General features: G+C 43.7%; 44 protein-coding genes. 26 read left to right on the top strand and 18 right to left on the bottom strand.

Annotated features, from left to right (window positions below; translation table 11 throughout):
* The first annotated feature begins 223 nt into the window (after positions 1-223).
* From DWZ47_RS21060 to DWZ47_RS21030, 7 genes are all read left to right on the top strand, one after another.
* Positions 224-1,222: a GNAT family N-acetyltransferase gene (locus DWZ47_RS21060; RefSeq protein WP_117514560.1), complete on the top strand. Its 999-nt coding sequence runs from the start codon at positions 224-226 to the stop codon at positions 1,220-1,222.
* Positions 1,223-1,397: 175 nt separating this feature from the next.
* Entirely contained in the window at positions 1,398-1,802 is a 405-nt protein-coding gene (mce, locus tag DWZ47_RS21055) for a methylmalonyl-CoA epimerase (RefSeq protein ID WP_004311398.1), read from the top strand.
* A 28-nt stretch (positions 1,803-1,830) separates the two neighbouring features.
* Positions 1,831-3,384 (top strand): acyl-CoA carboxylase subunit beta, encoded by a 1,554-nt coding sequence (locus DWZ47_RS21050; RefSeq protein ID WP_004327014.1) that lies wholly within the window; start codon positions 1,831-1,833, stop codon positions 3,382-3,384.
* 31 nt (positions 3,385-3,415) lie between these two features.
* Positions 3,416-4,336 (top strand): OadG family transporter subunit, encoded by a 921-nt coding sequence (locus DWZ47_RS21045; RefSeq protein ID WP_004304405.1) that lies wholly within the window; start codon positions 3,416-3,418, stop codon positions 4,334-4,336.
* 24 nt (positions 4,337-4,360) lie between these two features.
* Entirely contained in the window at positions 4,361-4,792 is a 432-nt protein-coding gene (locus tag DWZ47_RS21040; RefSeq protein ID WP_004304406.1) for an acetyl-CoA carboxylase biotin carboxyl carrier protein, read from the top strand.
* Position 4,793: 1 nt separating this feature from the next.
* The gene (locus DWZ47_RS21035; protein WP_074556850.1) at positions 4,794-5,954 is read left to right on the top strand and encodes a sodium ion-translocating decarboxylase subunit beta; all 1,161 of its coding nucleotides are present in this window, start codon (positions 4,794-4,796) and stop codon (positions 5,952-5,954) included.
* Positions 5,955-6,248: 294 nt separating this feature from the next.
* Positions 6,249-7,589: a tetratricopeptide repeat protein gene (locus tag DWZ47_RS21030; protein WP_117514558.1), complete on the top strand. Its 1,341-nt coding sequence runs from the start codon at positions 6,249-6,251 to the stop codon at positions 7,587-7,589.
* A gap of 84 nt (positions 7,590-7,673) precedes the next feature.
* Here the strand turns inward: DWZ47_RS21030 and DWZ47_RS21025 are convergent, their stop codons facing one another.
* Positions 7,674-8,678 (bottom strand): class II fructose-bisphosphate aldolase, encoded by a 1,005-nt coding sequence (locus DWZ47_RS21025; protein ID WP_004304409.1) that lies wholly within the window; start codon positions 8,676-8,678, stop codon positions 7,674-7,676.
* A gap of 433 nt (positions 8,679-9,111) precedes the next feature.
* Between DWZ47_RS21025 and DWZ47_RS21020 the strand changes: the two genes are divergently transcribed.
* Entirely contained in the window at positions 9,112-9,366 is a 255-nt protein-coding gene (locus tag DWZ47_RS21020) for a type B 50S ribosomal protein L31 (protein ID WP_004300906.1), read from the top strand.
* Positions 9,367-9,446: 80 nt separating this feature from the next.
* On the opposite strand, the gene DWZ47_RS21015 is transcribed toward DWZ47_RS21020, so the two are convergent.
* Positions 9,447-10,661: an ATP-binding protein gene (locus tag DWZ47_RS21015; RefSeq protein ID WP_004300908.1), complete on the bottom strand. Its 1,215-nt coding sequence runs from the start codon at positions 10,659-10,661 to the stop codon at positions 9,447-9,449.
* 193 nt (positions 10,662-10,854) lie between these two features.
* Here DWZ47_RS21015 and DWZ47_RS21010 point away from each other — a divergent pair, with 193 nt between their 5' ends.
* From DWZ47_RS21010 to DWZ47_RS20985, 5 genes are all read left to right on the top strand, one after another.
* Complete coding sequence (locus tag DWZ47_RS21010) at positions 10,855-11,262, top strand: hypothetical protein (protein ID WP_004304410.1); 408 nt, start codon at positions 10,855-10,857, stop codon at positions 11,260-11,262.
* A 733-nt stretch (positions 11,263-11,995) separates the two neighbouring features.
* Positions 11,996-12,427 carry a hypothetical protein gene (locus tag DWZ47_RS21000; protein ID WP_004311393.1) on the top strand — a complete coding sequence of 144 codons (432 nt, stop codon included), beginning with the start codon at positions 11,996-11,998 and terminating at the stop codon, positions 12,425-12,427.
* Positions 12,428-12,671: 244 nt separating this feature from the next.
* Positions 12,672-13,037, top strand: coding sequence for an SH3 beta-barrel fold-containing protein (locus DWZ47_RS20995; protein ID WP_004311392.1), 366 nt, complete (start codon positions 12,672-12,674; stop codon positions 13,035-13,037).
* Between the two features lie 338 nt (positions 13,038-13,375).
* Entirely contained in the window at positions 13,376-14,680 is a 1,305-nt protein-coding gene (locus DWZ47_RS20990; RefSeq protein ID WP_117514556.1) for a Lin1244/Lin1753 domain-containing protein, read from the top strand.
* 28 nt (positions 14,681-14,708) lie between these two features.
* Positions 14,709-16,508, top strand: coding sequence for a toprim domain-containing protein (locus tag DWZ47_RS20985; RefSeq protein WP_117514554.1), 1,800 nt, complete (start codon positions 14,709-14,711; stop codon positions 16,506-16,508).
* 3 nt (positions 16,509-16,511) lie between these two features.
* Here DWZ47_RS20985 and DWZ47_RS20980 read toward each other — a convergent pair whose 3' ends face one another.
* Positions 16,512-16,706: a DUF4248 domain-containing protein gene (locus tag DWZ47_RS20980; protein ID WP_004304415.1), complete on the bottom strand. Its 195-nt coding sequence runs from the start codon at positions 16,704-16,706 to the stop codon at positions 16,512-16,514.
* A gap of 233 nt (positions 16,707-16,939) precedes the next feature.
* Here DWZ47_RS20980 and DWZ47_RS20975 point away from each other — a divergent pair, with 233 nt between their 5' ends.
* From DWZ47_RS20975 to DWZ47_RS20960, 5 genes are all read left to right on the top strand, one after another.
* Positions 16,940-17,449: an HU family DNA-binding protein gene (locus DWZ47_RS20975; RefSeq protein WP_004311390.1), complete on the top strand. Its 510-nt coding sequence runs from the start codon at positions 16,940-16,942 to the stop codon at positions 17,447-17,449.
* Between the two features lie 49 nt (positions 17,450-17,498).
* Positions 17,499-17,594, top strand: coding sequence for a smalltalk protein (locus DWZ47_RS30445; RefSeq protein WP_149939068.1), 96 nt, complete (start codon positions 17,499-17,501; stop codon positions 17,592-17,594).
* Between the two features lie 190 nt (positions 17,595-17,784).
* The gene (locus DWZ47_RS20970) at positions 17,785-18,840 is read left to right on the top strand and encodes an efflux RND transporter periplasmic adaptor subunit (protein ID WP_004300926.1); all 1,056 of its coding nucleotides are present in this window, start codon (positions 17,785-17,787) and stop codon (positions 18,838-18,840) included.
* Between the two features lie 65 nt (positions 18,841-18,905).
* Complete coding sequence (locus DWZ47_RS20965) at positions 18,906-21,938, top strand: efflux RND transporter permease subunit (protein ID WP_004314201.1); 3,033 nt, start codon at positions 18,906-18,908, stop codon at positions 21,936-21,938.
* A 48-nt stretch (positions 21,939-21,986) separates the two neighbouring features.
* A complete protein-coding gene (locus DWZ47_RS20960) occupies positions 21,987-23,258 on the top strand; it encodes a TolC family protein (RefSeq protein WP_182281603.1) in 1,272 nt (423 codons plus the stop codon).
* A 169-nt stretch (positions 23,259-23,427) separates the two neighbouring features.
* Here DWZ47_RS20960 and DWZ47_RS20950 read toward each other — a convergent pair whose 3' ends face one another.
* The 10 genes from DWZ47_RS20950 to DWZ47_RS20905 all read right to left on the bottom strand — a co-directional run bounded on the left by DWZ47_RS20950 (position 23,428) and on the right by DWZ47_RS20905 (position 33,385).
* Entirely contained in the window at positions 23,428-23,691 is a 264-nt protein-coding gene (locus DWZ47_RS20950) for a hypothetical protein (RefSeq protein WP_004304421.1), read from the bottom strand.
* A 103-nt stretch (positions 23,692-23,794) separates the two neighbouring features.
* Positions 23,795-25,030 (bottom strand): sodium ion-translocating decarboxylase subunit beta, encoded by a 1,236-nt coding sequence (locus DWZ47_RS20945; RefSeq protein WP_004300937.1) that lies wholly within the window; start codon positions 25,028-25,030, stop codon positions 23,795-23,797.
* Complete coding sequence (locus DWZ47_RS20940) at positions 25,030-26,865, bottom strand: biotin/lipoyl-containing protein (RefSeq protein ID WP_004314195.1); 1,836 nt, start codon at positions 26,863-26,865, stop codon at positions 25,030-25,032. Before DWZ47_RS20940 ends, DWZ47_RS20945 begins: the two co-directional genes overlap by 1 nt.
* A 26-nt stretch (positions 26,866-26,891) precedes the next feature.
* Entirely contained in the window at positions 26,892-27,152 is a 261-nt protein-coding gene (locus DWZ47_RS20935; RefSeq protein WP_004300941.1) for an OadG family protein, read from the bottom strand.
* 981 nt (positions 27,153-28,133) lie between these two features.
* Positions 28,134-28,973, bottom strand: a complete 840-nt coding sequence (locus tag DWZ47_RS20930; protein WP_117514552.1) for a FecR family protein — start codon at positions 28,971-28,973, stop codon at positions 28,134-28,136.
* Between the two features lie 8 nt (positions 28,974-28,981).
* Positions 28,982-29,572 carry an RNA polymerase sigma factor gene (locus DWZ47_RS20925; RefSeq protein ID WP_004300948.1) on the bottom strand — a complete coding sequence of 197 codons (591 nt, stop codon included), beginning with the start codon at positions 29,570-29,572 and terminating at the stop codon, positions 28,982-28,984.
* A 77-nt stretch (positions 29,573-29,649) separates the two neighbouring features.
* The gene (locus tag DWZ47_RS20920; RefSeq protein ID WP_117514550.1) at positions 29,650-31,224 is read right to left on the bottom strand and encodes a peptide chain release factor 3; all 1,575 of its coding nucleotides are present in this window, start codon (positions 31,222-31,224) and stop codon (positions 29,650-29,652) included.
* Positions 31,225-31,307: 83 nt separating this feature from the next.
* Complete coding sequence (gene rfbD / locus DWZ47_RS20915) at positions 31,308-32,174, bottom strand: dTDP-4-dehydrorhamnose reductase (RefSeq protein WP_117514548.1); 867 nt, start codon at positions 32,172-32,174, stop codon at positions 31,308-31,310.
* Entirely contained in the window at positions 32,175-32,720 is a 546-nt protein-coding gene (locus tag DWZ47_RS20910; protein WP_117514546.1) for a DUF4924 family protein, read from the bottom strand. It abuts the gene before it with no gap.
* A gap of 11 nt (positions 32,721-32,731) precedes the next feature.
* Positions 32,732-33,385 (bottom strand): LysE family translocator, encoded by a 654-nt coding sequence (locus DWZ47_RS20905; RefSeq protein WP_004314184.1) that lies wholly within the window; start codon positions 33,383-33,385, stop codon positions 32,732-32,734.
* Between the two features lie 265 nt (positions 33,386-33,650).
* Between DWZ47_RS20905 and purL the strand changes: the two genes are divergently transcribed.
* The 4 genes from purL (at position 33,651) to DWZ47_RS20885 (ending at position 42,847) form a co-directional block, all read left to right on the top strand.
* On the top strand, positions 33,651-37,355 hold the full coding sequence (purL, locus tag DWZ47_RS20900; protein ID WP_117514544.1) for a phosphoribosylformylglycinamidine synthase: 3,705 nt from the start codon (positions 33,651-33,653) through the stop codon (positions 37,353-37,355).
* A gap of 268 nt (positions 37,356-37,623) precedes the next feature.
* Positions 37,624-41,634 (top strand): response regulator, encoded by a 4,011-nt coding sequence (locus DWZ47_RS20895; RefSeq protein ID WP_117514542.1) that lies wholly within the window; start codon positions 37,624-37,626, stop codon positions 41,632-41,634.
* Positions 41,631-42,173, top strand: coding sequence for a chromate transporter (locus DWZ47_RS20890; protein WP_004300957.1), 543 nt, complete (start codon positions 41,631-41,633; stop codon positions 42,171-42,173). The genes DWZ47_RS20895 and DWZ47_RS20890 overlap by 4 nt, the downstream gene beginning before the upstream one ends.
* A gap of 125 nt (positions 42,174-42,298) precedes the next feature.
* Positions 42,299-42,847 carry a chromate transporter gene (locus DWZ47_RS20885; protein ID WP_004300958.1) on the top strand — a complete coding sequence of 183 codons (549 nt, stop codon included), beginning with the start codon at positions 42,299-42,301 and terminating at the stop codon, positions 42,845-42,847.
* A gap of 110 nt (positions 42,848-42,957) precedes the next feature.
* On the opposite strand, the gene DWZ47_RS20880 is transcribed toward DWZ47_RS20885, so the two are convergent.
* A complete protein-coding gene (locus DWZ47_RS20880; protein ID WP_004314180.1) occupies positions 42,958-44,544 on the bottom strand; it encodes a glycoside hydrolase family 10 protein in 1,587 nt (528 codons plus the stop codon).
* Positions 44,545-44,560: 16 nt separating this feature from the next.
* Between DWZ47_RS20880 and uvrA the strand changes: the two genes are divergently transcribed.
* Positions 44,561-47,332 carry an excinuclease ABC subunit UvrA gene (uvrA, locus tag DWZ47_RS20875; protein ID WP_117514540.1) on the top strand — a complete coding sequence of 924 codons (2,772 nt, stop codon included), beginning with the start codon at positions 44,561-44,563 and terminating at the stop codon, positions 47,330-47,332.
* Between the two features lie 187 nt (positions 47,333-47,519).
* Here uvrA and DWZ47_RS20870 read toward each other — a convergent pair whose 3' ends face one another.
* The 3 genes from DWZ47_RS20870 to DWZ47_RS20860 are packed head-to-tail and all read right to left on the bottom strand — an operon-like array spanning position 47,520 to position 49,667.
* Positions 47,520-48,005 (bottom strand): outer membrane beta-barrel protein, encoded by a 486-nt coding sequence (locus tag DWZ47_RS20870; RefSeq protein WP_004327036.1) that lies wholly within the window; start codon positions 48,003-48,005, stop codon positions 47,520-47,522.
* 4 nt (positions 48,006-48,009) lie between these two features.
* The gene (locus tag DWZ47_RS20865) at positions 48,010-48,240 is read right to left on the bottom strand and encodes a hypothetical protein (RefSeq protein ID WP_004327038.1); all 231 of its coding nucleotides are present in this window, start codon (positions 48,238-48,240) and stop codon (positions 48,010-48,012) included.
* Positions 48,237-49,667 carry a carbon starvation protein A gene (locus tag DWZ47_RS20860; protein ID WP_008774802.1) on the bottom strand — a complete coding sequence of 477 codons (1,431 nt, stop codon included), beginning with the start codon at positions 49,665-49,667 and terminating at the stop codon, positions 48,237-48,239. The genes DWZ47_RS20865 and DWZ47_RS20860 overlap by 4 nt, the downstream gene beginning before the upstream one ends.
* Before the next feature lie 108 nt (positions 49,668-49,775).
* Between DWZ47_RS20860 and DWZ47_RS20855 the strand changes: the two genes are divergently transcribed.
* Positions 49,776-51,227 carry a glycoside hydrolase family 10 protein gene (locus DWZ47_RS20855; protein ID WP_117514538.1) on the top strand — a complete coding sequence of 484 codons (1,452 nt, stop codon included), beginning with the start codon at positions 49,776-49,778 and terminating at the stop codon, positions 51,225-51,227.
* A gap of 247 nt (positions 51,228-51,474) precedes the next feature.
* Here DWZ47_RS20855 and DWZ47_RS20850 read toward each other — a convergent pair whose 3' ends face one another.
* A complete protein-coding gene (locus DWZ47_RS20850) occupies positions 51,475-52,674 on the bottom strand; it encodes a hypothetical protein (protein WP_117514536.1) in 1,200 nt (399 codons plus the stop codon).
* 162 nt (positions 52,675-52,836) lie between these two features.
* Between DWZ47_RS20850 and DWZ47_RS20845 the strand changes: the two genes are divergently transcribed.
* Positions 52,837-54,015, top strand: coding sequence for an ATP-binding protein (locus DWZ47_RS20845; protein ID WP_004307073.1), 1,179 nt, complete (start codon positions 52,837-52,839; stop codon positions 54,013-54,015).
* Between the two features lie 32 nt (positions 54,016-54,047).
* Entirely contained in the window at positions 54,048-57,599 is a 3,552-nt protein-coding gene (gene nifJ / locus DWZ47_RS20840) for a pyruvate:ferredoxin (flavodoxin) oxidoreductase (protein WP_004327044.1), read from the top strand.
* Positions 57,600-57,671 lie beyond the last annotated feature (72 nt).

Here is a 57,671-nt window from a genome sequence, read left to right as displayed (position 1 = left end):
TTAATATTAATTCTCGTTGTTTTGCAAAAACTATTCGATTATAATCTTAATTAAAGACGAAGCTAATTTTAATACGTACTCACTTTTCATACCATATTTCTCCTATAAAATACATTTTCTCCATTAAATACGCAACTATATATTATACTTTACTTCAAGCAGCTCCAACAAATTCTTTATTTTGTTGTTGAATAAAGAATAAAAAGTGTAAATTTGTACCTAGATGCCACTGAAACTAACAACATATTATCATGGGAAGGATATTCCTGAATTGCCGGGAAAAAACACCTTCCATTCCAAAGAGTTATTTCTGATTTATGAAGCAACTCCTGGGTATACTCCTTTATTAATAGTGGCAACAGAAGACGGCAGACCGGTGGCACGCCTGCTTGCTGCCATCCGCAAAGCAAAGAAGTGGCTCCCTTCTTCTTTAGTGAAACATTGTGTAGTATATAGTGAAGGCGAATTTCTGGACGAGTCTCTTTCGACCAACAAAGAAAAGGCAGAAGAAGTCTTCGGCGATATGCTCGAACATCTCACACAAGAAGCATCGCGCAGCTGTGTCCTGATCGAATTCCGGAACCTGAACAATTCGATGTTCGGTTATCGGGTTTTCCGTGCCAACGATTATTTCCCAGTCAACTGGTTGCGGGTACGCAATTCGCTGCACAGTATGGAAAAGACAGAAGACCGGTTCAGTCCGTCGCGTATGCGTCAGATAAAAAAAGGACTCAAGAATGGCGCCAGAGTAGAGGAAGCACATACCGTGGAAGAGATACACGATTTCTCACGGATGCTGCACAAGATTTATTCCTCCCGCATACGCAGATATTTCCCGGCCAACGATTTTTTCCGCCACATGAACAATATGTTAATCAAAGGACAACAGGCAAAAATATTCGTTGTGAAATACAAAGAGAAAATCATTGGCGGTTCTGTCTGTATCTATTCGGGAGACGACGCATACCTTTGGTTTTCGGGAGGAATGAGAAAGACATACGCACTTCAATATCCGGGTGTGCTAGCCGTTTGGAAAGCATTGGAAGACGCACACCAACGGGGATTCCGCCACATGGAATTTATGGATGTAGGACTTCCGTTCCGTAAACACGGTTATCGTGATTTCGTTCTTCGCTTCGGAGGAAAACAAAGCAGTACCCGCCGTTGGTTCCGCGTCAATTGGAGTTGGCTGAATAAACTCTTAGTCAAGTTTTATGTCTAAATGTAATCTCAAGATTACAAAACAATGTTTTATGCTCCTTTCCCACCATTTTTTCTGTTTAATAATCCAATAATTAAATGCAGAAATATTTCTTTATTAGATAAGAAATGTCTTTCTTTGTGCTGTTTTATGCCTTATAAGCACAGATTTAAAACCAAATAAAAAAAGTATAGTTATGAAGATTTCACACATTGAACATCTGGGCATTGCTGTAAAAAGCATCGAAGAAGCCCTTCCTTACTACGAAAATGTATTAGGTCTGAAGTGTTACAACATTGAAACAGTGGAAGATCAGAAAGTAAGAACTGCTTTTTTAAAAGTGGGCGAAACAAAAATTGAACTGTTGGAGCCTACTTGCCCGGAGAGTACTATTGCCAAATTCATTGAAAACAAAGGTGCAGGCGTTCACCACGTCGCATTTGCTGTAGAAGATGGCGTAGCCAATGCGCTGGCAGAGGCAGAAGGCAAAGAAATCCGCCTTATCGACAAAGCTCCCCGCAAAGGTGCTGAAGGTTTGAATATCGCTTTCCTTCACCCGAAATCAACTTTGGGTGTGTTAACAGAACTCTGCGAACATTAATCATAAACTCTAAAACCAACAAGAACTCATGAGTAATCAACTTGAAAAAATTAAAGAGCTTATTGAACGCCGTGCCGTAGCACGTATCGGAGGCGGTGAAAAAGCAATTGCGAAGCAACACGAAAAAGGGAAATACACAGCACGCGAGCGTCTGGCTATGCTGCTTGACGAGGGTAGCTTCGAAGAAATGGACATGTTCGTTGAGCACAGATGCACGAACTTCGGCATGGAGAAAAAACATTACCCGGGAGACGGTGTAGTAACCGGCTGCGGTACGATCGAAGGACGTCTGGTATATGTGTTCGCACAGGACTTCACTGTTTCTGCCGGTTCACTGTCAGAAACGATGTCATTGAAAATTTGTAAAATCATGGATCAAGCCATGAAGATGGGCGCTCCCTGTATCGGTATCAACGACTCGGGTGGTGCACGTATTCAGGAAGGTATCAACGCTTTGGCCGGTTATGCAGAAATCTTCCAACGCAATATCCTTGCTTCGGGTGTTATCCCACAGATTTCCGGAATCTTCGGTCCTTGTGCTGGCGGTGCTGTTTATTCTCCGGCTTTGACCGACTTCACGCTAATGATGGAAGGTACTTCTTATATGTTCCTTACCGGACCAAAAGTTGTGAAGACCGTAACAGGTGAAGACGTTAGCCAGGAAAACCTCGGTGGCGCAAGCGTTCACTCCACTAAATCAGGTGTGACTCATTTCACCGCTAAAACAGAAGAAGAAGGTTTCGAACTGATTCGTAAACTGTTGAGTTATATTCCTCAAAACAACCTTGAAGAAGCTCCTTATGTAGATTGTACAGACCCAATCGACCGTTTGGAAGATTCTTTGAATGATATTATCCCCGACAGCCCTACTAAACCGTATGATATGTACGAAGTTATCGGCGCTATTGTGGACAACGGTGAGTTCCTTGAAATCCAGAAAGATTATGCAAAGAATATCATCATTGGTTTCGCCCGTTTCAACGGACAATCGGTAGGTATTGTTGCCAATCAGCCTAAGTATCTGGCTGGTGTGCTCGACAGCAACGCATCTCGCAAGGGTGCACGTTTCGTTCGTTTTTGCGATGCATTCAACATTCCTATCGTATCGTTAGTAGACGTACCGGGATTCCTTCCGGGAACAGGTCAGGAATACAACGGCGTTATCCTTCATGGTGCTAAGCTATTGTATGCTTACGGTGAAGCTACTGTACCTAAGGTTACGATTACATTGCGTAAATCCTACGGTGGTTCTCACATCGTAATGAGCTGTAAGCAACTTCGCGGTGACATGAACTACGCATGGCCGACTGCTGAAATCGCAGTAATGGGTGGAGCAGGAGCAGTAGAAGTATTGTACGCACGCGAAGCCAAAGATCAGGAAAATCCCGCTCAATTCCTTGCTGAAAAAGAAGCAGAATACACGAAACTGTTTGCCAATCCTTACAATGCAGCCAAATACGGCTACATCGACGATGTGATTGAACCACGCAACACACGTTTCCGCGTAATCCGTGCTTTGCAGCAGTTGCAGACTAAGAAATTGAGTAATCCGGCTAAGAAGCATGGTAATATTCCGTTGTAATCCTACTTTTCACATTAAAACAAGAACGATTATGAACAAAACCAAAATCGGAATATTCCTTTCTTTGCTGTTGCTGATTGGGCTGACTTCTTGTGGAGAGCAAAAGTCGAACAACAAGCTGGTACTGAACGAAATCCTGATAGACAATCAGAATAATTTTCAAGATGACTACGGATTGCACAGCGCATGGATTGAAATATTCAATAAATCATTCGGTAGCGCCGACCTGGCAGCTTGCTTGTTGAAAGTAAGCAGCCAACCGGGCGATACAGTTACTTACTTTATCCCGAAAGGTGATATACTTACATTAGTGAAGCCACGTCAACATGCACTATTCTGGGCAGATGGCGAACCTAACCGCGGTACTTTCCACACCAGCTTCAAGCTGAATCCGGAAACGGCCAACTGGATCGGTCTGTTTGACTCCGGTAGAAAGCTGCTCGACCAGATTGTAGTGCCCGCAGGTGTTCTTGGTCCCAACCAGTCATACGCTCGTGTCAGCGACGGAGCAGCGGAGTGGGAGGTAAAAGGTGGAAGTGGTGACAAATACGTGACCCCGAGTACGAACAACAAAACTCTTGACAGCAATGCCAAGATGGAAAAATTCGAAGAGCATGATGCTGACGGTGTCGGCATGTCTATCTCTGCCATGAGTGTAGTATTCTGCGGATTGATTCTTCTCTTTATTGCCTTCAAGATTGTAGGAAAAGTAGCTGTAAATTTGAGCAAGCGCAATGCTATGAAATCTAAAGGCATTGACAAGCATGAAGCTAAGGAACTGTCACAGGCTCCGGGCGAAGTTTACGCTGCGATTTCTATGGCATTGCACGAAATGCAGGATGAAGTGCACGACGTAGAAGAAACGGTACTGACCATCACTCGCGTAAAACGCAGTTACTCACCATGGAGTTCGAAGATTTACACTTTGCGTGAAACTCCTCCCAGAAAGTAAGTCACCTTTTAAAAAGTTAAAACGATGAAAGAATATAAATATAAAATCAACGGTAACTCATATAAAGTAACCATCGGAGATATTGAAGATAATATCGCTCATGTAGAAGTGAACGGTACACACTATAAAGTGGAAATGGAGAAACAGCCGAAGCCTGCTGCCAAACCTGTAACAGTACGTCCTATGCCTAATGCTCCTACTGCTCCTACTCAGGTAGTGAAACCGACTGCTCCGTCTACCGGAAAATCAGGAGTGAAATCTCCGCTGCCGGGTGTGATCCTCGACATCAAAGTGAATGTAGGCGATACTGTAAAGAAAGGACAGACCATTATCATATTGGAAGCCATGAAGATGGAAAACAATATCAATGCGGATAAGGACGGTAAGATTACTGCCATCAACGTCAACAAGGGAGACTCTGTTCTTGAAGGTAATGACCTCGTAATTATTGAATAATATGGGAGATTTTATAAACTTTTTAGGAAATAACCTCGCCGACTTCTGGACATACACGGGCTTTGCAAATGCTACTGTAGGGCATGTCGTTATGATTCTTGTGGGTTTGGGGTTCATCTATTTGGCGGTAGCCAAAGAGTTCGAACCGATGCTGCTGATTCCTATCGGCTTCGGTATGCTGATCGGTAATATACCTTTTAATATGGATGCCGGACTGAAAGTCGGTATTTATGAAGAAGGTTCCGTATTGAATATATTGTATCAGGGAGTAACTTCCGGCTGGTATCCGCCGCTCATCTTTTTGGGCATCGGCGCCATGACGGACTTCTCGGCACTTATCTCTAATCCGAAATTGATGTTGATCGGTGCTGCTGCACAATTCGGTATCTTCGGTGCTTACATGATCGCATTGGAAATGGGCTTCGACCCGATGCAAGCCGGCGCTATCGGTATCATTGGTGGAGCAGACGGCCCGACGGCCATCTTCCTTTCCTCCAAGCTAGCACCTAACCTGATGGGAGCCATTGCGGTGTCCGCCTACTCCTATATGGCGTTGGTTCCGGTGATACAGCCGCCTATCATGCGTCTGCTCACCACCAAGCACGAACGTGTCATCCGCATGAAACCGCCGCGTGCCGTTTCTCACACGGAGAAGGTTATTTTCCCGATTATCGGCTTGTTGCTGACCTGCTTCCTGGTTCCTTCCGGTCTACCTTTGTTGGGTATGCTGTTCTTCGGTAACCTGTTGAAAGAAAGTGGTGTAACCCGTCGTCTTGCCAATACAGCTAGCGGTCCGTTGATTGATACTATCACTATCCTGTTGGGTCTGACAGTAGGTGCTTCTACGCAAGCTTCCGAATTCCTGACGCTCGATTCTATCAAGATTTTCGCCCTCGGTGCATTGTCATTCATCATTGCAACTGCATCCGGTGTAATCTTCGTTAAGATATTCAATATCTTCTTGAAGAAGGGCAACAAGATCAATCCATTGATCGGTAATGCAGGGGTTTCTGCTGTCCCCGACTCTGCACGTATCTCACAAGTGATTGGTTTGGAATACGATTCGACCAACTATTTGTTGATGCACGCTATGGGTCCGAACGTTGCCGGAGTGATCGGTTCAGCTGTTGCTGCCGGTATCCTGCTCGGATTCTTGATGTAAGATATAAGGAGGCTGTTTGAACAGTTCTTAAAATAAAAAATAAGACTATCCTAAAAGCCTTGAATTTATAAAAATCACCTTTGCTACATTATAGTAGTAAAGGTGATTTTTCATTATAAGGACTTGCTGTAAAAAAGACTGTAGCTACCATGCCCCATGTATTGTATTGCGCACTGTTGTGTTACCTTCTCTTATCATTCCGTTAATCTATCCAAAATAATCTACGAATAATTCGTAAATATAATATTTTTAGTAACTTGCAGCAGATAAGTCAAACAACTAAAATAAAATATTATGAAACGGATTATCATTCTGTTCTTTCTTTGTTGTACCATTCCTCTAATAGCGCAACACACAGACCCTATTCAAGAAGCTATGGCAAACTACGATTATGAGACGGCCCTTTCTCTTATAGCTCAAAAAAAGACTACCCCTCCCCTGCTATTACAGAAAGGCAAAGCGTTGCGTGGACTAGGACTCACTACAGAGGCACTTGCTACCTATCAAGAAATTATCTGTAATGATACTACAAATACTCGTGCTTTCATTGAAGCGGCCGAATGTTGCCGAGCACTAGCTAAATACAATCAAGCACTAAAATATTATGAACATGCACTCGATCTGAATCCGGAAAACAAATATGTACGTATTCAATATATCAGTTTGCTTCTCTCCCAACAGAAGTTTAGCGAGGCGCTTGGTGAAAGTAGTCTGATGACAGAAAAAGACAGTTCTGCCATTGTCCTGCATCTACAAGCTCAAAGCTTTGAAGGAATGGGCGAACTTCTTCCCGCTGCAGGTTGCTATTACAATATCCAGGCTAAATATCCCGACGATTATCTGGCTGCCAGCAAACTAGGCGCTCTAAATATATCCGGTTCCTATTTCGACGAAGCCATCGAAGCTACAGAAAAATACCGGCAAATTGACAGTACCAACATTTCCGTCAACCGGCAGAACGCTTTAGCGTACTGCTTGAAACAAGACTACCCCACTGCCATCCGGCGTTATGAATATCTTGTCAGTCAAGGGGACAGTTCTTTTCATACTTGTTATTATTTAGGCATTAGTTACTATGCAGCAGAGAAGTATTATGAGGCTCATGATTTTTTGGAAGTCGCCCGGAAATATGATCCCAACAATATCAATCTCCTTTATTACCTTGGCCGTGCCTGTTCCAAAACTTCCTGGAAAAAAGAGGGCGTAGACTATTTGGAAAAAGCCATTGATCTATCCATTCCCAAAGACAGCAGTATGACCCGGCTCTATATCGGGATGACCGACTGTTACAAGATGGCACAAATGTACAAAGAACAGATTGCATCCATCAAAAAACGCTATCAACAGTATGACAAACAAAACCACAAACTATTGTATGACATGGCCTATATATACTTCTATGACTTGAAAGATAAGAAAAATGCGGAACGCTATTTGGAAGCATTCCTAAAAACACGTCCTAAAGACACTAAAGAAGAAGCGGAAATGAACGAGAGAAGCGAACTTGTTTTAGGAAAATCCAATTATTATAATGCCGCCGCCAACTGGCTGAAAGATATTCAAAGTAAACAAAAAATAGAAGACTTCTTTCAAAATTCCTCTCCACAACTTCCTCTCCCAAAGAAAGATAAATAGATAAGAACTATAAAGCAACTAAAAGGCTGCTACCGGTTTATCGGTAGCAGCCTTTCTTTTATTTATGGAATAATCCGGAGATTATTACTGTGCCAATTTGTTGTCAGAACCGAGCACATTCAGAATTTTGTGCTTGTACAGTTTTTCCATATTGTCACGAGCCGGACCAAGATACTTACGTGGGTCGAATTCAGCCGGTTTTTCAGCGAATACCTTACGTACAGCAGCAGTCATAGCCAGACGAGAGTCAGAGTCGATGTTGATTTTGCAAACAGCAGACTTAGCAGCTTTACGCAATTCTTCTTCCGGAATGCCGATAGCAGCTTTCAGTGCACCACCATATTTGTTGATAGTTTCCACTTCTTCTTCCGGAACTGAAGATGATCCGTGAAGAACGATAGGGAATCCCGGAAGTTTTTCCATTACAGCGTCCAATACTTCGAAAGCCAATGGAGGAGGAACCATACGGCCAGTCTTCGGGTCGATGTGGCATTGTTCCGGAGTAAACTTGTAAGCACCGTGAGAAGTACCGATTGAGATAGCCAAAGAGTCGCAACCAGTGCGAGTAGCGAAGTCGATTACTTCTTCAGGGTCAGTATATGTGTGATGGTCGGAAGAAACTTCATCTTCTACACCAGCCAATACGCCAAGTTCACCTTCTACAGTTACGTCGAACTGGTGAGCGTATTCAACAACTTTCTTAGTCAATGCTACGTTTTCTTCGTAAGGAAGGTGAGAACCATCGATCATCACTGAAGAGAAACCAGAATCGATACAAGATTTGCAAGTTTCGAATGTATCTCCGTGGTCAAGGTGAAGAACGATTTCCGGATGTGCGCAGCCTAATTCTTTAGCATATTCTACAGCACCCTGTGCCATGTAACGCAACAAAGTAGCGTTAGCATACTGACGAGCACCTTTAGAAACCTGAAGAATCACAGGAGATTTAGTTTCAACAGCAGCCTTGATGATAGCCTGCATTTGTTCCATATTGTTGAAGTTGAATGCTGGGATAGCATATCCACCTTTGATAGCCTTAGCAAACATTTCTCTTGTGTTTACCAATCCTAAATCTTTGTAATTTACCATTTTGTTTAAAGTTTATTGTTAGTGAATAAAAATTCTACGCAAAAGTAAGCATTATCCATCGAATAACGAACATCGGAAAGAAAAATATAGTAGAAAAAGGTTTAAATCAGACAGCAAAATTTAGCAGGAATACGAGTGTGACATTAGATTGTAATGTCCACCTTGCAAACTTTGGGATTTATGATTTCTGAATTCTGATTGATGCCTTCGGATTTATATCTCCTTATTTATACCTTATTTATACCTCATTTTTCATTCATTTAATCATCAAAATCTGCATAGCAAATCAGAAATCATAAATTAGAAATCAGAAATTTTAGAAAACCTTTTTCTATTTCACAGAAAAGCATTATCTTTGCGCTCTGAAAATGACCATTACACTATTTCTTACCAAAATAGTAACAGAATATAAATTAAAAAAACAGATACTGAAATGAAAAAAGGCCTTCATCCAGAATCATACCGTCCGGTAGTATTTAAAGATATGTCAAATGGTGACATGTTTTTGTCTAGATCAACTGTAGCAACTAAAGAAACCATCGAATTCGAAGGTGAAACTTATCCGTTGCTGAAGATTGAAATCTCAAACACTTCTCACCCGTTCTATACAGGTAAATCTACATTGGTAGATACTGCAGGTCGTGTTGACAAGTTCATGAGCCGTTACGGTGACCGTAAGAAGAAATAATTCGATCTTTCGTGAAAGATGAAAAAAGAGGAGATTCTCGCAGAGAATTTCCTCTTTTTCGTTTTCTATATTCCTTAACGTCAAGCATCATCCAACAAGAAATCGGCTATATGACGATGCCTGACACCCTCCACATTATCCTGCCACAAGCTGTCCATGCTAACTACATATTTAGGATAATGGTCGTTAATGGCGAGCAAAGGAGCAAACTCCCTCTCAACAGTGGCCTGTGAAGCTAACTGATACGTTACTTGCACATAAATCTTTTCTTCCCGACGGATGGCTACAAAATCCACTTCTTTATCATCCTGTTTGCCTACATACACTTCATAACCCCTTCTTTTCAACTCCAAACAGACCAGATTCTCCAACATACCTGCAATCAATCGGTCACGATAGCCCATCACGGAATAAATCAAAGAAAGGTCACTTACAAAATACTTCTCATTCGTCTGCAGAATTTCCTTTCCTTTAATATCATATCGGGGAATACGTTGAATGATAAAAGCACTTTCCAATGCATTCAGATAATTATAGATGGTATTCATATCCACCTTCCGTTGCTGACTTTTGAAGTAATCAGCTATATTTTTAGCGTTCAGCTTATTGCCTATATTATCAAAAACAAACTTCACTACCCGTTCGAGCAATTCCACATTCCGGATATTGTGACGCTGCACCGTGTCACGAAGAATGACAGAAGAATAGATGTCGTAGACAATTTTATAGATAGCCTCATATCCATAATCGGCAGTATGTATGGCCGGGAATCCTCCCATACGGAGATATTTCTGAAATTCCTCCTTCCGGTTGAGTGTCGGATCATTGGCCTGCAAGTCATGGAAAGTCAGATATTCTCTAAAAGACAAGGTCATGACATGGAAAGCGACATACCGTCCCGTTAAATAAGTTGCCAGTTCGGACGATAACATACGTGAGTTGGAGCCGGTCACATAAATATCCGTATCCAAATCTACCAGAAGTGAGTTGACCACTTTTTCCCAACCGTCCACTTCCTGAATTTCATCCAAGAGAATATAATATTTACCCGCATCTCCCGCCTGTCCCCGAATATAAGCATACAAAGCCTTCGCCTCTTTCAGATCTATCCACTGAAAACTTTCAAAATTCAGATAGATGATACGTTCTTCACGAACTCCTCTCCTCAACAGTTCGTCACGAATCAGACGCAGCACTACCGACTTTCCACTGCGACGAATACCCGTTATCACTTTTACAAACGGCTTGTCTATAAAAGGAACAATTTGTTCCATATACTGTTCACGATTAATCATATTCAAAAGTTTTTAGGGTTATAAGCACAAAGATATACTATTTTCGGAAAGTTTTTAGGGTTATAACCCTAAATAATTCCATAAATTCAGATTCTTTTAGGGTTATAAGCCGAAAAATAAATAAAAGAAATATGACTAAATCCGATTTATTACCAAATAAAGAAAGTACCTTTACCCGACTAATTAATAAAAAATGGAAATAACCGATTTAAAACAAATGACGAAGGAAGAAGTTTTTAATTTCATCAGACAACGCCTTTCTTTCAGTAAAGAACTGCAAGAACAATTCAGGCATGTGAATAAAGACGATCTCGCAAAAGAACATCGCAGATTCGAAATGTCCGGAAATGAATCAAAGACAGGCCAATGCACGATTTTCAACACAGCGATTCTGAACGAGTTTGCCGATCTTGGCATCTATGATTATACTTCTTACCTTTTTCTCGACTTCCACAATGGCACTCCAACCGTTTATCTCAAATACTTCTCCGAAAATGAAAATTTGGAATATACATTTACCGGATATACCACAACGGAAATCATCTTTGCAATTCTTGAACTGACTATCTTCTCCGGAAAGCCCAAAAGAAATCGCAGCTAAAAAAAGAATTGCACGGAAAGACAATACGAGGTCAAAAGACTTTTATGGCTTTCATTTAGGCACGGATTACACGGGTTTCACGGTTCCATTAGACTAAAACCGCGAAATCCGTGTAATCCGTACCTAAATAATATCAATCTAATAGATGGTTTTACTTTTGGCTCCCTCCTTTTTATCATCACATTATATTTGCCACCCGTATAGCATATTTACCATCTTTATACCATACTCTCTATTCTCATACCATATTTCCTGCATTTATTTCCTCTTTTCCATCCTATTCCGAAAAAAACATATATCTTTGTCACACGCTTTCTGCCCATCAGCGTGATGAAACAGGCAAAAGCGTTTTTTTATTCCTTAATGGAGTAAATAACGTATTGTCTCTCAAACTTAAAAATTAGCAGTTTTTTCACACCGAGAGATGATACAACAGATACTCCACGTAGATAGTCGTATATCAACATATCGATTAGAGATTTGTTATATATAAACGTTTGGCGTGGGTGTCTGTTGTTTATCATTATCTGGTGAAGGGTGTTGCTAAGCCTTAAGTTTAGATAATGGTACAACAGCACTCACGCTTTTATTGTATCCGGTCGGTTTCAACAATCCTTATACCCCAACCAATTCCCCAGCCGACCGAAATCATAAAAATCGTGGGTGTTCGTTGCACCTCTCCGGACAATACGTTATTTACTCCTTTTTTATAACACATTAAAACAAAAGCGATATGCCAAAATGGATTAGTGTAGAAAAAGCAGTGATTAAGTATCACATCGAAAAAGAAGCGATCCTGCTTTGGGTGGAAATGGGACAATTCCCTATGTTATACATAGACAATGTTCCGAATGTTGACGAAGAATGTATTCTGGAACTCTTTCGCCGAAGTAAAGCCGGCATTACAGCAGAATATATTGATACGCTGGAACAACTGTGCATAGACAAAACAATGGTCTGCGAGAAATACGCCCACATTATTCAATTGAAAGAAAAGGAAATTCAGCTGCAGAAGGAAATAAAGACGTTGATAAACGAAATACAGGCAGCAATGAAGAGACAAAATGAACGGATCCGGGATTTGAAAAAAGCGATTGGAGAGAATAACAACGTTATACGTAGTGACAGTTGGATAAAAAGGCTGCGCAAAAGGTTTCAATGGTGAAAGAGGGCCGTCCTTTGCCCTTTGCAGCCTATTCCCATTCCCTCCACAGCTTTCTTTAAACTCCTCCATAAGCTCTTTAAAGCCTATATTCAAACAATGAAAAATACAAAATATTTTATTCCATTTATTTAACTAATCATCCATTATATAAGTAATTTTATCCTTTGTAAAGTCAAGTAAATTCACTACATTTATACCACTAACAAGAACTGAAATGTGAGCATTTCAGCACAAAGAAATCTGTATGAAAAAAACGATGAAGAATGACAGTTGCCTGACGGTTTCCCGTCGGGCAGCTATTATCCGCCAAGATGCGGAAGAGAATTACGGCACACTGTTGACACTGGGAGAATCTATGCGCCGTGCATACCAAGTAGAAGAACTGATAGACCGGATGAGATGGGACAACGCCGATTTCTGCCTGCAACGAACAGACGGAACCTGCCTTTCCATTACAGGGACACTGACAGAATATGAACACTATTTCGGCCGCCCCTACTACGAAAACCCCTCCAACAGGTTTCTCCCATACTATGACGTGCATTGTAGAAAATGGCTTACGTGTCGAGTGGCAGGGATTGTATTCGGCTCTTCTGTGAAAAAAAATTAATTTCACAGATTAAATAAGGAAAGTTGTAGGACATATACGAAATAAAGTAGTTACTTTGCAACCGCAAGTAAGAGAAAAAATCATGTCAATGCTGCTTCCTTGTTTTTTGACAGAAGCAGTTATCTGTTTTTCCAGCATTGCTTTTTCAGAACTTCGGAATTAAATCTCCCCTGCTCCGAAAATTCCCTATATTACAAATTACATACACGAAGAGAATACTCCGATTCCATCATGAAGAATGAGTACGATATTTGCTGCTTTCCAAAGAAGTGGCCGGATTCTTCGTATCTGCATTTTCAGAAAAATAGAATTTAAAACAGAAACTAATATATTTTATTATGACAACATCTAATTCAGCAAATACCAAACAATCGAACAACGCATCACAAAAGAGAAAACCGATTCATAACGGTTACTTCAATCATCCCACTTCTTCTTCCAGCAATATACCCATGAGTATTTTGATACGGGAACAAGGACTGGAAATATACGGACTATACTGGGTGATGCTCGAAGAAGCTCATGCACAGCTTAAATGCTGCGTCAATATCCAGACAATGGGAATCATCGCCAATATATTCCATGCCCAACCCGAACATCTTGAGCTCCTCTACCACCATTATTTCCGGCGTCCCGGCAAAGGATACAACTCGCATATACTCTATGCCGACTTTTGCGAAGAATCTGCTATCAGAAGTTATTTTCCGCACCCCCTACTGGCATACACCGACAACGAACTGCTGCGGATGATTATGCAAGACGGACTGAAAGCCTACGGACTATATTGGCTTGTGATGGAAAAGCTCTATCAACAGCCACAACATTTTCTGGCACCGCAAACTGCTTCCTTCATCCAGAACCTTTATGATGTGAGCGACGAACTGATGGAAAGCGTATTATACAATTACGGACTCTTTTATCTGGATGAGAAAATGAACCTCCATTCTAAAGCAATAGACGACTATAGGGAAGCACTTGACAACATGGAAGATGAAAAAAAGCGCAACACGAAACCGCACGTCAATAACTCTCTGAAAGCCAACGGAAATGAAGAGGATTTTAACACTCGGGAAATGAAAAAAACGTCAAATATACAGAAAAATCCATCCCCCATTATAAATAAAGAAATAAACAAAAAAAATTCTTCTTCTGAAGAAAGCGGAAAAGAGAAAGAAGAAGAAAATGGTTTGAAGGTGACGGACTTGAACGCTGTAACACCCGATATGCGCCCCAACGCATGGGAAGAAAATCTACAGGAGGCAATGAACGACACGTCCTGGTATGAAGTCGTAGCCATTCAGTCGGGCATCCCCCGGCTGATGATGGAAGAAAAAGAATGGTTCTTCAACTATTTACGGGAGCAAATCATCTTACGGGGGAATGAAAGCTCGATGAACAGCCTGCACGAAATAAAAAACTATTTCGCCAATCTCACCCGGCAGGGAAGCCATGTGTCATCCACAACGCAGGTGGCACTGAAGAAGTTTCTCAAAAACCGGCAAGAGCAACAGCAATGTTCGCCCTACGAAACCATCACCAACGGAATACGTACCTACGACGGGCATCCCATCCCCGCTTATGCCAAGCCGCGACCTTCGGCGGCACATATCTGGAATCCGGTGACGAACGAATGGACACGATAGCATATTATCTCTCAATCATTTACTAAATATGGATAGATTCAAAGAACTGGGTATTGATACCCACGGTCGCACAAGCGGCAAAATGAAAACAAAATGTCCCTGGTGTCATGCCCAACGGACGGATAAGCGTGATAAATCACTAAGTGTCAACCTCGATACCAAACTGTATTTGTGCCACTACTGCGGCGCACACGGTTCGGCAGCCATATATGCTGGAAAAGGCAGAAAGCTGGGTGATCCGTTGGTCAAATTTCCAACGGCAACAGGTAGCAACTCCAGTTGTCCGCCCACTGAAAAGCCGCACGGCGACCCAGAGCAAGGGGCACTCACACAGAAGCAAATTGAATGGTGTCGTGACGTCCGCCACATTCCGCCGGAAGTATTGGTGGAAGCTGGCGTGGCTTTCGCCTCCATCTCGATGCCTATATCCGGAAAGGAGAAAGGTTGGGAAAAGAGGGACTGTCTCTGCTTCAACTTTTTCGAAAACGGGGAATTGGTGAACACAAAGTTCCGCGACTCACAAAAGCACTTCAAATTGCTGCAAGGAGCGCGCACCATCCCTTACAACATCGACGCCATCCGCGACACGCCGGAGTGCATCCTCGTGGAAGGGGAATTTGATGCCCTCTCCTACATGGCTGTCGGCCGGACGGATGTCATTTCCGTACCGAACGGTGCCAACAGTCAACTGGACTGGCTGGACGAATTGTCGGAATCTCATTTCGAGCAGAAACAAGTGATTTATCTGTCGGTGGACACCGACCGCAAGGGACGGGAACTGTGCCGGGAACTCTCCCGACGGCTGGGGGTAGACCGCTGCCGTATCGTCACCTACGGCGAAGCATACAAGGACGCCAACGAACTGCTCGTGGCGGAAGGCCCGGACGCACTACTGAAGGCACTGGAGGACGCTCCCATCCCCCGCCTGGAAGGTACGTTTACGGCAGAAGACTTACGGGAGGGATTGCACCAACTGTTTGAAGAGGGGTATACCTCGGGCGTGGAATTGGGAATACCGAATCTGGACGAAATCATGAGGCTGGAAACGGGGCGGGTGCTCACCGTCACCGGTATTCCCGGACATGGAAAATCGGACTTTGTGGATGAGATAGTGCTCCGGCTCTGCACCCGCCAAGATTGGCGAGCGGGATATTTCAGTCCGGAGAACACGCCAATCGAGTATCATCATGCCAAACTGGCGGAAAAACTGCTGGGACACCGTTTCCGCAAAGATTTCTCCACGGAGGAGGAATTCGCCCGCGTAGTGGATTATCTTTCGCAACGCGTCTGGCACATTCTTCCGGACGGGGATTTCACACTGGGCAACGTCTTGTCGAAGGCACGCGAACTGGTACACCGTCACGGCATCCGTGTGTTTGTTATCGACCCGTACAATTACATCAACCATCAGATCCCGGCAGGCATGACGGAGACGGGGTATATCGGTTCATTCATGAATAGTCTGGCACGTTTTGCCCGGCTCAACTCCTGCCTCGTCATTCTGGTGGCGCATCCGAGAAAGATGAACAAGCAATACGGCACGCAGAAAACGGAAGTTCCCACCATGTATGACATCAACGGCTCGGCCAACTTTTTCAACATGACGGACTACGGAATAGTGGTAGACCGTCAGGATGAAATGGGGATCGTGTATATACATGTCGAGAAAACCCGTTTCCGTAATTTCGGAACAAAGGGAAACGCAGCGTTCTGCTACGATGTGACCAACGGAAGATATTCCCCTTGTACGCCGCCACCCGAACCGGGTATGCAGATGCAACCGTGGAAGGGAGCCAAAGACTTATTCTCGTCAGAGGGATGGATTTAGGGATTAAGGCTCTCCCAAATACTTCTCAATCAGCTCCACCTGCAACGGTGTGAGCCAATGTATCCAAAACGCCCAGCCGGTAGCTTCGAGAGCCTCCAGCAACTCCCGGTTTCGGCGGATGCATTTATTTAAATGTCTTCTTGCCACATCGGCACTTGCATACGGCATATAGAGTAATGCCAATTCCGTTTTCTTCATAGATTTTCTTCTTTTAATTTATTATTTACGTCATGTAAAGATACTGTTTTTTGCGTAGAAATGCAAGCAAACACACAGATATTCAAGCGTTTGCCTTCACTTACCGGCAGATACCGTTTCATGTTTCCTCCCCTGCCGGTTGGGGTATCTTTGCTACTGTAAAAGAGACAGAAAACGTTCGTTTACTGACTCAATAAAATCTTATTTATTCACTTAAAAAGGAGGAAATCAGTATGTTGATTTACAAAGCGGTTCAGTCCAATATCGCATCGAAGGACAAAAAGAAGAAATGGCATCCCTGCCTGATTAAAATGGGAAACGTAGTGGATACGCAAATGATTGGCGAAACGATTGCCGAACGGTCATCACTGACGGCCGGTGACGTGCACAACGTGATCCGAAACCTGATGGCAGTGATGCGCGAGCAGTTGCTCAACAGCCGGACAGTGAAGCTCGAAGGATTGGGCACATTTACCCTGGTGTGCCAGTCACGCTGCAAGGGGGTGGATGAGGAAGCCGATGTTAGTCCGGCACAAATCACGGGATTGCGTTGCCAGTTTACCCCGGAATATACGCGGGATGCCGGTGGAAATATCACCCGTGCGCTGATTCAGGGAGCGACATATATCCACGTCAACCAGTTGACGAAAGCACTGGGAGCGGGAGGCGGTGGAAACGCCGGAGGTTCGGGTGATGACAAACCAAGCGGCGGTGGTCAGGAAGCGCCCGATCCGGCAGCGTGATAGAATAGGTAATAGAGGATAATGTGGTATGGAAAGGAGGTGTTGAATTATGAAGAAATCCATTTGGAATACGATTTTAAAAGTCGTCATTGCGGTTGCTACTGCTATTGCAGGCGTCATTGGAGGTCAGAACCTGATGATGTAAAATGAAACAAAAGAGTTGGACGGGAATTTTACCTTAGAAACGGTAAAGTTCCCGTTTTTTTTGTGTTCCATATAAAGGTTAAGAGGCAGGATATGAAAAGACAGGAATATTGAACATAAATAAACAGGAGTTGTTTTAGTATATTATTCGCTATTTATCAACGCAAAACCTCTAAACATCAACGTGGTATATGAAAAAGGAATTTGGATTCGTCCTAGCGGCTGCAATCTTGCTGGCTGGCTGCGGACAGAAAAAAGAAACGACAACGACAACTGCACGTCCTGTAAAGACTACGATTGTCGAGTCAAGATCGATTATCAGAAAAGATTTCTCGGGAATCGTGGAAGCGGTGGAATATGTGAAGCTGGCTTTCCGGGTCAACGGACAAATCATCCAGCTTCCTGTCATCGAAGGACAGAAAGTGAAAAAAGGACAGCTCATCGCGGCTATCGACCCCAGAGACATCGCGTTGCAATATGCCGCCACGAAATCGGCATACGAAACGGCTTCGGCACAAGTGGAACGTAACAAACGGCTCCTCTCCCGGCAAGCGATCTCCGTACAGGAATATGAAATCAGCCTCGCCAACTTCCAGAAGGCGAAGTCTGAATACGAACTGTCTGCCAACAATATGCGCGACACCAAGCTGACAGCTCCTTTCGACGGTTCTATCGAAAAACGACTGGTGGAAAACTATCAGCGTGTCAACTCCGGTGAGGGTATCGTGCAGCTTGTCAATACACACAATCTGCGTATCAAATTCACCATTCCGGATGCGTATCTTTATTTGTTGCGCGCCAAAGACCCGCGTTTCCTTGTAGAGTTCGACACATTTAAAGGACACGTGTTTCAAGCGAAACTGGAAGAATATCTTGATATTTCTACGGATGGCACAGGAATTCCGGTCAGCATCACAATTGACGATCCGTCATTCGACCGCGATCTGTATGCTGTGAAACCCGGTTTCACGTGCAGCATCCGTTTCACGGCAGATGTAGGCCCGTTGGTGCAGGATAGCTGGACGATTGTACCGCTTAGTGCCGTATTCGGCGAAAGCGAAGGGAATAAAATGTATGTCTGGGTGGTAGAAGACAACAAAGTCCACAAACGGGAAGTAACCGTCAACGCCCCGACCGGAGAAGCACAGGCGCTCATCTCGGAAGGTTTGAAACCCGGTGAAAAAATCGTCATAGCAGGCGTATACCAACTAGTAGAAGGAGAATCTATCACAACTGTTGACAGGTGATAGTTGATAAATGATTATGTATCATTTATCCGCTGTCATTCATCAATTATCAACGATCATTTATTATGAGTTTAGCCAAATATTCATTAGATAATACGAAAATCATCTATTTCTTTCTTGCTGTATTGCTGATTGGGGGAATCACTTCCTTCGGCAAGCTAGGTAAGAAAGAGGATGCTCCTTTCGTCATAAAGTCGGCGGTTATTATGACCCGCTATCCGGGTGCCGAACCGGCAGAAGTGGAGCGGTTGATTACCGAGCCTATCTCTCGTGAGATTCAAAGTATGAGCGGTGTGTACAAGATAAAATCGGAATCGATGTACGGGCTCTCAAAAATCACATTCGAGTTGCAACCTTCCTTGTCGGCAAGCTCCATTCCGCAGAAGTGGGATGAGTTGCGACGGAAGGTGCTAAATATACAGCCACAGTTGCCGAGCGGTGCTTCCGCACCGACGGTTTCCGATGATTTCGGTGACGTGTTCGGTATCTATTACGGTCTGACGGCGGACGACGGTTACACATACGAAGAGATGCGCAACTGGGCGGAACGGATCAAGACGCAGGTAGTGACGGCGGACGGGGTGATGAAAGTCGCCCTGTTCGGGACGCAGACGGAGGTGGTCAATATTTTTATTTCCACCAATAAGCTCGTAGGTATGGGCATCGACCCGAAACAGCTTGCCAGTCTGTTGCAATCGCAGAACCAGATTATCAATACCGGAGAAATCCGTGCCGGCGAGCAACAGCTACGGGTGACTGCCAACGGTATGTATACCACCGTAGACGATATCCGCAACCAGGTGATTACCACCAAAGCCGGACAGGTGAAACTGGGCGATATCGCCGTCATCGAAAAAGGGTATATGGACCCTCCATCCAACATCATGCACGTGAACGGCAAACGTGCCATCGGCATCGGCGTCTCCACCGACCCGCAACGGGACGTGGTGCAGACGGGCAAGAACGTGAAAGCCAAACTGGACGAATTGTTGCCACTGATGCCTGTGGGACTGGAACTGCAAAGCCTGTATCTGGAGAACGAAATTGCCAACGAAGCCAACAACGGATTTATCATCAACCTGATCGAATCGATTCTGATTGTTATTGTGATTATCATGTTGGTGATGGGTTTGCGCGCAGGTGTGCTGATCGGCTCGTCACTGATTTTCTCTATTGGCGGCACATTGCTTATCATGTCTTTCTTCGGTGTCGGGCTGAACCGTACTTCATTGGCGGGATTTATCATCGCCATGGGGATGCTGGTGGATAACGCCATCGTGGTAACGGACAACGCACAGATTGCCATCGCCCGCGGAGTAGACCGGAGGAAAGCGCTGATAGACGGCGCAACCGGTCCGCAATGGGGATTGCTTGGGGCTACGTTCATCGCTATCTGTTCGTTCCTCCCGCTCTACCTTGCTCCTTCTGCCGTGGCGGAAATCGTGAAACCGCTTTTTGTGGTGCTTGCCATCTCACTGGGATTGAGCTGGGTGCTTGCGCTGACGCAGACCACTGTTTTCGGTAATTTCATCCTGAAAGCAAAAGCAAAGGACGGCACGAAAGACCCGTATGACAAACCGTTCTATCACAAATTCGCCTCCATCCTCCGCACGCTGATTCGTAGGAAAACATTGACACTGGGTTCGATGGTAGTACTCTTTGTTGCTTCGCTGGTTATCATGGGAATGATGCCGCAAAACTTCTTCCCTTCTCTCGATAAGCCTTATTTCCGGGCGGACGTGTTTTATCCCGACGGGTATAGCATCAATGACGTAGTGAAAGAGATGAAATCCGTGGAAGAGCATCTGGCAAAGCAGCCGGAAGTGAAGAAAGTATCGATCACCTTCGGCAGCACGCCGTTAAGGTATTACCTGGCTTCTACTTCGGTGGGTCCGAAACCGAATTTTGCCAATGTATTGGTTGAATTGACGGACAGTAAATATACGAAAGAGTATGAAGAAGATTTCGATGCGTACATGAAGGCGAATTATCCGAATGCGATTACCCGCACCAGTCTGTTCAAATTGTCGCCTGCGGTGGATGCCGCTATCGAAATCGGATTTATCGGTCCGAATGTGGACACGCTTGTGGCGCTCACCAACCAGGCTTTGGAGATTATGCACCGGAATCCGGATTTAATCAATGTGCGCAATTCGTGGGGAAATAAAGTTCCTGTATGGAAGCCTGTATATAGTCCCGAACGGGCGCAACCGTTAGGGGTATCACGTCAGGGAATGGCACAAAGTATCCAGATCGGAACCACAGGTATGACGCTTGGAGAGTACCGGCAGGGCGATCAGGTGCTTCCTATCTTATTGAAGGATAACACGGTGGATTCGTTCCGCATCAATGACCTGCGCACGTTGCCCGTGTTCGGCACGGGGAATGAAACGACCAGTCTGGAACAGGTGGTATCGGAATTTGATTTCCAATATCGTTTCTCGAATGTGAAGGATTACAACCGGCAAATGGTGATGATGGCGCAATGCGATCCGCGTCGCGGAGTGAATGCGATTGCTGCTTTCAATGAGGTTTGGCCGCTGGTGCAGAAAGAGATTAAAGTGCCGGAGGGGTATACGATGAAGTATTTCGGGGAACAGGAAAGTCAGGTGGAGTCTAACGAGGCGTTGGCCAAGAATTTACCGTTGACGTTCTTCCTGATGTTCGTCACGCTGTTGTTCTTGTTCAGGACGTATCGTAAGCCGACAGTGATCTTGTTGATGTTACCGCTTATTTTTATCGGTATCGTTTTGGGATTGGTGTTGCTAGGCAAGTCGTTCGACTTCTTCTCCATCCTTGGTTTGCTCGGACTGATTGGGATGAATATCAAAAATGCGATTGTACTGGTGGAACAGATTGATCTGGAGGCAAAGACGGGCAAAAAACCGTTGGATGCTGTTGTCAGTGCTACAACGAGTCGTATTGTCCCCGTAGCAATGGCGTCCGGCACTACCATTCTGGGTATGTTGCCATTGTTGTTCGACGCGATGTTCGGCGGTATGGCGGCTACGATTATGGGAGGTTTGTTGGTGGCTTCGGCACTGACATTGTTTGTTCTTCCGGTAGCTTATTGTGCCATTCAGAGAATCAAAGGCTAATTGCCTTCTCTTATATGAAACTTGAATTTATTGTATAGATTGAATAAAATGAAAACTCAACTTATAACTCTGTCTCTGCTGTTCCTCGGTCTCACTGCCGGGGCACAGCAGCCCTATCTTAGCCGGGAAGCTTACCGGGATAAAGTGGAAGCTTACAGTCAAATTCTGAAGCAACAGAAACTAAAGACGATGGCAAGTACGGAAGCACGGAAGATTGCTCACACGGGATTCTTGCCAAAAATTGATGTCAATGCGGACGGGACACTCAACATGAGCGACCTTAATGCCTGGAACGAACCGGTAGGCGAATACCGCAACCACACCTATCAAGGTGTATTTATCGTCTCGCAACCGTTGTACACGGGCGGGGCACTCAACGCCCAGCACAAGATTGCCAAAGCGGATGAAAAGCTGAATCAACTAAATGAGGAGCTTACCATCGACCAGATTCATTATCAGAGCGATGCGGTTTACTGGAATGCTTCCGCTTCACAGGCTATGTTGCAGGCGGCGGATAAGTATCAAAGTATTGTGAAGCAACAGTATGACATCATTCAGGATCGTTTCAACGACGGGATGATTAGTCGCACGGACTTATTAATGATTTCCACCCGGTTGAAAGAAGCGGAATTGCAATATATCAAGGCGCGTCAGAATTATACCCTGGCGCTGCAAAAGCTGAATATCCTGATGGGAGAAGAGCCGAACAATCCCGTAGACAGTCTGTACACGATTGACACGGCTTCCGCTCCGGTGCAGATCCTTTCTCTGGAGAATGTACTGCAACGTCGCGCGGATTACGAAAGTACGGAAGTAAACATCATGAAAAGTCAAGCGCAACGCAAAGCGGCTCTTAGCCAGTTCAATCCACAATTGAATATGTATTTCAGCGGTGGATGGGCTACAGCTACACCTAACCTCGGTTATGACGTTTCTTTCAATCCCATCGTCGGCATTAACCTGAATATACCGATCTTCCGTTGGGGAGCCCGGTTTAAAACAAACCGTCAGCAGAAAGCGTATATCGGCATACAGAAACTGCAACAAAGTTATGTGACGGATAATATCAACGAGGAACTTTCTGCCGCCCTAACCAAACTGACGGAAACGGAATATCAAGTGAAAACCGCCAAAGAGACTATGAGTCTGGCTAATGAAAATCTTGATTTGGTTTCTTTCTCGTATAATGAGGGAAAGGCAAACATGGTGGATGTACTCTCCGCACAATTGTCATGGACGCAGGCGCACACCAATCTGATTAATGCGTATCTGTCGGAAAAGATGGCGGTAGCGGAATACAGAAAGGTAATCAGTGAATAAATTTAGAAACAAAAGAAACTTGTTCACAAAGTCTTAGTCTTATAAAAGAAATCGTCCTGTTATCACGTAACCGTGAAACAGGACGATTTCTTTTTATATCATAAGGATTACAAAATACCGTTTTGACAAATGCTTCATTTCCCTTAAAAATTCGAGGGTAACGCTTATTCTATATTTCATTAAGGGCATCATCTAATGACTTAAACTCCAACTTACCCTCCAGATTCAGTTTCAGTTCCTTACACGCCTGATCTAAGCTTGCCAGAATCTCCGCCTTTGTCTGGTAGGGAGCTGCTTCCTCTGCGACAACATTCGTTTGCTCTTCTTCACAACTCAACATCGATTTCACTCTCCGCAGAATAGCGACATCATCCACATCCAGAATCCGCCGAATCAGTTCGTTCTTTTCGGCTTCCAATGACATTGCACTCATACGCTTGCTATTTTTACTGTTATACATTCACACAAAGATAACGCTATCAAACGAATCTTCCAAGTGTGAATGTATAAAAAGTCTTTTTCAGGCAGGAATTACCTTACGCAAGGAAAGAGATCAACACACCCGCAGCTACGGCAGAACCGATTACTCCGGAGATGTTGCTTGCCATGCAATACTGCAATACGTGATTCTTCGGATCGTATTTCAAAGCAATCTCATTGGCTACACGGCTCGCCATCGGAACGGCACTCAAACCAGTGGCGCCGATAAGCGGATTGATTTTCTTCTTTGAGAAGAGATTTACCAGTTTCACAAAGAAAATACCACCGGTTATAGAAAGTGCAAATGCAAGGAATCCACCGATCACAATACCGATTGTTGTCCAGTTGAGGAATGCTTCGGCTGTCATCGTTGCTCCTACGGACAGTCCGAGGAAGATGGTGGCAGCATTCATGATACTATTGGAAGCGGCATCGAACAAGCGGAATGTGTTGGTTCCGATTTCTTTCACCAGGTTACCAAACATCAACATACCCACCAAAGGCACTGCACTTGGCACGAAGAGGGCAACAATAGTAGTTACCACGATCGGAAAGATAATCTTCAATACACGCAGGTTCTTGATTTCAGTCTTCGAAGGGTACTTCTTTTCCTGTTCTTTCATGTTGATGCTCAACTCTTTCTTCGTACAGAACAGTTTCACTACCAGCGGAATAATCACCGGAACGAGCGCCATATACGAATAAGCGGCAATGGCAATCGGGCCCAGCAAATGCGGCGCCAGTTTGATGGTGGTAAAGATGGCTGTCGGACCATCCGCACCACCGATAATGCCCAGAGAAGCGGCTTCCTGTGGAGTGAATCCCATCAGGATGGCTACCAGCAACACGGTAAAGATACCCAACTGTGCAGCTGCACCGAATATAGAAAGATGCAGGTTACGCAACATCGGCCCGAAGTCCGTCAGCGCACCGACACCCATAAAGATGATCGGAGGCAGAAAACCTGTTTTAATCAACATATAGTAGATGAAGTTCATGATTCCCAGTTCGTGGGCAATGTCATGCAAAGGCATTTCCCAGATGTTCTTCAACACTCCGTTTACCATCACCATACCATTTTCGTCGGCCTGAATCACGCCCATATCTCCTCCGGGGAAGTTGGCTAGCAACACACCGAAAGCTATGGGGACAAGCAGCAACGGCTCGTACTGTTTCTTAATGCCCAAATAGAGCAGAACGAACGCGATGGCATACATTATCAGGAACTGCGGTTCGGCAATGATATTGCTGAACGCAGTCATGTCATATAAGTTCTCAAATATTTCGTTCATTATCCTATCTTCATTAATACGTCATCTTCTGAAACAGCATCTCCCGGGTTGACACAGATAGCAGTCACTGTACCGCCAAACTCTGCACGGATGGCATTGTAGGTCTTCATCGCTTCTACATAGCAGATTACATCACCTTCTTTCACAGTGTCACCTACTTGCAAAGGAGTTTCCTGCGCACCTTTCACTAAGAAGAACTTGCCTTCCAACGGAGAAAGTACTTCTTTACCCTCTCCTGCCGGAGCAGCGGCAGCACCCGCAGGAGCAGCAGGTAGTTCGGTATCACCGTATGCTACCGTCACACGATAGGCCTGTCCGTCCACTTGTACGGTCAGTGTCTTCGGTTTGGCATCTTCTTCCGGAGATTTATCTTTTTCGGCACGACGTTTGGCCACGTCTTCCAGGAAGTCTTCTTTTGCTTTGCCACTCTTGTAAGCCTCATATTGAGCCGGGTGCATAGCATATTCGAAGAGTTCTTCGTCGTCCTGTCCTACTTCCCATTTGTTCTCTTTCATCAGTTTGCGATATTTGTCGAGGGCATCGGGATAGTTATTCTGCGGATCACCTTCAAAGAACTTACGGCCTTCACGTTCTGCCTTTTCAATGATTTCGGGAGCAAGTTTGCCCGGCAGACGTCCGGCTTTACCCAGAATCATATCCCAGATATCATCGGCAATCATTCCCCAACGTTCTTTTCCTTTTTCCATGGCCATCACGTTCATCATGGCGAGGTTCTTCACGTATTGGCTGAACGGAGTCACCAATGGAGGATAACCGACACGAGGCCATACGTAAGCTACTTCATCAAAGAGCTTGATGAGAAGCTGGTCTTGCGTCATAAACGGCAGATTGTGTTTTGCCTTATATTTATTGATAGATTCCAAATTGGATTCGAGGTCGGCCATCAAACTACCCATCATACCGCCAGGAAGTCCGGGAGCAATCAGCAAGGAGTTCATCAGACGGTTTTTCGGGCTGATATACAAGCCGAGGAAGTCGTCCATAAATTCCTGAATCATGCCGCGCACTTTCATGTAGGCTTCCATATTGATTTCGGGCACTTGATATCCGGCGTCTTTCAGCATTGCCTGCACACTAAGCAAGTCAGCGTGACCTGTTCCCCAGGATAGCGGTTCCATGCCTACGTCGATGTAGTCACAACCGGCTTCGCATACTTCGAGGATGCTTGCCATATTGAATCCGGGACCTGCATGACTGTGATACTGAACGGGGATTTCGGGATGTGCCGCCTTGATATTTGCTACGATCTTACCTAACGATACGGGACGACCGATACCTGCCATGTCTTTGATACAGATTTCGTCTGCTCCCAGTTTGATGAGTTCCAGCGCCATATTGGTGTAGTACTCTACGGTATGGATAGGCGAATGAGTGATGCAAAGCGAACATTGCGAAATCATGCCTGCTTCCTTTGCGTATGTGATGGAAGGAGCAATGTTACGCACGTCGTTCAATCCGCAGAACGTACGGGTAATGTCTGTTCCTTGTGCTTTCTTTACTTTGTAGAATAATTTGCGGACGTCTGCCGGAACGGGGCTCATACGGAGTCCGTTCAGTGCGCGGTCGAGCATGTGGGTTTGAATACCGGCTTCGTGGAACGGTTTTGTCCATTCGCGTACCGCTTTATTCGGGTTTTCACCAAACAATAAATTTACCTGTTCAAAACCTCCGCCGTTTGTTTCTACGCGGGCAAAACAGCCCATTTCAATAATGGCAGGAGCTACCTTTACGAGTTGGTCTACACGAGGTACGTATTTTCCGGCAGATTGCCACATATCTCGGAAAACCAAACTAAACTTTACTTCTCTTTTCATGTCTTTCAGTGATATTCTTTATAGATTTATAATTTTTCTACTTTTGTGATTTTTCCTTTGCCTTGTGTCACCACATTTACAGCAGCTGTAATGGCGGCTAAGATGTTTCCCGGAACAGGGGCAGGACCTTGCGATGCTTCCCGCTTCACAGGAACCACTTCTTCAGGAGCATACTTGTTGACTAATGTAATCAACAACTTACCTAAATAAATCACAATCAGCAGAATAACAAATACGGTAGCCATTCCGACCACCATCAGCAGGATCGCTGTTTCGATATTTTCCATATAATAAACTATTAGTATTTTAAGTTGTTCGTCTAAAAAGCGTTCGAAAATACCAAATTTTTATTATAAAATAAATTAAGAAAGGAATATAATGTATAAAAACGTCATTTCTCTGATTGGAAAACTGGGGAAGTTTATGATTTATGATTTATAATTTATGATTTATGATTTAGCGTGCCATCCACATCTAAACTAAATTCCCATTTATCTTATTTACTATCTGCTTCTATTGCACAACCCAAATAGTAAATGGTAAATAGTCCAATAGTAAATCGTCCTATCTATCGTTCCTACAAAAAAAATGTGAGAGAAAGCCCCTCAACTTTCTCTCACATTCTGATAAAACAATTATTAAATAAAAATACTCAATGATAGACCGGTTCAGCCCTTTTCTGGTTTCATACTCTCTTAACCTACTATTAAACTACCAGATAAAACCGGTCTTGTTAAACCTCTCATGGGCCATCACGGCTTTCATTCTTTTAATTAGCGTAGCAGTCTAGTTGAAAAACCCTTTTTTTAAGCCAACTAAGTCTGTTTAATCGGAAAAACAAGCCTCTAAAGCTCATATCACGTCCGATGAGGGAATCTTTCCGGCTTACGTTTGTGGCAGGAATAATTCATCTGCCGCTGTCTATTGTTTGCTTTGAGCCCTAGTTTGCATTTCTTTTAAAACATTGTTTGTTTTGGGTTAAATTTAAATTTTATAAAAAGCATCTATTGTTTGTTTTGAGTTTAGTTTGTAATTCTCTATAAAACATCTATTGTTTGTTCTGAATCCCGGCCTTATTTCTGCCGGATAATTTTTAATTTCTTCTACAACATTTAATCTTCTAATCAATTCTACCGTTTTCTTCAAATATCATTAAATAGCTCTTATATTAGAAAGAGAAGCATCCGTTGTTTTTTTACCAAGAAAAAATGAAGAAAATTTGAAGAAAAACAAAAAAGCCTCTTCTGGATAGTCAGAAGAGGCTTTTTCTATTTTAAAATAATTTCTTTCCCTCGAATTTGATAACTGATTCCACACGACCCGAAGACTTTTTCCAGTGTGGCGTTCAGGTCTTTTGTTAAGACCGTCCCGTTATAGGTCAGCCCCTCGCATTTCTCATGCCCGACGACTGTTACCTCAAATATATGCTCAATATCTGCCACTACATTTATCAGCGGGTCATCTTCATATCCCAACACTTCGGGGAACTCCGATTCGTCCGCCTTTTTTTCTACTGGCACAATCTTGGTTTCATCGCAACGCACACTTTCACCGGCAAGCAATGTACGCTTACCTACGGCAGTCTCAACTTTCACGCTTCCTTCCTCACAGTTTACGAACATCTTCTTTCCCTGCTGATCGACCAAGAATTTAGTACCGAGTACCGTCACGTCGCCGGCTTCAGTGCTGACGGTGAATGTCTTGCCTTTGGTTACATTGAAAGAGGCTTTGCCCAACAATTGCAACTTACGCTCCCAAAGCCATGTGATATGATTGTAAGTCAGACGTGAGTTTTCCATCACCTGCACACTACTGCCATCGGGCAATTCATAATTCATTGCAGTGTTATCCGTCACCACCTTTTCCTCTGCCAGGAAGTAACTACCTACTCCCAAAAGAAGAACGACCGCAGCTGCCACTCCCCAAGAGAAGGAGAAGCTTTTTCCTACACTTTGTTTTCTTTTCCGGCTTAAGGTAATCTTATGGCTTTCTTCGCGCTGCAACTTTAATTTATCGCCTATTTCTTTCTTACGGGAAAATATTTCGCCCACTAGAGGAAGCTTACCTTCCTCCAGGTATTGTTCTAAAGATTCTGTCCACTTTTCCATATCTCACCTCAATTAAAAATCCACAAATTAGCTGCCACCAGTAACAAGAAAGATTTGCTCATGCGCTCCCGTAGACTGGATATAGCCATATGAGTAGTATTATAAACTGTACGCGAAGTGAGTCCCATCACCTGGGCTATTTCTTCCGGACTCATTTTCTTATAGTACTTAAGATACAATACCTCCCGCTGTTGCTTTGTCAAATTGTTCAGCTCTTTCTGCAAAACTTCCAGCTGTTCTTTTTCCAACTCTGAATGGATAATAGCAGTTTCAATATCGATCTCCAGATCAAACTGATATTCGTTTGTGCCTACTTCATCCAGTGATTTGAATGATCCACTATTCTCTTTTTTCAGTTCGTTCACTATCATGTGTCTCAACGAAACACACAAGTAAGCGGGTATGGATTGAGGCGCCGCGCAAGTTTCTCTTTTCTCAAAGATGTAAACAAACAACGACTGTATCGCCTCGGTCACCAGCGTATCATCACCGGCTATCTTCATGCCATATCCATACAGTAAATCTGCATATTGCTCATAAAGCTGCCGGAATGCCTCTTCATCCCCTTGCTGAATTTTATCCCAGGATAGTGTCTTCATTTCTCTTCACTCATTTATATGAGATATGTTTTTCCTTTTTTTACCTGATTTTTTAGTTAAAATCGTACGAATATGTTCTAAAACTCACTTGTAAAGTGGAATTTTATGTGTTTAAAGTCTATTTGAGCCATCTGAAGTACATAACTGGAGTCTGCCAGGAACACATCGCGCCCTTCTCTATCCTTTGCCATATACTGGTATTTACGTTTCTTGAAGGCTTCCAGTTCTGCGGGATCATCGCTTTCTACCCAACAGGCTTTATAAAGACTTACCGGTTCCCAGCGACAGGACGCATTGTATTCATTCAACAAACGGTACTGAATGACCTCAAACTGCAACTGTCCCACCGTACCGATAATCTTACGGCCATTGAACTGATTGACAAACAACTGTGCCACACCTTCATCCATCAACTGATCGATACCTTTCGCCAACTGTTTCTGCTTCATCGGATCGGCATTTTCAATATACTTGAACATCTCCGGCGAGAAGCTCGGCAATCCGCGGAAATGAAGCATTTCACCTTCTGTCAGCGTATCGCCAATCTTAAAGGTACCATTATCCGGCAGACCGATAATATCTCCTGCATAGGCTTCGTCAATCGTTGTTTTACGCTGTGCCATAAATTGGGTGGGCGATGAAAAACGCATGGTCTTTCCATGACGAACGTGCACATAGGGAGCATTGCGGACAAACTTGCCGGAGCAAATCTTACAGAATGCCACACAAGAACGGTGATTGGGATCAATATTGGCTGTGATCTTAAAGATGAATCCGGTGAATTTCGGTTCGTCGGGATTCACTTCACGCTCTTCTGCCTGTACGGGACGAGGACTGGGAGCTATCTCCACGAAACAGTTCAGCAGCTCTTGCACACCGAAGTTGTTCAACGCTGATCCGAAGAATACAGGTGCACAGTCTCCTGCGAGATAGGATTCCGAATCAAATTCGGGATAAACACCTTCGATCAGTTCCAGATCACCACGCAGCTTGTCTGCCAATGGCTTGCCAATCTGCTGATCCAGTTCTTCCGTATGAATATCGACTGCCACTTTTTCCGTTACCATCTGTTTGGATGGCTGGTACAAGTCCAGTTTCTGTTCGTAGATGTTGTATACTCCTTTGAAACGTGCTCCCTGCTCTATCGGCCAGGACAAGGGACGAACCTGAATCATCAGTTCTTCTTCGAGTTCATCGAGCAAGTCGAACGGATCTTTTCCTTCACGGTCCATTTTGTTGACGAAGATTATTACCGGAGTCTTTCTCATGCGGCATACCTCCATCAGTTTACGCGTCTGCGTTTCCACCCCCTTCGCACCGTCTACAACGATGATAACACTGTCTACAGCAGTCAGTGTGCGGTATGTATCTTCAGCAAAGTCCTGGTGACCGGGAGTATCGAGAATGTTAATCTTATAGTCCCGATAGTCGAATTCCATCACGGAAGTCGTTACCGAAATACCACGTTGTTTCTCGATTTCCATCCAGTCGGACGTAGCCGTCTTTTTAATCTTATTACTCTTTACTGCGCCAGCTACCTGTATCTGACCTCCGAAAAGCAATAGCTTTTCCGTCAAAGATGTCTTACCAGCATCCGGATGCGCAATAATGGCGAACGTCCGCCGTCTCAAAATTTCTGTATTATCTGCCATATATTAATATGAATGAAGAATGATGAATGATGAATGATGAAAGAAGAATTGTTACGCTATCTATAAAGCCGCATCGAAATTCTTCATTCTTCATTTTTCATTCCTAATTTTATCAAGCATTGTTTGAGGCTCTCCTCCCAATGAGGAATCTCTATATCGAACGTTGTTTTTATTTTCGTTTTATCAAGCACGGAATATGCCGGGCGGTTTGCTTTCGCAGAATATTCGGCTGTATGCAAAGGTTTCACTTTGCAGGTGGTTATTCCTGCCAGACGATGAATAGCTACTGTGAAATCATACCAGGAACAAACTCCCTCATTGCTGAAATGGTAGATACCGCGAACAATACCTTTATTAATAATAGCATAGATGGCCCGTGCCAGGTCATTGGCATACGTCGGAGTTCCGATCTGGTCGAAAACAACTCCCAGACTGTCACGCTCTTTTCCGAGACGAATCATCGTCTTTACGAAATTATTGCCGAAAGTAGAATAGAGCCATGCGGTACGGATAACGACTGCTTGCTCGCAGTGATTCATTACCTCCTTTTCTCCTTCCAGTTTAGTGGTGCCGTATACAGAATCCGGGCAAGGATCGCAGTCTTCCGTGTATGGAGTATGCGCAGTACCGTCAAATACATAGTCAGTAGATACTTGTATCATGGCAGCACCATTGGCTTGGGCCGCACTTGCCAGTTGTTTCGGTGCTTCACAATTCAATTTGTATGCTAATTCTTGATTATCTTCAGCTTTATCTACAGCTGTATAAGCAGCACAATTAACAACAAGCTCAATCTGCTTCTCTGCCATATAAGTCCACACAGCTTGCTTGTCGCAGATGTCAAGTTCCTGCACATCTGTGAAATAATACGTATGTTGCGGGTTCTCTTTCGCAAGCACCTGCATCTCATTGCCAAGCTGACCATTGGCACCCGTTACTAAAATTCTCATTTATTCATCCAGTTTTAATTCACCTTTACGGTCTTTATCATAATAATTTGCCAACATAGAAAGGAAACTAGTGATAGCTTCCACTGCCTTGGCAGTTCCTTCGCTGATAGACTTCTTTTGAAGACGAAGCAGAAGCACTCCATACAACGCTTCAAAACAGGTTTCCAGTTCGGGTTCATCTTTCTTGCCGTTTTTATTCCGTAATTCTACGATAAACGGTAATGCCTTGAAATAAGCAGCACTGTAAAAAGGAAATTTAGGAGAAGAGGACAATGCGTTGTGCAACTCTGTCAGATTGATAATCACATTTTTATTAATCTGCAGATGACCCTTTTCCCGTACTCCTTCCTCGCCCATCATCGTAATCAGGTTGGTATACCATTCTCGCATAGCAGGCCGCTGTTCTTCCGGATAGCGGACAATTACATTTGCCTCCATCTCTTCCGGTTCACAATGATTGGCACGGATCAAGTCTTCCTCTTGCCACATATATATAAGGTATTCGGCAATATTCTTCTCTTTCAGTTGTTGTGCTATCTGATTCATTATGTTATCTCTTAATAAAGTGACTCTCCCAACAAAGTATAAATCAATCCGGCAACAGATACCAGCATTACGATACTTCCTACAACACGATTCAGTATCCAGATACCACGTAAATTGAATTTAGTGCGCACCTTATTCACAAAATAAGTGATACCCAACCACCAGGTCAATGCTCCTATAGCAATTGCAAGATATCCCGTGATCTCTTCAAAGACCAGCACTCCCGGCTGCACAAAGGCAAAGCGGGCAAAAAGTCCGATAAACAGGAAGATTATCAAGGGGTTGGATAGAGTGACGAAAAAGGCGGTAATAAAATTATGGAAATAAGAGCCTTTGCTGGACGAAGCCGGACGAATGGATTGTACCGGATTGCTACGAAAGGTATATATACCAAAAAGGAGTAGCATGACACTCCCCAATAACTGCAGATAGAAAATATTCTTATTGATATAATCGAACACAAAACTCATCCCATAACCGGTGAGCAAAGCGTATGCTATATCGCTCAACGAAGCTCCCAGACCTGTTACAAATCCGTACCAACGCCCTTTATTCAGAGTCCTCTGGATGCATAATACGCCCACCGGACCGAGGGGTGCGGACACAACAACGCCAATAATAAAGCCTTTCACTAATATATCGAATATTGTCTCTATCTGAATCATGTCGCAAATATCGCACTTTTTTGTGATATGGGGATAGTATATTAACGTTTTTTCCACACAAGAATCACTATATATAGCGATAATAAGTAAAACGTACATCAAAAATAAACATATTAAATAAGGTATAGGAATTTATTCTCTATTTTTTTCCTACCACCAACGAAATTGATTATCTTTGCGCCACAGAAAAAGAGAAGAGTTTCTCCTGCAGGAACTTCAATCGTAAAATCGTAAATCGTAAATCGTAAAATCGTAAATATACAACATGATTCTTTTTTTCAGAACCCCTTCCAAGAGCGTGATTGCCGTAGAGAGCAACCATCAGCTCACCCCTGACGAAAGTAATAAACTCTGCTGGCTTTTTGGCGAAGCCGTGATGGAAAGTGAAGAAAACCTGAAAGGCTGTTTCGTTGGCCCACGCCGCGAAATGATCACTCCCTGGAGTACAAACGCAGTAGAAATCACCCAAAACATGGGGCTCGAAGGCATCAGCCGCATCGAGGAGTACTTCCCTGTTAAGGACGAAAACGCAGACTACGACCCGATGCTCCAACGCATGTACAAAGGACTCGACCAAAACGTATTCACGACAAACCGTCAGCCGGAACCGATCATCTACATCGAAGATCTCGAAGTGTACAACGAACAAGAAGGTCTGGCTCTTTCTAAAGAAGAAATGGACTATCTGAAGAAAGTAGAAAATGATCTCGGACGAAAACTGACTGACTCCGAAGTATTTGGTTTCGCACAGATCAACTCCGAACACTGCCGCCACAAAATCTTCGGCGGAACGTTCATCATCGACGGTGTAGAACAGGAGTCTTCTCTGTTCCAGATGATTAAAAAGACGACACAGGAAAATCCGAATAAAATAATCTCTGCTTATAAAGATAACGTAGCCTTCGCTGAAGGTCCGGTTGTGGAACAGTTTGCTCCGGCAGATCATTCAAAACCTGATTTCTTCCAGGTAAAGGACATCAAGAGTGTTATCTCACTGAAAGCGGAAACTCATAACTTCCCTACTACTGTAGAACCATTCAACGGTGCTTCTACCGGTACGGGTGGTGAAATCCGCGACCGTATGGGTGGTGGTAAAGGTTCATGGCCGATTGCAGGTACTGCTGTTTACATGACTTCTTACCCGCGCACAGAAGAAGGACGCGAGTGGGAAGAGATTCTTCCGGTACGTAAATGGTTGTACCAAACTCCGGAACAAATTCTTATCAAAGCATCCAATGGTGCTTCCGACTTCGGTAACAAGTTCGGTCAGCCGCTGATCTGCGGTTCAGTACTGACTTTCGAACATACAGAAAACAAAGAAGTTTATGGTTACGACAAAGTCATCATGCTCGCCGGTGGTGTTGGTTACGGTACACAACGTGACTGCCTCAAAGGTACACCGGAAGCAGGAAATAAAGTGGTAGTAATCGGTGGTGACAACTATCGTATCGGACTGGGTGGCGGTTCCGTATCTTCTGTTGACACCGGCCGTTACAGCAGCGGTATCGAGTTGAACGCTGTGCAACGTGCCAACGCAGAAATGCAGAAACGTGCCAACAACGTAGTACGCGCTCTTTGCGAAGAAGAGGTGAATCCGGTGGTTTCTATTCATGACCATGGTTCTGCCGGACACGTAAACTGTCTGTCCGAGCTCGTGGAAGAATGTGGTGGTTTGATCGATATGAGCAAATTGCCTATCGGCGATAAGACTTTGTCGGCAAAAGAAATCATCGCCAACGAGAGCCAGGAACGTATGGGGCTATTGATTAAAGAAGAAGCCATCGAACATGTACGTAAGATTGCCGAACGCGAACGCGCTCCAATGTATGTAGTCGGTGAAACAACCGGCGATCATCGTTTCGCCTTCCAACAGGCTGACGGTGTACGTCCGTTTGATCTTGCTGTAGAGCAGATGTTCGGTTCTTCTCCCAAGACATATATGGTAGACAAAACCGTGGAACGTCATTACGAAATGCCGAAATACGAATTGTCTAAATTACATGAATATCTGACGAATGTATTGCAGCTAGAAGCTGTTGCCTGCAAAGACTGGTTGACGAATAAGGTAGACCGCTCGGTAACAGGTAAAGTGGCACGTCAGCAATGTCAGGGCGAACTTCAGTTGCCGTTGAGTGACTGCGGTGTCGTTGCACTTGACTACCGTGGCGAAAAAGGAATCGCGACTTCTATCGGACATGCTCCGCAAGCAGCATTGGCTGATCCGGCTGCCGGTTCTATCCTTTCCGTATCTGAAGCACTGACCAATCTTGTTTGGGCTCCGATGGCGGAAGGTATGGACAGTATTTCTCTATCTGCCAACTGGATGTGGCCTTGCCGTTCTCAAGAAGGTGAAGATGCCCGTCTGTACACGGCTGTAAAAGCATTGAGCGACTTCTGCTGCGCACTGCAAATCAATGTGCCTACCGGAAAAGACTCTTTGTCAATGACACAAAAGTATCCGAACGGTGAGAAAGTGATTTCTCCGGGAACTGTGATTGTTTCTGCCGGCGGTGAAGTTTCCGACGTGAAGAAAGTAGTATCTCCGGTATTGGTTAACAATGAAAAGACTACACTTTATCATATTGACTTCAGCTTCGACGAACTGAAATTAGGTGGTTCGGCTTTCGCACAATCTTTGGGTAAAGTGGGTGACGAAGTACCTTGCGTACAGGATGCCGAATATTTCCGTGACGCTTTCCTTGCCGTACAGGAACTTGTAAACAAAGGATTGATCCTTGCAGGACACGATATATCTGCCGGTGGTTTAATCACTACATTGCTCGAAATGTGCTTCTCTAATGTAGAAGGCGGTTTGGAAATCAGCCTCGACAAGATGAAGGAAGAAGATATCGTTAAAATTCTGTTCGCGGAAAACCCAGGTATCGTTATCCAGATCAGCGACAAGCATAAGGATGAAGTGAAGAAGATTCTGGAAGACGCCGGCGTAGGCTATATAAAGCTGGGTAAACCGACTGACGAACGCCACATTTTGGTATCTAAAGACGGTGCTACTTACCAATTCGGTATCGATTATATGCGTGATGTCTGGTATTCTTCTTCTTACCTGCTCGACCGCAAACAATCTATGAACGGTTGCGCAAAAGCACGTTTCGAAAACTATAAGATGCAACCTATTGAATTCGCTTTCATGCCGGAATTCAAAGGTAAGCTTTCTCAATATGGTATCACTCCGGATCGTCGTACCCCAAGCGGCATCCGTGCAGCTATCATCCGCGAGAAGGGTACAAACGGTGAGCGCGAAATGGCTTACTCACTCTATTTGGCAGGTTTCGACGTAAAAGACGTTACAATGACCGACCTCATCAGCGGACGCGAAACACTGGAAGACGTAAACATGATTGTTTACTGCGGTGGTTTCTCTAATTCCGATGTTTTGGGTTCTGCTAAAGGATGGGCAGGCGCATTCTTGTTCAACCCGAAAGCTAAGGAAGCATTGGATAAATATTATGCACGCGAAGATACATTGTCATTAGGTGTCTGCAACGGTTGCCAGTTGATGATGGAACTCGACCTTATCAACCCGGAACTGAAGAAGAAAGGCAAGATGTTGCATAACAATTCGCACAAGTTCGAATCACGCTTCCTCGGCCTTACTATCCCGACCAACCGCAGTGTGATGTTCGGCTCTTTGAGCGGAAGCAAACTGGGTATCTGGGTAGCTCACGGAGAAGGAAAATTCTCTTTGCCGTATGACGAAGACAAATACAATGTAGTAGCGAAGTATAGCTATGATGAATATCCGGGCAACCCGAACGGTTCCGATTATTCTATCGCAGCATTGGCTAGTGCAGACGGACGCCATCTGGCTATCATGCCTCACTTGGAACGTTCTATCTTCCCATGGCAAAACGGTTGTTATCCGGCAGACCGCAAGAACAACGATCAGGTTACTCCATGGATAGAAGCGTTTGTCAACGCTCGCAAATGGGTGGAAGCAAAAATGAAATAAATCATTTCTATATTTACAGAGGCTGGTACATTTTAAAGTGCCAGCCTCTTGTTTCACACAACTTTTCGCTCTACTGAAAGCCCCTTTACAGATACCAAAATTCCGAAAACAAACAATATGTATAAATACCTATAAAATAGTCTGTTTTCTTTCATTTTAAGAACGCTGTTATCTTTCTTCAAAATTTTGTAATATCGGAAAATCTTCTTAATTTTGTCAAACTTTCCCCCTCATTAAAGATTCAATAACCCTTAAAAGTCCTATTTGTATGAAAAAATGGCTTTTTCTAATCTTATTGTTTCCTCTAACTTGTGTCGCACAGACGTATCGATATATTGGAGTGGAGGATGGGTTAAGTAACCGGCGGGTTTACTGCATTCAAAAAGATAAAACCGGCTACATGTGGTTCCTTACACACGAAGGTATTGATCGATACAACGGAAAAGACTTTAAACGATATAAGTTAATGGATGGTGACGTAGAAGTGAACTCTCTGTTAAATCTGAATTGGCTTTATATCGACCAAGAAGGAGTTTTATGGGAAATCGGAAAGAAAGGTAAAGTATTCCGGTATGACCAGATTCACGACTGTTTCAATCTTGTATATAAGTTACCGATGGAAAGCTTCAGTGAACAACCGGATCCGATCACCTATGCCTGGCTTGACGAAAACAAACATATCTGGCTATGTAATAAGGATACAATCTTCCTCTACAACACGGAGACCCAACTGGTTACCCATATAAAGAACGATATCAGTGAAGAGATCACAGATATTGAACAGATAGACGAGTCGCATTTCTTCATCGGCACAGAAATGGGTATTCATTACGCCAAGTTGGAAAATAACGCATTGGAACTTATCAATTGCGATAAGCTGGAGAGCCTGAAAGCCCAGATTATCGATTTATATTTCGACAAAAAGATTCGTAAACTATTCATCGGAACTTTTCTACGGGGAATCATGATTTACGATATGAATACCAAATCTGTTATACGTCCGGAACAGAATTTGAAAGATATTAGTATCACACGATTCAGACCATTAAATGATAAGGAATTACTGATAGCAACCGACGGTGGAGGAGTACACAAAATAGATGTAGACACTTATCAGATAACATCTGAAATTGTGGCTGATTACAACAGTAACAATGGCATGAACGGTAACAGTATCAATGACATCTTTGTAGATGATGAAGAACGGGTATGGCTGGCTAATTATCCCATCGGAATCACCATACAAAACAACCGTTATACCGGCTACAAATGGATCAAACACTCCATTGGCAATAAACAGTATTTAATCAACGATCAGGTGAACGCCATTATCGAAGACAGAGACGGAGATTTATGGTTCGCAACGAACAATGGTATCAGTTTCCTCAATTCAAAGACCGGACAATGGCGTTCGGTGCTTAGCTCTTTTGAAGAATCGCAAGGTAATAAAAGCCATATCTTTCTTACCGTATGCGAAGTAGCTCCCGGAATAATCTGGGCAGGTGGGTACTCTTCCGGTGCTTACCAGATAGATAAAAAGACGTTCAGTGTCAGCTATTTCATGCCGCCCTTGTACACTCACAGTAACAAGCGGCCGGATAAATATATACGTGATATCCGTACAGATATGCAGGGCTATATCTGGTCCGGAGGGTTCTATAACCTCAAGCGCATCAATCTAAAAACGCAGGACGTACGGTTTTATGACGGATTAAATTCCATTACCGCCATTGTTGAGAAGGATGAAAAAAGCATGTGGATCGGTAGTGCTGCCGGCCTGTGCCTTTTAGATAAAGAATCCGGGAAATTTGAACGTATCAAACTTCCGGTAGAATCGAGCTATATTTACTCTTTATATCAAGCAAAAAATGGTTCATTGTATATAGGTACCAGCGGGTCGGGACTATTGATTTACGATGTCAACAAAAAACTGTTCACTCATTACCACTCTGAAAACTGTGCTTTAATATCCAATAATATCTACACTATATTATCGGATGCGGACAAAGACATCATAATGAGTACAGAAAGCGGACTGACAAGTTTCTATCCCGAAGAAAAGAAATTCCATAACTGGACCAAAGATATGGGACTAATGACCACCCATTTCAATGCGCTGTCGGGTGTGTTACGAAAAAATAAAAAATTCATTTTTGGTAGTTCGGACGGAGCCGTAGAGTTTGACAAGGACATGAAATTACCCAGAGGTTATTCCTCTAAAATGATTTTCAGCGATTTCAAGCTTTTCTATCAGACAATCTATCCGGATGATGAAGATTCTCCGTTAAGAACAAGCATCAATGAAACAAAGGAACTGAAGTTAAAATACAATCAGAATATTTTCTCTTTGCAGGTTTCTTCCATCAATTATGACTATCCTTCCAACATCATTTATTCTTGGAGGCTAGAAGGTTTTTATGATGAATGGAGCAAACCCGGAACCGAAAATACGATTCGTTACACCAATCTTGCGCCGGGCAAATATACGTTAAGAGTACGCGCCATCTCCAACGAAGACAAACGCATCGTACTTGAAGAAAGAAGTATGGACATTGTTATCGCCCAACCTTTTTGGCTGACAATCTGGGCTATGCTGCTTTATGCGGCTTTCCTTTGTCTCATTGCCATCATTCTATTACGTATCTTGATTTTAAGAAAGCAGCGTAAAGTCTCCGATGAGAAAATACACTTCTTTATCAATACGGCACATGATATCCGTACCCCATTGACGCTTATCAAAGCACCTTTGGAAGAACTACGCGAGAAAGAGGAGTTGAGTAAAGAAGGTATTTCGAACATGAATACGGCATTACGAAACGTAAATGCCCTATTACGTCTTACCACCAATCTTATCAACTTTGAAAGAGCGGACGTATATTCTTCCGAATTATATATTTCAGAGCATGAGCTAAACACGTTTATGAATGAAATATTCAACGCGTTCCAGCAGTACGCCAACATCAAACATATCAACTTCACTTATGAAAGTAATTTCAGGTATATGAACGTATGGTTTGATAAAGAAAAGATGGAATCTATCTTTAAGAACATCATTTCGAACGCACTGAAATATACTCCGGAAAATGGAAATGTACAGGTTTTCGTTTCAGAAACATCTGACTCATGGAGCGTGGAAGTCAGAGACACAGGAATCGGCATCCCGGCCAATGAACAAAAGAAATTGTTCAAACTTCATTTCCGTGGCAGCAATGCTATTAATTCCAAAGTAACAGGAAGTGGTATCGGACTGATGCTTGTATGGAAGCTAGTCCGCCTGCATAAAGGAAAGATTAATCTGTCAAGCATCGAAAACCAGGGATCGGTTATCAAAATAACATTCCCTAAAGACAGCAAGCGCTTCCGGAAAGCACATCTGGCAACTCCGAGCAAACAGCGTATAGAAAATACGATTGATAACGTTCCGCCTCCATCACCTGAAATTTACGAAAATGCACAAAAGAAAGAGAACATTAATCATCGTCGCATCTTGATTGTGGAAGATAATGATGAGTTGCGCAACTATCTGTCGCAAACGTTATCCGAGGAGTATTTCGTACAGGTTTGCTCCAATGGAAAAGAAGCATTGACGATTATTCCCGAGTACAAACCAGAGCTGGTTATTTCAGACATTATGATGCCTGAAATGCGGGGGGATGAATTATGCCAAGCTATCAAGAATAATATCGAAACCTCCCACATTCCTGTTATCCTGCTGACTGCTTTGAATAATGAAAAAGATATTCTCTCGGGACTTCAGATTGGTGCGGATGAATACGTTGTGAAGCCATTCAATATTGGTATATTGAAAGCTAATGTTGCCAATCTGCTGGCTAACCGTGCACTATTGCGCAGCAAATTCGCAAATTTAGATCTGAATGATGAGGAAAATGATGAAGACTGCATCAACTGTTCGCAAGACATTGACTGGAAATTCATAGCAAACGTCAAAAAGAACGTGGAAGATAACATTGACAATCCTGCTCTCACGGTAGATGTATTATGCAGCCTGATGGGAATGAGTCGCACAAGTTTTTACAATAAATTAAGGGCATTAACCGATCAGGCACCGGGAGATTATATCCGGCTGATTCGTCTGAAACGTGCCGTACAATTACTAAAAGAAGACACACATAGCATAACAGAAATTGCAGAAATGACGGGATTCAGTGACGCCAAGTACTTCCGCGAAGTATTTAAGAAGCATTATAATGTAAGTCCCAGTCAATATGGCAAAGAGAAAAAAGCAGTTAGTAAGGAAGGAGGAGAAAAGAAAGAATGAACATTTATCTCGAAGCATTTGGAATCTTTTTTAAAATAGGCGCCTTTACTATTGGAGGAGGATATGCAATGGTGCCACTGATTGAAAATGAAATTGTCACCAAACGGAAATGGATTGCGCAGGAAGATTTTATCGATCTGCTGGCTATCTCCCAATCCGCACCGGGAATTTTGGCAGTCAATATTTCTATCTTTATAGGATATAAGCTGCGTGGAATCCGGGGAAGTATTATCACAGCATTGGGAACAATTTTGCCGTCTTTCATTATTATATTGGCTATCGCCCTGTTCTTTCATAGTTTCAAAGACAATCCGATAGTGGAACGTATTTTTAAAGGAATTCGCCCGGCAGTGGTGGCACTCATCGCGGCGCCGACCTTTACCATGGGACGATCCGCAAAAATCAACCGCTACAATCTGTGGATTCCTGTTGTCTCGGCAATATTAATCTGGCTGTTGGGCTTCTCCCCTATCTGGATTATTATTGCGGCCGGTGTAGGAGGTTTCCTGTGGGGGAAATTTAGAAAAGTTGAGAGTTGAGAATGGAGAATGGAGAGTTGAGAAGGCGCGGATTAACGCTGTTGTTTTACAGATTCATAATTCTAAAAGCCGGGAAATCCGTGTAATCCATGCCTAAAATTATTATATAATAAATTATTAATCACATGATTTACCTACAGTTATTCTATACATTTTTCAAGATCGGGCTCTTTGGCTTCGGTGGCGGTTATGCCATGCTTTCCATGATTCAAGGCGAAGTGGTAACCCGCTATGGATGGGTGAGTTCGCAGGAGTTCACGGATATTGTCGCAATCAGCCAAATGACTCCAGGACCTATTGGTATCAACGCAGCTACTTATGTAGGGTTTACTTCTACGGGTAGCGTATGGGGTTCCATCATTGCTACCTTTGCCGTAGTCCTTCCCTCTTTCATCTTGATGTTGACCATCAGTAAATTCTTCCTAAAATACCAGAAACATCCGATAGTAGAATCTATTTTTAATGGATTACGCCCGGCAGTAGTCGGATTACTCGCCTCCGCTGCGTTGGTATTAATGAACGCAGAAAACTTCGGTTCGCCTACGGAAGATACTTATTCATTCGTTATCAGTATCATTATCTTTCTGATTGCATTCATCGGAACAAGAAAATATAAAGCCAATCCGATATTAATGATTATCGCCTGTGGTATTGCAGGTTTGCTGCTCTATTAATAACGAGCGGCTGAACAGTAAACAAAAAAACAGTAAACAAAAAACGGTGAATAAACTGCGTTATCATTCAGCAGAGTGTTCACCGTTTTATCGTTGTTTATTCTATACCTTTACAGTTTTAACTTCTTACTTACGGATTTCGATTCATTATGTAAACGATCTAAAGCAGTCACTACATAACGGTATTTTGTCTTTCCTGTTTCATAAGGAAGTTTGTAGAACGGATTGCGGGTGATAGCTACAATATGTGAAGGATCGTCCAAATTCACCTTCTCTTTGCTGCCAAAGCGATAGACTACATATCTAACAGCCTTATCCATCTCCGTATCGGCTTTCGGAGCAGTCCAGAAAAGAATATAGCCGTCTTCCGTCCATACCTTTTTCATTTTACGCACCTTGTCCGGAGCTTTATCATCCATAAAATCAAAGACTGGGACCAAAGCCGGATACTTATGATATTCACTGATTAAAGCATCGCGATATCTACCCTGATTCTCAACAACAGCTGCCGCATACCATTGACAACTGCCTCCAATTGTTTGGTAAGCACGTTGCAAAGCCATCTTACGGGGAAGCTGATTGATAGAAGGATTCTGCGGATCGGCAAACTGAACAGTCTTTGGCACCGACTGGCCAATGAACAACGGCCGGTTTTCCGAATGAGTAGCCCACCATTTCACCAATGTCTCATAGTCAGCCGCTTTATGGCCGATTTCCCAGTAAATCTGCGGAATATTATAATCAATCCATCCTTCACGTGCCCAAAGCAGTACATCGGCATAAAGATCATCATAGTTTTGCAAGCCATTGGTATTACTTCCCAACGGGTCACTCTTCTGGTTACGATAGATACCAAACGGACTGACACCAAACTTCACCCAAGGCTTGATGCCACGAATCGTTTCGTGAAGCTTCTTTATCAACACATTCACATTACTACGACGCCAATCTGCCTTATTGGTGAAACCTCCACCATAACGGGCGAAACTTGCATCATCCGGAAAATCCAATCCATTAACCGGATAAGGATAGAAATAATCATCCATGTGAATAGCATCTACATCATAACGAGACACAATATCGGTCACAATTTTACAGATATGCTCCCGGCTTTCGGGAAGTGCCGGATCGAAATATAGCTGATCGCCATAAGTAACAAACCATTCCGGATGCTGGTGATAAATATGCTCCGGCGCCAACTTATTTTTTAATGAGGTCTTCACACGGTAAGGATTGATCCAGGCATGAAACTCCATATTCCGTTTCTGACATTCTTCAATCATAAACTGCATCGGATCCCACATAGGAGAAGGCATCTGACCTTGCGTTCCTGTCAGAAAACGACTCCACGGTTCATGCTGGGAAGCATATAATGCATCCGCTTCAGGGCGTACCTGAAAGATGATTGCGTTAATACCAGCTTCCTGAAGAGAGTTCAACTGACTAATCAATATTTGTTTCAGCCTCTCTGTGGGAATGCCACGAAACTGACCGTTAACAGCTTGTATCCACGCTCCACGGAATTCACGTTTAGGATATTTATTGCCTGATGGCACCTGTGCCCTCACTCCTACCACCAGAAGAAGAGCTAAAAGTAAAAGATAGTTTTTCAGCTTCATAATATTCTTAAATCGTAATAATGTGACGCAAAGATAATACAAACTCCCGATAAATTCGCTAACTTTGCCGACTACCATAAAAAAGGAGTATTTTATGTCAGAAAACAACTATATTTCGATCAAAGGCGCACGAGTCAACAACCTCAAAAACATCGATGTAGATATTCCCCGCAACAAACTTGTTGTTATCACCGGATTGTCGGGTTCGGGAAAATCATCACTTGCTTTTGATACCCTTTATGCAGAGGGACAACGCCGCTACGTAGAAAGCTTAAGCAGCTACGCGCGTCAGTTCCTGGGGAGAATGAGCAAACCGGAGTGTGACTTTATCAAAGGGATTCCTCCCGCCATTGCCATCGAACAAAAAGTAAACAGCCGTAATCCCCGTTCCACCGTGGGCACCTCGACTGAAATTTACGAATATCTACGCCTGTTATATTCACGGGTGGGAAAAACGTATAGTCCCATCAGCGGGCAGGAAGTGAAGAAGCACTCCACAGAGGACATCGTCAACTGTATGCTTTCTTATCCGGAAGGCACAAGATATACGATACTGACACCTATCCGCCTGCGTGAAGACCGCACATTGCAACAGCAACTGGAGATAGACCTGAAACAAGGATTCAACCGTATCGAAGTGAACGGTGAAATGAAACGAATCGATGAATATACACCTGTGGCAGGTGATGAAGTCTATCTGCTGGTTGACCGTATGGCGGTTGCCACCAGCAAGGACGCCATCAGCCGACTGACTGATTCTGCCGAAACAGCCATGTACGAAGGTGAGGGAACCTGTATGCTGCGTTTTTTTCTATCAGATGGAACCACGAAGTTACATACTTTCAGCACTAAATTCGAAGCGGACGGCATCATCTTTGAAGAACCAAACGACCAGATGTTTTCATTCAACTCGCCTATCGGCGCTTGTCCGGCGTGCGAAGGATTCGGCAAAGTAATCGGCATTGACGAGCACTTAGTCGTTCCGGATCGTTCATTATCGGTGTATGAAGGAGCTATCGTATGTTGGCGCGGCGAAAAGATGGGCGAATGGAAAGAAGAATTAATTCACAATGCGGAAAAATTCGACTTCCCGATTTTCACTCCTTATTATGAGTTGACAGACGCGCAACGTAGGTTACTTTGGGAAGGCAACCAATATTTCCACGGCATCAATGATTTTTTCAAGATGCTGGAAGAGAATCAATATAAGATACAATACCGGGTGATGCTGGCGCGTTACCGGGGAAAGACGCTTTGCCCGAAATGCCACGGCACCCGCCTGAAACCGGAAGCCGGATATGTACGAGTGGGTGGAAAAAACATTTCCGAACTGGTAGATTTGCCTATCACAGAGCTGAAGGAATTCTTCGATCATTTGGAACTGGACGAACACGACAACAACGTATCCCGACGTATCCTGGTTGAAATAAATAGCCGGATTCGTTTTCTAATTGATGTAGGTTTGGGCTATCTGACTTTGAACCGGCTTAGTAATTCCTTATCGGGTGGAGAGAGCCAGCGTATCAATCTGGCAACCTCGCTGGGAAGTAGCCTTGTAGGTAGTCTTTATATTCTCGATGAACCAAGTATCGGACTGCATAGCCGTGACACAGACCGTCTGCTCCATGTGTTGCGTCAACTGCAACAATTAGGAAATACGGTAGTGGTGGTAGAGCACGATGAAGAAATTATCCGTGCAGCCGATTACATTATCGACATAGGTCCCAATGCCGGACGCCTAGGTGGAGAAGTTGTCTACCAGGGAGATATGAAGGATTTAAAGAAGGGAAGCAACAGTTATACGGTACGTTATCTTTTAGGAGAAGATGAAATACCCGTTCCGAAGCATCGCCGGCCATGGAATAACTATATAGAATTGAAAGGCGCACGTGAGAATAATCTGAAAGGAGTAAACGTACGTATCCCTCTCAATGTAATGACAGTTGTTACGGGTGTTTCCGGTTCCGGGAAGAGTACATTGGTAAGAGATATTTTCTTCCGGGCATTGAAATGTGAATTAGACGAATGTAGTGACCGACCGGGAGAATTCACTTCAATCGGAGGAAGTTTGCGTGACCTGCGGAATGTAGAATTTGTAGACCAGAACCCGATTGGCAAATCATCGCGCTCAAATCCGGTGACTTACATCAAGGCTTACGACGAAATCCGCAAACTATGGTCCGAACAGCCTTTGGCGAAACAAATGGGATATACCCCCGGATTCTTCAGTTTCAATAGCGAAGGCGGACGTTGCGAAGAGTGTAAAGGAGAAGGAACCATTACTGTAGAAATGCAATTTATGGCAGACTTGGTGTTGGAGTGTGAATCTTGTCACGGAAAACGTTTCAAATCCGACACGCTGGAAGTGAAATTCAACGATAAAAGCATCTACGATGTATTGGAGATGACCGTCAACCAAGCGATTGAGTTCTTCAACGAACATGGACAGAAGAAAATTGTGAAGAAGTTACTTCCTTTGCAGGACGTAGGACTGGGATATATCAAATTAGGACAGGCTTCTTCTACCCTTTCCGGTGGTGAAAACCAACGTGTCAAACTCGCATTTTATTTAAGTCAGGAGAAAGCTGACCCAACGATGTTTATCTTTGACGAACCGACTACAGGATTACACTTTCATGATATCCGCAAACTGCTGGATGCTTTCGACGCATTGATTCGCCGGGGACACAGCATCGTTATCATCGAGCATAACATGGACGTTATCAAATGTGCCGATTATGTAATCGATCTCGGACCGGAAGGTGGAGATAAAGGTGGAAATATCGTAGCGGTAGGTACTCCGGAAGAAGTTGCCGCCTGCGGAGCAAGTTATACAGGACAATTCTTAAAAGAAAAACTCCGCTAATAAATGATAATTTTAGGGTTCACCACAGAGGCCACGGAGGATACAGAGTTCTTCTCTCTTTTTTCCGTAAGTAAAACAGAGCGATAAATACGTGAGACTCTGTGTTATTCTATAGTGAATAAAAATAGTAAACCTCTGTGTCCTCCGTGTCCTCTGTGGTGAAATATAAATTCCTATTTACAGCTAATTAAAAGTAGAACCCGAATCCTATCTTCACACCGAAACGTGAATTATCAGAATCATCAAAACGCCATTTATAATAAACTGCCGGTTCGATCGTTACAGTTTTGGAGAGAAAGTACGCATATCCAGCTTCAATGCCCAATCCCCAATCGTTGTTATGGCTACCACCCTTGTAACGGACCCGTTCCCAGTCAAAACCACCCCCAAGATAAATCCCCGTTGTATTGAAATAACAACGCATTCCTGTACCTAGTGTATATGTATCCTTCGGTTGCGACCAGTCTGCTCCAATATTTACCATCAATGCAAAACCATCTGCCAAAAATGTACCGGCTTGCGCACCAATACCAAACTTGGCATCATCATTTTTACTGTAAGAAAAATCCAGTCCTGTCACAGAAGGGTTGAGAATCATCGTTCCTTTCTCAAATTGTGCCTGCGCAGTAAAAGAGACTGCTAATAAGCAAAGAACCAAAGCTAATTTCTTCATAAACTTATTTTTTTAAGTGAATAGATTGTTCGTCTTTTTTGCGGCGTTCACGCATTTGTTCCTTTTTTCGAAGCACCAGCCAAAGAAGGAGGACGATGACATAAGAAACCACCACCGTAATTATTTTTTCTGTCAGGCTGACTTCCGTATTACGAGGCAACAAATAAGCCGCTGTTACGGATACATAAATAAGGAATGCAAGCGCAACTCCTGTCGATTTTCTTATTTTCTTCATTCTGATAATTTTCTTGTTTTTTGCTTGCTTATCCAGATATAGAACCAAACTGCCGCAACTACTACACACGCTATACCAACGCCATAGGAAGCTGCATGCGAAAGCCCCAATCCTTCAGGAGCAATACATATATAAGTAGAACATACACATGTCATAAACAGTGCCGGTATCAAAGTGATGATATAAGTTTTCTTAGATACCGCCAGAAAAACCGTTATAGCCCACAAGGTAAACACAGCCAGCGTCTGATTCGCCCAGGCAAAATAACGCCATATCATATTAAATCCGTTTGCGTCACGCAAGCTATACAAAAGCAGACCGATAGCAAGGACAAACATCGGAATGCAAATATATAAACGACGGCGCATACTTTTTTGTTCCATACCCAGGAAGTCTGCCACAATCAGACGTGCCGAACGAAAAGCCGTATCACCCGAAGTAATCGGAGCGGCAATCACTCCCAAAATAGCAAGTACGCCTCCGACAGCTCCCAGCCACTCCTTCGTTATAGAATCTACAATAACGGAAGCATTGCTTTCTTCCATTCCGTTTTCATGGAAAAAGTAAGTAGCGGCAGCAGCCCAAATAAGAGCAACAATGCCCTCGGTAATCATTGCACCGTAAAACACCGGACGTCCATGCCGTTCCGAGGTCATACAACGTGCCATCAACGGGCTTTGCGTAGCATGAAAACCCGAAATGGCACCACATGCAATACTCACAAACATAATCGGAAAAATAGGAAGCTCACTTGCTTCGGGATTTGTATTTTGCAAACCATCCCAAAGTTCAGGCAAAGCCGGATGGTTAACGTAGAGCATCACCAAAATGCCTACTGCCATAAACAACAAGGCAACCGCAAATATAGGATAAATTTTACCTATTATTTTATCAACAGGAAGTAGGGTCGCCAAAATATAATAGAGGAATACAACCACAATCCAAAACGTAGCATCCAAACTTTCCGGAGTGAGTTTTGCCAACAGTCCGGCAGGCCCCGCAACGAAAACCGACCCCACCAGAATCATTAAAATGACAGTGAATCCTCTCATCACCTGCTTGGTAGTCAGTCCCAAATAACGTCCTATTATTTCCGGCAGACTTTCACCTCCATTACGCAAAGAAAGCATTCCGGCAAAATAATCATGCACTGCACCCGCAAAAATACTTCCCAACACAATCCACAAGTATGAAGAGCTACCAAATTTCGCTCCCATGATTGCTCCGAAAATAGGACCTAATCCGGCAATATTAAGAAATTGAATCATGAAAATCTTCCAAGTGGGCAATGGAATATAGTCCACTCCATCAGCCTTTGTAAGAGCCGGTGTTTTACGGTCATCAGGACCAAAGACGCGTTCCATCAGGCATCCGTACGTAAAATAGCCTACTATCAGTGCCAGCAGGCATAGAGTAAATGTAATCATAGCGTGTCGTTTTTTAGCTTGGCAAATGTAACATAATCTCACGAAACAGCCCAACAATACCGACACTTTTACTAACTTTGCAGGGATTTAAAACAAAAAATAAAGAATATGCGTCGATATATTTTCATTCTTTCACTTTTGTTTCCTTTCCTCTCAATGGTTGCGCAACCCAAACATGAAGTTCGTGCCGCATGGGTCACAGCGGTGTACGGACTGGATTGGCCTCGTACACGTGCGACAACTCCTCAAACAATCCGCAAACAGAAAGAAGAATTAATAGATATTCTTGATAAGTTGAAGGCTGCCAACTTCAACACTGTCCTATTTCAAACCCGTACACGTGGAGATGTATTATATCCTTCAGCAATCGAACCATTCAATTCAATCTTAACTGGAAAGACAGGAGGAAACCCCGGCTATGATCCACTGGCTTTCGCCGTTGAGGAATGTCATAAACGGGGAATGGAATGTCACGCCTGGATGGTAACTATTCCGCTGGGGAATAAGAAACATGTTGCTTCGCTCGGAAGTCAGTCCGTCACCAAGCGGATGAAAGATATCTGCGTCCCTTACAAAAGTGAATATTTCCTCAACCCAGGGCATCCGGCTACGAAAGAGTATTTGATGAAACTGGTACGGGAAGTCGTAAGCGGTTATGATGTGGACGGAGTACATTTTGACTATCTGCGTTATCCGGAGAATGCTCCCCTTTTCCCCGATAAATATGATTTCCGCCGATATAATAAAGGACGTACGCTGGATCAGTGGCGCCGGGATAATATCTCCGAGATTGTACGTTATATATATAAAGGTGTAAAAGCGATGAAGCCTTGGGTAAAGGTAAGTACCTGTCCGGTAGGAAAATACCGGGATACATCACGTTATCCTTCCCGTGGATGGAATGCTTTCTTTACCGTTTATCAGGACCCACAAGGCTGGATGGGAGAAGGGATTATGGACCAGATTTATCCGATGATGTATTTCCAAGGAAACAATTTCTATCCTTTTGCTCTCGACTGGCAGGAACAAAGTAGCGGACGACAGGTGGTTCCGGGACTTGGCATTTATTTTCTTCATCCTGATGAGGGTAAATGGACACGTGACGAAATTGATCGTCAGATGAACTTCATCCGCAGTCAGAAAATGGCAGGTGAAGGACATTACCGGGTGAAATATCTTATGGAAAATACACAAGGTATCTACGATGAATTGGCTGAGAATTTCTATGCATATCCAGCTTTACAGCCTCCTATGCCTTGGCTGGACAATGTTCCGCCTACGGCTCCGTCCGAACTAAAGGTTACTGATATCAACAATGGATATACGGAATTAAAGTGGCAGGCTGCTACCGACAATGATTCGCGTAATAATCCGATGTATGTCATTTATGCATCAAATGAATTTCCAGTAGATACTAATCGCCCGGAGAACATTGTTGCACAAGGCGTTCGGGAGACAAGTTATATCTATGCTCCTATCCTACCCTGGAATGCTAAGAAACATTTCGCAGTTACGGCTATTGACCGTTGCGGAAACGAAAGTGCGGCGGTACAGAAGTAAAATAAACATGCCTATACTGGTATGAACTTCCCAGCAAAATAATCTAGTTCTACTTCATTCCAGTTTTCCGGAATGGAGTGATTAACAATAACAAGCGAAGTTGTCAACTAAATCCAGTACAGTACACACATGGCATGTGATTACTTGTTTCATGCAATGAAACTTTTTGTTTCTCGGTGTGGAACCAATGGTTTCACTACATGAAACTATCAGTTTCACACCGAGAAACCATAACTTCGATATAATATCACAAAAACACGCTTTTTGAGATAAACACCCACGCCCGATAACTACTCTTTTTATGAGCCGGCACCAATGACAAATAGCCTGATTTTATTCTTCCTTGTTCTATTTCCAAAGGATAAGCCTCCTCCATTTCTTTGTGTGCTCTCCAGGCTGTTCCTTCCGTAGGGTAATAGCTTATTTGAAAAGCTCCTGTTGAAGTAGGATAGATATAATGGTCATAAATATGACGCGCTACTACTCCCATATTCATCCTCAAGTTGATTTCCACGCAAGGATGAATCCGATAAACAGGAGATTCTGGAAAGCGACAGATCATCATATCCACTCCCAAATAACCATTATAAATGGTTCCGAAACGGAGGGATAATTCTTGTTCAAGGCGGTCGCGCAATTTATAAATTTCTTCGACAGGGATATATTCCAAAAGATTCCGTTCGATGGCTGCATCTGAAATCAGCAGATTACCTTCGTACGCCCCACTTCCACCCGTACGGAATTGAGAGTATCCGGCAAAGCCAAATCGACCATTACTCGAAGAACGAAATTCCATAGCAAAATCTTCCACCTTATTATATAGAGGTTCGCCAATAACACCTCCTTGCTGTTTGCCAATGCGTGAGCACCAACCGGAAATAGAAGGAGTATATACACCTTTGCACCAGTTCAGCCCTTTCCCGCTACCGGATAAAGGAGCTTTCAGTAAACAAGTATCATGTGATTCTACAAATGACTTCCATTCTTCGGGAAACGTCAGGTAAAAAGACTCTCCACAAAAACAGGCTCCCAGTTGTAGCTGTGGTAATAATCCCACAGCGCAGGAACGATGGGAACAGAAACGCAGTTTATCCAATTGCTCAATAGAAGGAAGCTCGCTTTCTTCCACTCCCAAATCCAACAGTCGTTTTCTTATTGCTATATCCCAGCCCCAAGGACGAATATCCAAATTCCGCTCCGAAGCAAGTTCAGGTTCTGTCATCAAATCAACCGAAAGTCCTAATAATTCCTGTATCTTCTTCACATAGTCGAGATTATAAGCGGAAGGAGCCAATACAACACTTCTCTCTTCTGCATACCACATCGGCAACAAAGCCAATTCGGATGCCATCTGCCGGGCGGAAGCCGGTGCCATATAGTTTGTTTCACCGCTGGCTAACGCCAAATCATGTTCCGGATTGAATATATAAAGAGCCTTTTTTGTCATTTTAAACGAATTCAAAACTTTATTCTGCAAATATATACAGGAAATAGTCAGGAATGGCTACAATAAACAGAAAGTTCTAATTAAACTCACAATTTTGCCATCTCTACTTTGCAAATCCTAAAAAAAGCAGTATATTTGCCACCCGAAAAACAAAGAACTGAAATGGAATCATTCTATCGCACACACGCCTACCTCGTTGAGCACACCAATGCCCCCGTTCGCCGCGATCTTATGGACGAGATCGACTGGAGCGACCGCCTGATTGGTATCAAAGGGACACGTGGCGTAGGAAAAACCACTTTCCTTCTCCAATACGCCAAAGAAAAATTTGGGAACGACCGCTCCTGCCTGTTCATCAACATGAACAACTTCTACTTCTCTGGCCACAGCATTGTAGACTTTGCTAACGAATTCCAGAAACGTGGTGGAAAAGTATTGTTGATCGACCAAGTGTTCAAACACCCGGAATGGAGCAGAGAGTTGCGCATGTGTTACGACCGTTTTCCTAATTTGAAAATTGTCTTTACCGGCTCATCCGTAATGCGACTGAAAGAGGAAAATCTTGAATTGCGTGATATTGCAAAAAGCTATAACCTGCGCGGATTTTCTTTCCGCGAATACCTGAACTTACAAACAGGCATGAAATTCAGGGCCTACAGTCTCGAAGAAATTCTTAGCACTCACGAACAGATTGCCAAAGGAGTACTCTCTAAAGTTCGTCCGCTGGATTACTTCCAGGATTACCTGCATCATGGGTTCTATCCATTCTTCCTCGAGAAGCGTAACTTTTCGGAGAATTTGCTGAAAACGATGAACATGATGGTGGAAGTAGATATCCTGCTCATCAAACAAATTGAACTGAAATATCTTTCAAAGATAAAAAAATTACTATATTTGCTCGCTGTCGACGGACCGAAGGCTCCCAATGTGAGTCAACTGGCAAGCGACATACAGACATCTCGCGCCACGGTGATGAACTATATCAAGTATCTGGCAGATGCGCGACTCATTAATCTGGTTTATCCGAAAGGAGAAGAATTTCCTAAAAAACCTTCCAAGATAATGATGCACAACTCCAACCTGATGTATTCCATCTATCCCGTGAAAGTGGAGGAGCAGGATGTACTCGACACATTCTTTGCAAATTCTTTATGGAAAGACCATAAGGTACATAAAGGAGATAAAAACGTCTCTTTTATGGTGGACGAAGTAATGCCGTTCAAAATTTGCCAGGAAGGAGCAAAGATCAAGAACAATCCGAATGTGACGTACGCGTTGCATAAGGCTGAAATAGGTCGGGGCAACCAGATACCTCTCTGGATGTTCGGCTTTTTATATTAAAAGATTTATTTACTTAAATATTTAATTTAGTTATGACTAAACAGAAGAAATTCATCACTTGTGATGGTAACCAGGCTGCAGCGCATATCTCGTATATGTTCTCTGAAGTAGCTGCTATCTACCCCATCACTCCTTCTTCGACTATGGCTGAGTACGTAGACGAATGGGCTGCCGCAGGACGTAAGAACATCTTCGGCGAAACAGTATTGGTACAGGAAATGCAATCTGAAGGTGGTGCTGCCGGTGCAGTTCACGGTTCTCTTCAGGCTGGTGCGTTGACTACTACTTACACTGCTTCTCAGGGGCTTCTCCTGATGATCCCTAATATGTACAAAATTGCCGGTGAGTTCTTGCCTTGCGTATTCCATGTATCTGCTCGTACATTGGCTTCTCACGCATTGTGTATCTTCGGTGACCACCAAGACGTAATGTCAGCTCGTCAGACTGGCTTTGCGATGTTGGCTGAAGGCTCTGTACAGGAAGTTATGGATTTGGCTGGTGTTGCTCACTTGGCTACCATCAAATCTCGCGTTCCGTTCATGAACTTCTTCGATGGTTTCCGTACATCTCACGAAATCCAGAAGATTGAAATGTTGGAAAATGATGATCTTGCTCCGCTGATCGATCAGGAAGCTTTGGCTGAATTCCGTGCCCGCGCACTGAATCCGATGAATCCGGTTGCTCGTGGTATGGCTGAAAACCCCGACCACTTCTTCCAACATCGTGAATCATGTAACAACTACTATGAAGCAGTTCCTGCTATCGTAGAAGAATACATGAATGAAATTTCTAAGATTACAGGTCGTAAATACGGTTTGTTCGATTATTATGGTGCAGAAGATGCAGAACGCGTAATTATCGCTATGGGTTCTGTAACAGAAGCTGCCCGCGAAGCTATTGACCACTTGGTAGCAAATGGCGAAAAAGTGGGTATGGTTGCCGTACACCTGTATCGTCCGTTCTCTGCTAAACACTTCCTGGCTGCTGTACCTAAGACTGCCAAGACTATCGCAGTTCTTGACCGTACTAAAGAACCGGGCGCTAACGGAGAACCTCTTTACCTTGACGTTAAAGACTGCTTCTACGGCGCAGAAAATGCTCCGGTTATCGTTGGCGGTCGCTACGGTTTGGGTTCAAAAGATACTACTCCTGCTCAAATTCTTTCAGTATTCGAAAACTTGGCCATGCCAATGCCGAAGAATCACTTCACTATCGGTATCGTAGACGACGTTACTTTCACTTCTCTTCCTCAAAAAGAAGAAATCGCTTTAGGCGGTGAAGGAATGTTCGAAGCTAAATTCTACGGTTTGGGTGCTGACGGTACAGTAGGTGCTAACAAGAACTCTGTAAAGATTATCGGTGACAACACTGACAAACACTGCCAGGCTTACTTCTCTTATGACTCTAAGAAGTCAGGTGGTTTCACTTGTTCTCACTTGCGTTTCGGTGATACTCCGATCCGTTCCACTTATTTGGTAAATACTCCGAACTTCGTTGCTTGTCACGTTCAGGCTTACCTGCACATGTACGATGTAACTCGTGGTTTGCGTAAGAACGGTTCTTTCTTGCTGAACACTATCTGGGAAGGTGAAGAACTGGCTAAGAACCTGCCTAACAAGGTTAAGAAATATTTTGCACAGAACAACATTTCCGTATACTATATCAACGCAACACAGATTGCATTGGAAATTGGTTTGGGTAATCGTACCAACACTATCCTTCAATCTGCATTCTTCCGTATCACAGGTGTTATTCCTGTAGACCAGGCTGTTGAACAGATGAAGAAATTCATCGTTAAGTCTTACGGTAAGAAGGGTGAAGACGTTGTTAACAAGAACTATGCTGCCGTTGACCGTGGTGGTGAATACAAGACTTTAGCTGTTGATCCTGCTTGGGCTAACCTGCCGGATGACGCAAAAGCTGAAAACAACGATCCTGCATTCATCAACGAAGTAGTTCGTCCGATCAATGCACAAGATGGTGACTTGTTGCCTGTATCTGCATTCAAGGGTATCGAAGACGGTACTTGGTATCAAGGTACTTCTAAATACGAAAAACGTGGTGTAGCCGCATTCGTTCCTGAATGGAATCCAGAAAACTGTATCCAGTGTAACAAGTGTGCATACGTTTGTCCTCACGCTTCTATCCGTCCGTTCGTACTCGATGCTGAAGAGCAGAAGGGTGCTAAGTTCGAACAATTGAAAGCAGTAGGTAAAGTATTCGACGGTATGACATTCCGTATCCAGGTTGACGTTCTCGACTGTCTGGGTTGCGGTAACTGTGCTGACATCTGTCCGGGTAATCCGAAGAAGGGTGGCAAAGCATTGACAATGAAACACCTCGAAAGCCAATTGGCTGAAGCTGACAACTGGACTTACTGTGCTGAAAACGTGAAGACTAAACAACATCTTGTTGATATCAAGTCCAACGTGAAGAACTCACAGTTCGCTACTCCGTTGTTTGAGTTCTCTGGTGCTTGCTCTGGTTGTGGTGAAACTCCGTATGTGAAATTGATTTCTCAATTGTTCGGTGACCGTGAAATGGTTGCTAACGCTACCGGATGTTCTTCTATCTACTCTGGTTCAGTTCCTTCTACTCCGTATACTACGAACGAAAACGGTCACGGTCCTGCTTGGGCTAACTCACTGTTCGAAGACTTCTGTGAATTCGGTCTGGGTATGGAATTGGCTAACGAAAAGATGCGTGCTCGTATCGTGAAGTTATTCAACGAAATCCTTGCTGCCGACAACGCTTCACCTGAAGCAAAAGAAGTGCTGAAAGCATGGATTGAAAACATGTACGATGCTGACAAGACTAAAGAATTGGCTCCTCAAGTGAAAGCAGTGATTGAAGAAGGTCTTTCTCATGGATGTCCTATTTGCAAAGAACTGAAAGGACTGACTCAATATCTTGTAAAACGCAGCCAGTGGATCATTGGTGGTGACGGTGCTTCTTACGATATCGGTTATGGTGGTCTTGACCATGTAATCGCTTCCGGTAAGGACGTTAACATCCTCGTTCTGGATACTGAAGTTTACTCTAACACAGGTGGTCAGTCTTCTAAGGCTACTCCGGTAGGTGCTATCGCTAAGTTCGCTGCTGCTGGTAAGCGCGTACGTAAGAAAGACCTCGGTCTGATGGCTACTACTTACGGTTATGTATATGTTGCACAGATCGCTATGGGTGCTGACCAAGCTCAAACTCTGAAAGCTATCCGTGAAGCTGAAGCATATCCGGGACCATCTTTGATTATCGCTTACGCTCCATGTATCAACCACGGTCTGAAAGCAGGTATGGGTAAGAGCCAGGAAGAAGAAGAAAAAGCTGTTAAGTGCGGTTACTGGCACTTGTGGCGTTACAACCCAGCTTTGGAAGAAGAAGGCAAGAACCCATTCCAATTGGATAGCAAAGAACCGAACTGGGAAGATTTCCAAGGTTTCTTGAAGGGTGAAGTTCGTTACGCTTCTGTAATGAAACAATATCCTACTGAAGCTGAAGAACTGTTTAAAGCTGCTGAAGAAAACGCTAAATGGCGTTACAACAGCTACAAACGTTTGGCTAGAGAAAACTGGGGTGCTGAATAATAGTAATACCCTATAAATATAAAGAGGTTGTGTCAAAACGTTGGCACAACCTCTTTTATATTTTACAGTTCT

Source organism: Bacteroides sp. AF32-8BH (genome assembly GCF_003435205.1).
Classification (GTDB): domain Bacteria; phylum Bacteroidota; class Bacteroidia; order Bacteroidales; family Bacteroidaceae; genus Bacteroides; species Bacteroides ovatus.
The sequence above is the reverse complement of the archived record's forward strand: the minus strand, read 5'-3'. Positions and strand labels throughout refer to the sequence as shown.

Excerpts from the sequence above, each read along its gene's own strand:
- DWZ47_RS21060 (WP_117514560.1), top strand. The coding sequence starts at position 224 with ATGCCACTGAAACTAACAACATATTATCATGGGAAGGATATTCCTGAA.
- mce (WP_004311398.1), top strand. The coding sequence starts at position 1,398 with ATGAAGATTTCACACATTGAACATCTGGGCATTGCTGTAAAAAGCATC.
- DWZ47_RS21050 (WP_004327014.1), top strand. The coding sequence starts at position 1,831 with ATGAGTAATCAACTTGAAAAAATTAAAGAGCTTATTGAACGCCGTGCC.
- DWZ47_RS21045 (WP_004304405.1), top strand. The coding sequence starts at position 3,416 with ATGAACAAAACCAAAATCGGAATATTCCTTTCTTTGCTGTTGCTGATT.
- DWZ47_RS21040 (WP_004304406.1), top strand. The coding sequence starts at position 4,361 with ATGAAAGAATATAAATATAAAATCAACGGTAACTCATATAAAGTAACC.
- DWZ47_RS21035 (WP_074556850.1), top strand. The coding sequence starts at position 4,794 with ATGGGAGATTTTATAAACTTTTTAGGAAATAACCTCGCCGACTTCTGG.
- DWZ47_RS21030 (WP_117514558.1), top strand. The coding sequence starts at position 6,249 with ATGAAACGGATTATCATTCTGTTCTTTCTTTGTTGTACCATTCCTCTA.
- DWZ47_RS21025 (WP_004304409.1), bottom strand. The coding sequence starts at position 8,678 with ATGGTAAATTACAAAGATTTAGGATTGGTAAACACAAGAGAAATGTTT.
- DWZ47_RS21020 (WP_004300906.1), top strand. The coding sequence starts at position 9,112 with ATGAAAAAAGGCCTTCATCCAGAATCATACCGTCCGGTAGTATTTAAA.
- DWZ47_RS21015 (WP_004300908.1), bottom strand. The coding sequence starts at position 10,661 with ATGATTAATCGTGAACAGTATATGGAACAAATTGTTCCTTTTATAGAC.
- DWZ47_RS21010 (WP_004304410.1), top strand. The coding sequence starts at position 10,855 with ATGGAAATAACCGATTTAAAACAAATGACGAAGGAAGAAGTTTTTAAT.
- DWZ47_RS21000 (WP_004311393.1), top strand. The coding sequence starts at position 11,996 with ATGCCAAAATGGATTAGTGTAGAAAAAGCAGTGATTAAGTATCACATC.
- DWZ47_RS20995 (WP_004311392.1), top strand. The coding sequence starts at position 12,672 with ATGAAAAAAACGATGAAGAATGACAGTTGCCTGACGGTTTCCCGTCGG.
- DWZ47_RS20990 (WP_117514556.1), top strand. The coding sequence starts at position 13,376 with ATGACAACATCTAATTCAGCAAATACCAAACAATCGAACAACGCATCA.
- DWZ47_RS20985 (WP_117514554.1), top strand. The coding sequence starts at position 14,709 with ATGGATAGATTCAAAGAACTGGGTATTGATACCCACGGTCGCACAAGC.
- DWZ47_RS20980 (WP_004304415.1), bottom strand. The coding sequence starts at position 16,706 with ATGAAGAAAACGGAATTGGCATTACTCTATATGCCGTATGCAAGTGCC.
- DWZ47_RS20975 (WP_004311390.1), top strand. The coding sequence starts at position 16,940 with ATGTTGATTTACAAAGCGGTTCAGTCCAATATCGCATCGAAGGACAAA.
- DWZ47_RS30445 (WP_149939068.1), top strand. The coding sequence starts at position 17,499 with ATGAAGAAATCCATTTGGAATACGATTTTAAAAGTCGTCATTGCGGTT.
- DWZ47_RS20970 (WP_004300926.1), top strand. The coding sequence starts at position 17,785 with ATGAAAAAGGAATTTGGATTCGTCCTAGCGGCTGCAATCTTGCTGGCT.
- DWZ47_RS20965 (WP_004314201.1), top strand. The coding sequence starts at position 18,906 with ATGAGTTTAGCCAAATATTCATTAGATAATACGAAAATCATCTATTTC.
- DWZ47_RS20960 (WP_182281603.1), top strand. The coding sequence starts at position 21,987 with ATGAAAACTCAACTTATAACTCTGTCTCTGCTGTTCCTCGGTCTCACT.
- DWZ47_RS20950 (WP_004304421.1), bottom strand. The coding sequence starts at position 23,691 with ATGAGTGCAATGTCATTGGAAGCCGAAAAGAACGAACTGATTCGGCGG.
- DWZ47_RS20945 (WP_004300937.1), bottom strand. The coding sequence starts at position 25,030 with ATGAACGAAATATTTGAGAACTTATATGACATGACTGCGTTCAGCAAT.
- DWZ47_RS20940 (WP_004314195.1), bottom strand. The coding sequence starts at position 26,865 with ATGAAAAGAGAAGTAAAGTTTAGTTTGGTTTTCCGAGATATGTGGCAA.
- DWZ47_RS20935 (WP_004300941.1), bottom strand. The coding sequence starts at position 27,152 with ATGGAAAATATCGAAACAGCGATCCTGCTGATGGTGGTCGGAATGGCT.
- DWZ47_RS20930 (WP_117514552.1), bottom strand. The coding sequence starts at position 28,973 with ATGGAAAAGTGGACAGAATCTTTAGAACAATACCTGGAGGAAGGTAAG.
- DWZ47_RS20925 (WP_004300948.1), bottom strand. The coding sequence starts at position 29,572 with ATGAAGACACTATCCTGGGATAAAATTCAGCAAGGGGATGAAGAGGCA.
- DWZ47_RS20920 (WP_117514550.1), bottom strand. The coding sequence starts at position 31,224 with ATGGCAGATAATACAGAAATTTTGAGACGGCGGACGTTCGCCATTATT.
- rfbD (WP_117514548.1), bottom strand. The coding sequence starts at position 32,174 with ATGAGAATTTTAGTAACGGGTGCCAATGGTCAGCTTGGCAATGAGATG.
- DWZ47_RS20910 (WP_117514546.1), bottom strand. The coding sequence starts at position 32,720 with ATGAATCAGATAGCACAACAACTGAAAGAGAAGAATATTGCCGAATAC.
- DWZ47_RS20905 (WP_004314184.1), bottom strand. The coding sequence starts at position 33,385 with ATGATTCAGATAGAGACAATATTCGATATATTAGTGAAAGGCTTTATT.
- purL (WP_117514544.1), top strand. The coding sequence starts at position 33,651 with ATGATTCTTTTTTTCAGAACCCCTTCCAAGAGCGTGATTGCCGTAGAG.
- DWZ47_RS20895 (WP_117514542.1), top strand. The coding sequence starts at position 37,624 with ATGAAAAAATGGCTTTTTCTAATCTTATTGTTTCCTCTAACTTGTGTC.
- DWZ47_RS20890 (WP_004300957.1), top strand. The coding sequence starts at position 41,631 with ATGAACATTTATCTCGAAGCATTTGGAATCTTTTTTAAAATAGGCGCC.
- DWZ47_RS20885 (WP_004300958.1), top strand. The coding sequence starts at position 42,299 with ATGATTTACCTACAGTTATTCTATACATTTTTCAAGATCGGGCTCTTT.
- DWZ47_RS20880 (WP_004314180.1), bottom strand. The coding sequence starts at position 44,544 with ATGGTAGTCGGCAAAGTTAGCGAATTTATCGGGAGTTTGTATTATCTT.
- uvrA (WP_117514540.1), top strand. The coding sequence starts at position 44,561 with ATGTCAGAAAACAACTATATTTCGATCAAAGGCGCACGAGTCAACAAC.
- DWZ47_RS20870 (WP_004327036.1), bottom strand. The coding sequence starts at position 48,005 with ATGAAGAAATTAGCTTTGGTTCTTTGCTTATTAGCAGTCTCTTTTACT.
- DWZ47_RS20865 (WP_004327038.1), bottom strand. The coding sequence starts at position 48,240 with ATGAAGAAAATAAGAAAATCGACAGGAGTTGCGCTTGCATTCCTTATT.
- DWZ47_RS20860 (WP_008774802.1), bottom strand. The coding sequence starts at position 49,667 with ATGATTACATTTACTCTATGCCTGCTGGCACTGATAGTAGGCTATTTT.
- DWZ47_RS20855 (WP_117514538.1), top strand. The coding sequence starts at position 49,776 with ATGCGTCGATATATTTTCATTCTTTCACTTTTGTTTCCTTTCCTCTCA.
- DWZ47_RS20850 (WP_117514536.1), bottom strand. The coding sequence starts at position 52,674 with ATGACAAAAAAGGCTCTTTATATATTCAATCCGGAACATGATTTGGCG.
- DWZ47_RS20845 (WP_004307073.1), top strand. The coding sequence starts at position 52,837 with ATGGAATCATTCTATCGCACACACGCCTACCTCGTTGAGCACACCAAT.
- nifJ (WP_004327044.1), top strand. The coding sequence starts at position 54,048 with ATGACTAAACAGAAGAAATTCATCACTTGTGATGGTAACCAGGCTGCA.